Source organism: Pseudothioclava arenosa (genome assembly GCF_002358085.1).
Classification (GTDB): domain Bacteria; phylum Pseudomonadota; class Alphaproteobacteria; order Rhodobacterales; family Rhodobacteraceae; genus Pseudothioclava; species Pseudothioclava arenosa.
Map to the genome: position 1 here is coordinate 1 of NZ_NTJD01000011.1, position 55543 is coordinate 55543.

Here is a 55543-nt window from a genome sequence, read left to right on the forward strand (position 1 = left end):
AATCCACATCCGCGTCGCACTCATCAACCGCTTCAATGCCCTCGGCACCGCCGAGATCGTACGCGTGCCCTGAACATGAAGGGGAAAGGGGAAGTCACGCCTCAAGCCGCCTTTCTGCAACAATGCCGTCTCGATGCTATGAATAAGGCGGTGATGGATGTGGTCGTCCGCATAAAGAGGATGCACCTGCGTCTTGTTCGCCAAGCGCCGCAGGGGCGCCGAAAAAACCAGCCTGTCGTAATCCTGCGCATAATTCGGCCTGTCTTCGGCCTCAGAACGTTTTTCGTCCGACAACAAGCTAGTATTGAGCAGCTTCGACCAATCCATTTCTTCCATAAAATCCCCGCAATTCTCTGAGCAAAACAGCCACAGGAAACAAAAAGCCCCGCCGTGGCGGGGCTTTCCTACATGTCAGCCCCGCTGACATGTAACTTAGTCATCCATCTTGAGCGCCGCAATAAACGCCGATTGCGGAATCTCGACCTTGCCGAACTGGCGCATCTTCTTCTTACCCGCTTTCTGCTTTTCCAGCAGCTTCTTCTTACGGGTCGCGTCGCCGCCGTAGCATTTCGCGGTCACGTCCTTGCGCATCGCCGAGAGCGTCTCGCGGGCGATGACGCGGCCGCCGATCGCCGCCTGAATCGGGATCTTGAACATGTGGCGGGGGATCAGGTCTTTCAGCTTCTCGACCATCGCCCGGCCCCGCGATTCCGCGCGGTCGCGGTGCACCATGATCGAGAGCGCGTCGACCGGCTCGTCATTCACCAGGATCGACATCTTCACGAGGTGATCCTCGCGGTAGCCGGTGATCTGGTAGTCGAAGCTGGCGTAGCCCTTGGTGACCGATTTCAGACGGTCGTAGAAGTCGAACACCACCTCGGCCAGCGGCAGGTCATAGACCACCATCGCGCGCGAACCGGCATAGGTCAGGTCCATCTGGATGCCGCGGCGGTCCTGACAGAGCTTCAGCACATCGCCGAGGTAATCGTCGGGCACCATGATCGTGGCCTTGATGCGCGGCTCTTCGATATGGTCGACATAGGTCAGGTCGGGCATGTCGGCGGGGTTGTGCAGGTCGCGCACCTCGCCGTCTTTCATGTGCAGCTTGAACACGACCGAGGGCGCGGTGGTGATCAGGTCGAGGTCATATTCGCGTTCCAGACGGTCGCGGATCACCTCGAGGTGCAAGAGGCCGAGGAAGCCGCAGCGGAAGCCGAAGCCCAGCGCCGCCGAGGTCTCCATCTCCGAGGAGAACGAGGCGTCGTTGAGTTGCAGCTTTTCGATGGCGTCGCGCAGATCCTCGAAATCGTTCGCATCGACCGGGAACAGGCCGCAGAACACCACCGGCTGGGCGGGTTTGAAGCCCGGCAGGGCCTTGTCGCAAGGTTTCTTTTCATGGGTGATCGTGTCGCCCACGCGGGTGTCGCGCACCTGCTTGATCGAGGCGGTCAGCACGCCGATCTCGCCCGGGCCCAGCTCGGCGATATCGACCATTTGCGGCTTCAGAACCGAGAGCTTGTCGACACCATAAAGCGCGCCGGTCTGGATCATCTTGATCCGGTCGCCCTTTTTGATCACGCCATCCATCACACGGATCATCACGACGACGCCGAGATAGGGGTCGTACCACGAGTCGACCAGCATCGCCTTAAGGGGCGCGTTGCGGTCGCCCTTGGGCGCGGGCAGACGCTTCACGATGGCTTCGAGCACTTCGGGAATGCCAAGTCCGGATTTCGCCGAAATCGGGATCGCGTCCGAGGCGTCGATGCCGATCACATCCTCGATATTCGCCTTCACCGCCTCGGGGTCGGCGGCGGGCAGGTCGATCTTGTTCAGAACCGGCACGATCTCATGGCCCGCGTCGATCGCCTGATAGACGTTGGCGAGCGTCTGCGCCTCGACACCCTGCGAGGCATCGACGACCAGCAGGCTGCCTTCGACCGCCTGCATCGAGCGGCTGACCTCATAGGCAAAGTCGACGTGGCCGGGCGTGTCGATCAGGTTGAGCACATAGGTCTGCCCGTCCTTGGCCGGATATTCGATCCGCACGGTGTTGGCCTTGATCGTGATGCCGCGCTCGCGCTCGATATCCATCGAGTCGAGAAGCTGCGCCTTCATATCGCGCTCGGCCACCGTCCCCGTCAGCTGGATCAGACGGTCGGCAAGGGTGGATTTACCGTGGTCGATATGCGCCACGATCGAGAAATTGCGGATGTGATCAAGCTCGGTCATGGGCGCGCGTATACAGGGGAAAATGGAGGCCGGGAAGGGGGATTGATGGGGCGCCGGATGCTTTGCGCAAAAGGCCCTGAGCGCCCTGTGTCAATGACTCAGCGCGCGGCGGCGATCCGGCGCAGCTCGTGGCGCGCATCGCGCTGAATCACCCAGGCCGATTGCAGGAACAACCCCGCGATCGCGAAGGCCGCGATCAGGTCGGGCCAGCGCGAACCGCTCAGTGCGACGAGGCCCGCCGCAACCACGACCGCAGCATTGCCCAACGCATCATTGCGCGAGAAATGCCAGACCGCCTTGGCATTGGCGTCCCCTTCCCGATGCGGCATGAGCACCCAGGCCGCCCCGAGGTTCACCCCCAGCGCAATGAACGCAAGAAGCCCCATTACACCCGCGTCGATCTCGCGCCCGATGAACAGCCGGTAGCCTGTCGCGGCCATCACGCCCAGCCCCATCACTCCAAGGAACAGCCCCTGCATCAGCGCCGAACGCGCCCGCCAGACCAGGCTCCAGCCAATCGCGACCAGACCCAGCAAGGTGATCAGCCCATCGCCGAAGAAATCCAGCGCATCCGCCTTGAGCGCCTGCGAGCCGGTCAGATAGCCGCCCACCATCTCGATCCCGCCATAGCCCAGGTTGAGCACGATCACGATCCATAGCGCTCGGCGATAGGCCGGGGTCAGATGATGGGGTTGCGCCTCGTCCGTCGCTGCGGACAGCCGGTCAAGCCGATACCCCGCCGCCGTGATCGCGCGCTCGGCCTCGGGCAGGCGCGCATCATCCACAGCGACCGGCAGGCTCAGGATCTGCGTCGTTGTCGAGATCTCGGCCGTTTCGATGCCCGCAGAAACGGCCGCCGCGCGCACCTTGGCCGCGCAAGAGGGGCAATCCATTCCCGTGACCTGATATCGTACCGATGCGCTCATCGCCGCCCCACCCTGCAAACCTCGCTCAGCACTAGGCCAGCCCGGCCAGCGGGGCAAGCCTTCGCCCTTTCCCGCGCCAATCCGGCTTGACCTTTGGCCGCTCGCGCCGCACATCATTTCTCACCAGATCAGGAGAGCGCGATGATCCTTTCGATCCCGAACATGACCTGCGGCCACTGCAAGAAGGCCGTGGAAGCCGCCATCGAGGAAGTCGGCGGCAAGGCCGAGGTTTTCCTCGAAGACCGCGAAGTCGAGGTTGGCGGCCTGCCCGAGGCGACCGTCCTTGCCGCGCTCAAGGCCGCGGGCTACCCGGCTGAAGTCGTCGAGTAAGGCTTTCATTTTGCCAAAAATATCCCCCGCGGAGCGTTCCGCCGCGCGGGAGCGCGCGACCGGTATCGCAGATATTGCGATGGCCGCGCCAGCGACCACCAAGGCTCGCCCACCGCGCGCAAGCGCCTTGCCTGCTTGGCAAAATTCCGCCCGGAGAATTGCCGGGCGTTGCAAAATCTGCTAGAATCCCGGCTAATTGGCAGGCAGGGCACGCACCCTGCCGCAGGTGAGAGGCAGAGCAATGAAAACTTCCCTAATGGCAGCCCTGTGCCTTGGCGCGAGCCTTGCGGGCACCTCCATGGCCTCGGCCGGCGCAATCGAGAGCGCCTGCATGAAAGCCGGGCGCACCGGCGACCGCGCCTTGTGCGGCTGCATCCAGCAAGTTGCAGACATGACGCTTTCGGGTTCCGACCAGCGACGCGCCGCGGCCTTTTTCAAGGAACCGGACGAGGCGCAGAAGGTCCGTCAGTCGGATCGGTCTTCGGACGAAAGCTTCTGGCTGCGCTACAAGGATTTCGCGCAGGCCGCCGAAGCGCTCTGCAACCGCTGAGCTAGCGCGCCGCCAGGAGCGCCCGCGCCCCCGCCTCGATCAGGTCGAGGCAGCCGTCGAAGTCACGCGTATAATAAGGGTCGGGGACATCCTCCGGCCCTTTTGCATCCTGCAGGAACAGCCGCAGCTCGGCCCCGCCCGCAGCAGGGCGGAGCGCCTCGGCATCGCGCAGGTTCTGCCCGTCCATCGCCAAAATCAGATCGAAGCGGGCAAAATCGGCACGCGTGATCTGACGCGCGCGCAGCTCGCTCAGGTCATAGCCTCGCGCGCGGGCGGCGGCCTGCATCGGGCCATAGGGCGGCTCGCCAGCGTGCCAGTTGCCGGTGCCCGCCGAATCGAAGCTCCAGTCGCGCCCCGCCTGTGCGGCCAGCGCGCGGGTCACGCCTTCGGCGGCGGGCGAACGGCAGATATTGCCTAGACAGAGAAACAGGATACGCATGAAGATATGATAATGAAGGGGGCGGCGATGGCCAAGATCGTGATTTTGACGGGCGCGGGAATTTCGGCCGAAAGCGGGATCCGGACGTTCCGCGCCTCGGACGGGCTTTGGGAGGAACACCGGATCGAGGATGTCGCGACGCCCGAGGGCTGGATGCGCGACCCCGCGCTGGTGCAGCGCTTCTATAATATGCGCCGCAAGGCTGCCGCCGAGGCCACGCCCAACGCCGCCCACCGCGCGCTGGCCGAGTTGGAGGCGGACAGGCGCCATAGTGTTCTGGTGGTGACACAGAATGTCGACGACCTGCACGAGCGGGGCGGCTCGCGCAACGTGATCCACATGCACGGCACGCTGACCGGCTCGCTGTGTCACGCCTGTGGCCACCGCTGGCCCGCGCCTCCGGAGATGCGCCCGCAAGACCCCTGCCCCGCCTGCTCCCGCCCCGCGACCCGCCCGGATATCGTCTGGTTCGGCGAAATGCCGTATCGGATGGAGGAAATCTGGACCGCGCTGCGCGACGCGGATCTTTTCGTGTCGATCGGCACCTCGGGCAATGTCTATCCGGCGGCGGGCTTCGTGGCGGACGCGATGCATGCGGGCGTGCCGACGCTGGAGCTGAACCTTGAGCCCTCGGCCGGCACGCGGATGTTCGACGAAGCGCGCCACGGCCCCGCGACCGAGGTGGTGCCGGCTTGGGTGCGCGAGCTTCTGGGCTGAGGGCGGAGGGGCTCTGCCCCGCCGAGGCAAGCCTCGGCCCCCGGAGTATTTTGGGCTCGATGAAAGCGGGGGGCTCGGATAAAAGCCGGGGCGGGGGCGCGAAAAGTGAGATGAATCGCTTGACGCGCGCGGGCTTTCCCCTTATCCCCCGCGAACGGATTTCCGGGCGCTGCCGATCGCGGCGCCCGTGTGTGTTGGAGAGAGGGGCGATTCTAGGCGCCCCGAGGAAACGAGGATTGATGCCATGTCGCGCGTCTGCGAACTGACCGGCAAAGGCCCGACCACGGGCAACAAAGTGAGCCACGCGAACAACAAGACGCGTCGCCGCTTCCTGCCGAACCTGAATGAAGTCACCCTGATGTCGGACGTGCTGGGCCAGTCGTTCAAGCTCCGCATCTCGGCGCACGGTCTGCGTTCGGTCGACCACCGCGGTGGCCTCGATGCCTTCCTGGCGAAAGCCAAGGACGTCGAGCTGTCGGACAAGGCTCTGAAGATCAAGAAAGCGATCGCCAAGGCTCAGGCTGCCGCCTGATCCACAGCGTTTCGCCTGCGTGAGGACCCCGCCCCCGGCGGGGTTTTTGCGTTTGAGCTGACGATTTCGTGAAGACGGCCCGGCGGGGCACTTGATTTTAGTCGTGTCGGAGCGACGAATCGCCCGCTATTCTGCGAGGCATGAACCGGAAGTTTGCACGCGTCTTTCTTGCGGCCGTGATGGCCGTGACGCTCGCGCTGACCAGCCTGACGATGGCGGTCGCGCGGGGCCAGACGCGCATCGCCGGCGAGATTGTGATCTGCACCGGCTACGGGGTGACCACGATCTCGGTCGACGAGAACGGTGACCCGACAGGGCCGGTTCATCTCTGCCCGGACATGGTTCTGGCCATGATGGCGGCGCTCGACACGCCGGTACCGGATTTCACGCGTCCCGAAACCGTTACCCGCGCTGTCGAGGCGCCCGTCGTCGAACTGGCCGGCGCCCTCTGGGCCCCCACACCGCGCGCCCGCGCGCCCCCGACCCTGGCCTGACCCTTCGCAGATACCTTTGTCAGATCAGGACCAATAATGACCCCTCTCAAGATGCTTCTGGGCGCAGCCGCGCTCACCATTGCGCTCCCCGCTTATGCCGAAATCACCATTGAGGCCCCGTTTGCCCGGGTCTCGACGGCGATGTCGAAATCGGGAGCGGCCTTCATGGCGATCCACAATTCGGGCTCCGAGGATGACCAGCTCATCGCGGTGCGCTCCGATGTGGCCGCCCGGGTGGAGCTTCATACCCACCAGCAAGGCAGCAATGGCGCCATGCAGATGGTCGCCGTGCCGGAAGGATTCCCGATTCCGGCCGGTGGCACGCATATGCTGCAACGCGGGGGGGACCATGTGATGTTCATGGGTCTGCACGAACAGGTAAACGAAGGCGACATCATCAATGTCACGCTGACCTTTGCGAAAGCGGGCGATATCCCGGTCGAAATCCCGGTCGACCTGAATCGCGGCAACGCAATGGGCGGCATGCCGATGAATGGCGCGCAGATGCAGGACATGAAGGGGGCTCCGGACGGAATGGAGCCAATGCACCAGCATCAACACTAAACTCCCACAGGCGGAGGGGGCCGGGTTCCCGGCTGGCCCGCTCCGACCCGGATCAGGGATATCCCCGCCGCGCAGGGGCCCTCGTGCCCTCGTGGGGCCGGCGGCGGGGACACCAACAGAAAACCGCCCGGCCGAGCGATCGGCGGGCGGTTCTTGCATTCTGGCGAGGAGTGTCAGGCGCCCAGTCGCGCGAGCATTTCCTGCGCGGCGGCGGCGGGGGCGGCGTTACCCGCGGCGACGGCATCGCCCAGTTCCGTCATCCGCGCGCGGATCGCCGGGTCGGAGCTGAGCCGCGCCAGAAGCCCCTCGCGCACCTCGGTTTCGAACCAGTGGCGGGCCTGCGCGGCGCGGCGCGCCTCAAAATGGCCGTTCTCGCGGCGCCAGGCGGCCAGCGTGGTCATGTCTTCCCAGGCCTTTTGCAGCCCGTTTTCCTCAAGTGCCGAGACCGGCAGCGCCTTGGGGAAACCCTCGGGGTCCTGCGGACGCTTGCGCAACAGCCGCAGCGCCCCGGCATAGTCCGACACCGTGCGCATCGCTGCCGGCTTGAGGTCGCCATCAGCCTTGTTCACAAGGATCATGTCGGCCATTTCCATGATGCCGCGCTTGACGCCCTGCAGTTCGTCGCCGCCCGCGGGCGCCATCAACAGGATGAACAGGTCGGTCATTTCCGCGACCAGCGTCTCGGACTGGCCGACGCCCACGGTCTCGATCAGGATCACGTCGAAGCCCGCCGCCTCGCACAGGCTGACCGCCTCGCGGGTGCGCCGCGCGACGCCGCCCAGATGCGCCTGCGAGGGCGAGGGGCGGATGAAGGCGTTCGGATCGCGCGAGAGGCGCTCCATCCGGGTCTTGTCGCCGAGGATCGAGCCGCCCGAGCGCGCCGAGCTCGGGTCGACCGCCAGCACCGCCACCTTGAGGCCCTGCGCCGTCAGCTGCATGCCGAAGCTCTCGATGAAGGTGGATTTGCCCACACCCGGCGTGCCCGACAGCCCGATCCGCAGCGCCTGCCGCCCCGATCTGGCCAGTTCGTGTAACAGCTCCGCCGCCTGCGCCCGGTGATCCGCCCGCCCCGATTCCACCAGCGTGATCGCCCGCGCCAGCGCACGGCGGTCTCCGGCAAGGATTTTCTGGGCCATGTCGGGAAGAAGATGGGCAGTCATTCGGGCCTCGTGGTCGTTTCGCTGTGCCGCAAGATGACGAAGCTGTCACCAAACGTGAAGTCGTTTCGGTTTCTTGCCCGCTCGGGGCGGTGTATGTCCAGTGCTGACGGGATTTTGTTAAGGAGACCCAGGTGTCGCGTATCCGATTTCGAGTGCCCCGCCCCGTGATGGCCCTCGGGCTGAGCCTTGCGCTCGGCCTTGGCGCGGTGTCGGCGCAGGCCGGCGAAGCCGAGAAAATCGCCTTCGATGTCGAGTTGAAGGGCATCACCGCCGGTCAGCTCAAGATCAATGCGACGCGCGATGGCAAGGCCTATTCCGCCGCCGGGGTTCTGGAAACCACCGGGCTGGTCGGGATGATGCGCAAGATCCGCTACACCGCGACGGTTGTCGGCACCAAGAACACCCGCTTCGTCCCCGCGAAATACACCGAAACCGCCGATACGCCCAAGCGCGAGTCGGTGTTTGAGATGCTCTACGAGGCCGGGCGCCCGGTGAAGGTCAGCCAGACCCCCGAGCGCAAGCCCAAGGAGTTCGACGTGGCGATCGAGGACCAGGCTGGCACGCTTGACCCGCTGAGCGCGCTTTACGCCGTGCTGCGCGAGGTTGACCGCGACGAGGCCTGCAAGTTCTCGGCGCAGATGTTCGATGGCGCGCGCCGCACGCAAGTGAAGCTCTTCGAGCCCAAGGCCGAGGGCAAGCGGGTGATCTGCGCAGGGGAATACCGCCGTCTTGGCGGGTTCCACCCGAAGGACATGGCCGAAAAGACCTCGATGGCCTTTACCCTGACCTACGAGCCCACCGCCGACAACCGGCTGCGCGTGATCGAGATCGCGACCGAGACGATCTATGGAAATGGGCGGCTGAAACGGCGATAAGGGCGGCGTGACTCGAAACGCCCTGCCCATCGACGCGGCCCTGCCCGGCCTGATCTCTGCCCTGCGGGCCGAGGGCGTTGCCGTGCTGATGGCGCCGCCCGGCGCGGGCAAGACGACACGCGTGCCGCTGGCTCTCTTGCCCGAAGTCACGGGCAGGATCGTGATGCTCGAACCGCGCCGTCTGGCCGCGCGCGCCGCCGCCGAACGCATGGCCGAGACGCTGGGCGAGCGCGTTGGCGAAACCGTCGGCTACCGCATCCGCGGCGAGGCCAAAGCCTCAAAAACCACCCGCATCGAGGTCGTGACCGAGGGCATCCTGACCCGCATGCTGCAATCCGACCCCGAGCTGTCGGGCGTCGGCTGCGTGATCTTCGACGAATTCCACGAACGCTCTCTGAACGCCGACCTCGGCCTCGCGCTGACATGGGAGGCACGCGGCGCGCTGCGCGACGACCTGAAAATCGTGGTGATGTCGGCCACGCTCGATGCTGAACCCGTGGCGGCGCTTCTGGGCGGCGCGCCGGTCGTGGTGTCGGAGGGGCGCGCCTTTCCCGTTGAAACCCGCTGGCTAGATCGCCCGGTGGATCGCTCGATGCGCTTCGAGGCGGCCGTGGCCGGGCTGATCACGCAGGCCGTCGCGGAAACGACGGGCGGCGTGCTGGTCTTTTTGCCCGGCGAGGGTGAAATCCGCCGCGTCGAGGGAATGCTGGCCGGTCGCTTCGGCCCCGAGGTTGCCATCCGGCCGCTGTTCGGCACGATGGAGTTCGCCGCCCAGCGCGCCGCGATCGAACCCGCGCCGTCAGGCCGCAAGATCGTGCTGGCGACCGCCATCGCCGAGACCTCGCTGACCATTCAGGACGTGCGCGTGGTGATCGACGCGGGCCGCGCGCGGCGGCTGCGCTTTGATCCGGCCTCGGGGATGGCGCGGCTGGTGACCGAGCGCGTCTCGCGCGCCGAGGCCGAGCAACGTCGGGGCCGCGCCGGGCGCGTCGCTGAGGGCACCTGCTACCGGATGTGGACGCGTGGCGAAGAGGGCGCCCTCCCCGCCTTCGCGCCGCCTGAGATCGAGGTCGCCGACCTGTCGGGGCTGGCGCTGGAGCTGGCGCTCTGGGGCTCGGACGGATCGGATCTGGCCTTCCTCACGCCGCCGCCCGCGCCCGCATTGGCCGAGGCCCGCGCGGTCCTGCGCGGCCTTGGCGCGCTGGACGAGGGCGGGCGAATTACCCCCCACGGGCGGGCGCTGGCCGCGCTGCCACTACACCCGCGCCTTGGCCATATGCTGGTCACCGCCGGCCCCACGTCCGCCCCCCTCGCCGCCCTTCTGGCCGAACGCGACCCGCTGCGCGGCGCACCCGCCGATCTGGCGCTGCGACTGGCGGCGATCGCGAACCCCAAGGCCTACGAGGCCCGCCACCCTTGGCCCGCCCATCGCGGCACGATCGAACGCATCCGTACCGAGGCGAAGCGCCTCGAACGGCTGGTGCGCCCCGTCGCCGACCCGCCCGATCCCGCAGGCATGGCGGCGCTCTCCTATCCCGACCGGATCGGGCTGCGCCGCAAGGGCGACCAGCCGCGCTATATCCTGTCGGGCGGCAAGGGGGCGCTGGTGGCCGAGGGCGATCCGCTCGGCGCCGCGCGGCTCTTGGTGGCAACCGACCTTGATGGCGACACCCGCGAGGCGCGTATCCGGCAAGGCACCCCGATCTCCGAGGCTGAGCTGCGCGTGCTTTTCACCGATCAGATCTGCTGGCACGACATCTGCGAATGGTCCAAACGCGACGGCCGCGTGGTTGCGCGACGGCAGGAAAAACTCGGCGCGCTGGTGCTCGATGACCGGGTCTGGAAAGATGCGCCGCCCGAGGCGCTGGCGCAAGGCGCGCTCGATGGCATCCGCCAGCTCGGCCTGCCCTTCTCCGCCGCCGCGCGCCGCCTGCAAGCCCGCGTCGAGTTGCTGCGCGGGCAAGGCGCCGAGCTGCCCGATTTCACCGATGCCGGGCTTCTGGCGCGCGCCGAAGACTGGCTTTTGCCGCATCTTGCGGGCAAGCGCACCGAGACCGATCTGCGCAACCTCGACCTCTTGTCCCCGCTGCGCAGCGCGCTTGACTGGGAGCAGATGAAACTGGTGGATCGCCTCGCGCCCGCGCATTTCGAAACCCCGCTCGGGCGGCGCGTGCCGATCGACTACGGCGGCGAGGCGCCCGGGATCGAGATCCGCCTGCAGGAAATGTTCGGCGTGACAAGCCACCCAACGGTGGGCCCGAAACGCCTGCCGCTGCGCATCACGCTGCTCAGCCCGGGGCAAAAGCCCATTCAGGTCACGATGGACCTGCCGGGGTTCTGGGATGGCAGCTACGCCGATGTGCGCAAGGACATGCGCGGGCGCTACCCGCGCCACCCCTGGCCCGAAAACCCGCGCGAGGCCGACCCGACGCTGCGCGCGAAACCGAGGGGCACCTAAGGGGCGCTGCCCCTCTTTTGCCTGCGGCAAAATTCACCCCGGAGTATTTACCGCTCAGTGAAAGGGAAAACGCCTGCTTTCATCGAGCCCGAAATACTCCGGGGGGAGCGGCGAAGCAGCGGGGGGCAGAGCCCCCTGCCCTGTCGGTAAGATCAGACGCCGAGGCACCAGCGCATGATCGCCTTTTGCGCGTGCAGGCGGTTTTCTGCCTCGTCGAAGATCACCGAATGCGGGCCGTCCATCACTTCCGAGGTCGCCTCGTCGTTGCGATGCGCGGGCAGGCAATGCATGAACAGTGCGTCGGGGTTCGCATGCGCCATCAGCGCCTCGTTCACCTGATAGGGGCGCAGCTGGTTGTGGCGGCGCTCTTTCGCGGATTCCGGGTCGTGCATCGAGACCCAGGTGTCGGTGACGATCAGATCGGCGCCGGTCACGGCCTTGACCGGATCGCGCTCGATCTCGGCCTTCACGCCTTTCGCGCGGGCGAACTCGATCCAGCCGGGCTCGGGGTCGAGCGTGGGCGGGCCGGTGAAGGTCAGGTCAAAGCCGAACTGCCCCGCCGCATGCAGGAAGGAGGCGCAGACATTGTTGCCGTCGCCCGACCAGACCACCTTCTTGCCGGCGATCGGGCCGCGGTGTTCCTCGTAGGTCAGGATGTCGGCCATGATCTGGCAGGGATGGGTGCGGTTGGTCAGACCGTTGATCACCGGCACGGTGGCGTATTCGGCCATCTCAAGAAGGGTTTCCTCCTCGAAGGTGCGGATCATGATCAGGTCGACGTAGCGCGAGAGCACGCGGGAGGTATCTGCGATGGTCTCGCCGTGGCCAAGTTGCATGTCGGACCCCGAGAGCACCATCGTCTGCCCGCCCATCTGGCGCACGCCGACGTCGAAGCTGACGCGGGTCCGGGTCGAGGGCTTTTCAAAGATCAGCGCGACCATGCGGCCAGCCAGCGGCTGGTCGTCATCGAGCGCGCCGCGCGGGCGGCCGGCGCGGGCCTCTTTCATCGCGCGGGCGGCGTCGATCATGCCCCTCAGGTCTTCGGGCGAGGTTTTGTGGATATCGAGAAAACTGGTCATCGGTCTGGTCTTTCTGTCAGGGCGGGCGGAGCGGCCTCCGGCCTCGGCCCCGTGGTCAAAATGGCAAGCGATCAGGCGGCGGGCGCCTCGAGCGATCGGGCGGTGGCCTCAAGGCGCGAAAGGGCCTCGGCCAGATCCGCCTCGGGGATATTCAGCGCGGGCAGAAGGCGCACGACATTGTCGGCGGCGGGTACGGTGAGGATATGCTGGCCGTAGCCCGCCTTGACGAAATCGGCAGCCTGGCAGGCGGGCTTGCACTTGAGCCCCAGCATCAGCCCGACGCCGCGCACCTCTTCGAAAAGGTCGGGATGGGCGGCGACCAGCGCCTCGAGCCCCTGCCGCAGCCGCGCCGATTTCGCGCTGACCGCATCGAGGAAGGCCGGGTCCGAGGTGATCTCCAGCACCTTCGCCCCGATCGCGCAGCCCAGCGGGTTGCCGCCATAGGTCGAGCCGTGGCTGCCCGCCACCATGCCCGAAGCCGCGTTTTCGGTGGCCAGCACCGCACCCAGCGGGAACCCCCCGCCGATGCCCTTCGCGACCATCATGATGTCGGGGGTCACCCCCGCCCATTCATGCGCGAAGAGCTTGCCCGTGCGCGCGACGCCGCATTGCACCTCGTCGAAGATCAGGAGCGTGCCGGTCTCGTCGCAGATCTCGCGCAGGCCGCGCAGGAATGCGTCCGAAGCCGTGCGAATGCCGCCCTCGCCCTGCACGGGTTCAAGCCAGATCGCGGCGGTTTCGGGCGTGAGCGCGGCGCGCACCGCGTCAAGGTCGCCCCAGGGCAGCTGCCGGAAGCCCGGCATCAGCGGGCCAAAGCCCTTGACCATCTTTTCCGACCCGGCCGCAGCGATCGCGGCGGTCGAACGGCCATGGAAGGCGCCCTCGAAGCAGAGGAATTCGGTGCGCTCAGGCTGGCCTTTCTCGGACCAGTATTTGCGCGCCATCTTCACCGCGAGTTCGGCGCATTCGGTGCCCGAGTTGGTAAAGAACACGGTGTCGGCAAAGGTCTTTTCCACCAGCATGTCGGCGAGCTGCTGCTGCTCGGGGATGTGGTAGAGGTTCGAGACATGCCAGAGCTTCTCGGCCTGACCCGCGAGGGCCGCGACCAGCTCGGGCGCGGCATGGCCCAGCACGTTCACCGCGATACCCGCGCCAAGGTCGAGATATCGCGTGCCATCCGCCGTCTCCAGCCAGGAGCCGGAGCCTTTCACGAAGGCGAGGGGCGCGCGGTTATAGGTCGGCAGAACGGTGGTGATCATGACTTGCTCCGGAAGTGGAAGGCCAAGGGGTGCAACAGGGCAGGCGCTCTGTCAACAATTTGGGCCAAGGGCACAGGAAGTTTGGAAAAAGATGTGGCGAAAGGCCACGGCAGATCGGACGTCAGGCGCGGGTGCGGCGACGTCGGGGACGGGCGATATGGGCGGTCCGTTTGATCATGGCGCGGCGAATACGCCCGATCGGCGTGAAAGTAAAGCCGGATTTGGGCCAAGGCCGGTTTCGGCCCGCCGGAGCGCCTTGAAATCCGGCCTGCCAACTTGTATCTCGTCATGTCCCCGGGGTAGAATGGGGATCACCCGGCAGCCGCCCATCGCGGTCGATGCCCGCCATGCAAGAGGAATCCCATGTCCTGGACCGATGAACGCGTCGAATTGCTCAAGAAGATGTGGTCCGAGGGCCAGTCCGCGAGCCAGATCGCCAAGGAACTGGGCGGCGTGACCCGCAACGCGGTGATCGGCAAGGTGCATCGTCTGGGCCTGTCGAACCGCGCAGGCGGCACGCCCGAACCGGCGGCGAAACCCGCGAAACCGGTGGCCGCCGCGAAGCCCGAAGCGAAGAAACCCGCCAAGGCCGAAGCCAAGAAACCCGAGCCCGCCGCAGAAGCCGAGGCCGCGAAGCCCGCCGCCCAGCCGGTGGCCGCGGCCCCCGCCGCGCCGCAGCCCCTGCGCAAGGCGATCGTGCCCGCAGGCCAGCCGCTGCCGCCGCAGCCCTCGGCCAATGAAATCAGCCCCGAGGCGCTGGCCAAGGTCGGCGAGGTGGAAAAACGCGCCCGCAAGCTCAGCCTGATGGAGCTGACCGAGCGCACCTGTAAATGGCCGATCGGCGACCCGGCGACCGAGGATTTCTGGTTCTGCGGCCTGCCCTCGCAGCCCGGCAAACCCTATTGCGAGGCGCATGTGGGCGTGGCCTTCCAGCCGATGTCCTCGCGCCGCGACCGCAAGCGGTAAGGGCCGGACCACCGGATGGTCGCGCCGCTGATCCTGCTACTGGTATCGTTGGCCGGGGTCGCAGCGGCGCTGACCTTGCCTCAATTTTCTGACCTGATCCTGCTGGCGGGCCCGGCCGCATTCGCAAGCCTGCTTCTGCTGCTGCTCGCGTATCGCGCGCTCCTCGGGCGGAAGACCTGGGTCGTGATCGATGGCTCCAATGTAATGCACTGGAAAGACAGGACCGCCGACATCGGCACCCTGCGCGAGGTGCTGGTCAGCCTTGGCGAGCAGGGGCTTCACCCCAAGGTGATCTTTGACGCGAATGCCGGCTACAAGCTGGCAGGGCGCTATCAACATGATCAGACGTTCAGCCGCCAGCTGGGCCTAACCAGAGGTCAGGTGAAAGTCGTGCCCAAGGGCACGCCTGCCGATCCTCTGATCCTGGCCGCCGCACGCGATCTGGGGGCGCGGGTCGTCACCAATGATCGTTACCGCGACTGGGCCGAAACATACCCCGAGGTGGCCAAGCCTGGCCATCTGATCCGGGGCGGCTATCGGAACGGAGAATTGTGGCTGGACCTGCCCTGAACGGCCCCGCTCGCCGCACCTTCCCCGAACCGCTCTGCCCGTGTATATCCGCGCCATGAGCCAGAATCCGTCCAGCCTGAACCCGCCCAATCTCCGCCCCGATCTTGCGCCGCAAGCGCGGATCGAGGATGTCGCCCGCCCCGGTCAGCCGAAGGTGGGGATGGTGAGCCTTGGCTGCCCGAAGGCGCTGGTCGACAGTGAGCGCATCCTGACCCGGCTGCGCGCCGAAGGCTACGCGATCAGCCCCGATTACAAGGGCGCCGATGCGGTGATCGTGAACACCTGCGGGTTTCTCGACAGCGCCAAGGCGGAAAGCCTTGAGGCGATCGGCGAGGCGCTGCAGGAAAACGGCAAGGTGATCGTGACGGGCTGTCTGGGCGCGGAGCCCGAGTATATCACCGGCGTGCACCCAAAGGTGCTGGCGGTGACCGGGCCGCAGCAATACGAGCAGGTTCTGGACGCGGTGCATCTGGCCGCGCCGCCCGCACCCGATCCGTTCGTCGATCTGCTGCCGGCGACGGGCGTCAAGCTCACGCCCCGGCATTTCAGCTATCTGAAGATTTCCGAGGGCTGCAACCACCACTGCAAGTTCTGCATCATCCCCGACATGCGCGGGAAACTGGTCAGCCGCCCGGCCCATGCCGTCCTGCGCGAGGCCGAGAAGCTGATCGACGCGGGCGTGCGCGAGCTGCTGGTGATCTCGCAGGATACCTCGGCCTACGGCGTCGATCGCAAGCACGCGACGAGCCCGTGGCAAGACGGCGAGGTGCGCGCCCATATCACCGATCTCGCGCGCGAGATGGGCAAGCTGGCGCAGCCTTCGGGGGCCTGGGTGCGGCTGCATTACGTCTATCCCTATCCGCATGTGCGCGACCTGATCCCGCTGATGGCCGAGGGGCTGGTGCTGCCCTATCTGGATATCCCGTTCCAGCATGCGCATCCCGATACGCTCAAGCGCATGGCGCGGCCCGCGGCCTCGGCGAAGACGCTTGATGAAATCGCCGCCTGGCGCCGCGACTGCCCCGAGATCACCCTGCGCTCGACCTTCATCGTCGGCTATCCGGGCGAGACGGAGGAAGAGTTCCAATACCTGCTCGACTGGATGGACGAGGCGCAGCTCGATCGCGTGGGATGCTTCCAGTATGAAAACGTCGCGGGCGCGCGCAGCAATGACCTGCCCGACCATGTGCCCGCCGAGGTGAAACAGGACCGCTGGGAGCGGTTCATGGAGCGTGCGCAGGCGATTTCCGAGGCGAAGCTGGCGGCCAAGGTCGGCTCGATCCAGCAGGTGATCGTGGACGAGATCGACGAGCAAGGCGCCACCTGCCGCACCAAGGCGGATGCGCCCGAGATCGACGGCAACCTGTTCATCGACGAGGGCTTCGAAGAGCTGCAACCCGGTGACATGGTGACGGTCGAGGTCGACGAGGCCTCGGAATACGACCTCTGGGGCAGCCTCGTCAGCGAAGGCTAAGCCGCCTCGGTCAGGCGACCATGTGGCGGGACCGCGCGCCCTCGTCGGCGATCATCTTGACGATCAGCCGGGCTTCGGGCTTGCGCGGGCTCATCCGCGCGGCCGGGCCATAGGCCTCGAAAGAGGTCGCAAGCGCCGGGAACAGCGCGACAATCTCGGTGATGTCGGAGGGCGAGAGGTATTCCTCGCTCATCTGGCCGGGATGGAAGCTTTCGGCGCGCACGCCTTCGGCGTTCAGCACCGCATGACGATCGAGCAGGATGTGGAAATAGTCGACAAAGAGGCGGCGGCGCACGGCAACGCCCGGCAACCCGATCAAATCCTTGGCGGCGACCAGAACTTCATCGGCGCCCGTCACCAGCGAAACCTGCCAGCCCTGCAGCAAGATCCGGTGGCGCGGCGACACCAGAAGCGGGCGCGCATTGCCGAACACCCCCGGCGCGATGCGGATCGGGGCGGCCTCGCCCAATGCCCCGACGCGGGCCGAACCGACCCAGCGGATCGGCTGCGGACCGTCATCGCGGGTGCAGACCAGATCGCCCGGCGCGAGCTCTTCGACCGCGCGCCAGCCGTCGGGCGTTTCCACACGCGTGCCCGCGGCGAAACAGACGTAATCCTCATAGGTGAAAACCGGCGTCCCCGAGCCGTAATCGGGTTGGTTGTGGAAGGCGACGACCTCATAGGTGCGGCCCGCAACCAGTGGATATTCGCTCAGAAGATAGCTGAGGCTCCCGCCTTTGGGCACGTCGACCGATAGCAGAACAACCTCGAAGGTCCGGTCTTCGATCGGATCGTAAAGGGTCCAGGCGGCGTCGGCGCTGATCGGCACATCGGTATATGTGGTCGTGCCGTTATTGAGCGTCGCAACCGCAAGCTCCTGATCATTGGCGACGTTATCGTCGAGCACCGTTCCTTCGCCACCGGCCTCGGTGTCCGTCAGCGTCATCGTGCCTTCGGCGGTGGCCGGGCCGGTATAGACGAAACTTGCGCCAACGGAGGCAACGAAGCCCGCGTTATAGGGGCTCACCAGATAAAAATCGAACTCATACGTCGCCATAAGCGCCAAACCTCCTTGCGCACGGCTGACCCTCACACGGCGAGCCCTGCGTTGGAGCGCGCGCAAGGCGCCATGCCCCTACGTCAAGACTCTAGGAACACTCCTTAACGGATCGCAAGTCGCAGATGCACGAAAATTGGGCCAGTGTGACTCGTAAGTCGCGGATATCACGTCACGAATCCGCGCGAGCACAACCCTGTGCGGGCGAATGACGGGGTTAATACAACCCTTCGGTGTCGATATGCACCGTCGCGCCGCAATGCTTGCAATGGATCGCGTCGGCGTCGTGCAGGCTCAGCCCGCAGGTCTTGCATTCGTAGCGCACCTTGGTAGGGCGAAACAGCACCTGCGCCAGACGCAAAAACAGGGTCACGCCAAAGATCATGATCGCCACGCTCAGCAACCGCCCCGTCGTGCCATGCAAAGTGATGTCGCCAAACCCCGTCGTGGTCAGCGTCGTCACCGTGAAGTAAAGCGCATCGGCGTAATTCTTGATGTCGTCATTGCGGCCGAATTGCGTGGCATAGATCAGCCCGGTCATCACAAAGAGGAAAACCCCGAGGTTGATGCCGGCCAGGATCACATCCTGATGCTTGCTGAAGAACACGAAGTCTTTCCGCAGCCGCGACAGCAACTGATAGGTGTGCAAGAGCCGCAGCGTGCGTAGCACCCGCAGGAAGCCAAAGCTCTCGCCCGCGATCGGCGCGAGGAAGGACACCATCGCCACCAGATCCGCCAGCGTCGCGGGGCGCGTCCAGAACTTCAGCTTGTGGTCCGAGATGGCGAAGCGCGCGGTAAAATCGGCGACGATCACAAGGCCGATCAGCGCGTCGACGATCTCGACGGCCACCGTGTGCGGAAAGAAGGAGGTGACGATGACGAAGGCGATTGTGACCAGATCGAAGGCCAGAATACCGTAGCGAAACGCGTGCGCCCGCCGGGACGAACCTTCGTAAAGGGCGCGGATCTTACCCAGCATTCCCACCTCACATCTTGGTGCCCATGTCTGAATTTCCTTGCCCTTCTGGCCATAAGCTGTCAATGGGGGGGCGCGAACGCTATCTTTCGACGATCTGCTCCTTTTACGGCTTCAGCTCTCGATTTCGAAGTGACTGAGCCGAGCTGCCGCAATCCTGCGGGCAGCATGATAAAAAGGAGACACGGCATGGCTAACGGCACCGTGAAATGGTTCAACACCACCAAAGGCTACGGCTTTATTGCCCCGGAAAGCGGCGGCAAAGACATCTTCGTGCACATCTCGGCGGTTGAGCGCTCGGGTCTGAGCGCGCTGAACGACGGTCAGGCTGTGACCTTCGACCTCGAAAAAGGCCGCGACGGCCGCGAGTCGGCGATCAACCTCGCTCTCGCCTGATCTGCACGGATCATAAGTATAGAAGGCGGCCCTGACGGGCCGCCTTTTGCGTTTCGGGGTGGCAGATCAGTTGGTGTCGAACTGCGCGACCAGAGCAACGAGCTCGGCGGTGCTGTAGTCGGCCGGGTTCACACCGAGCTGAGCGGCCAGTTGCGCGCGCGCCGGCGAAATCGAGGCCGCGCCCTGGCTCGAAACCGAAACCACATTGGTGGCCGCCTTGACCGCCTCGAAGGGCGCCGCTGCATCTGCATCGTGCTTGGCCGACCAAAGCGCGGCCAGCTGGCCCGCGGTGTAGTCTTCAGCATTCACACCGACCTGAGCGGCGAGCTGAGCGGCACCCGACGAGACCGGCGCGGCAAAAGCGGCACCCGCCGCAACGATGGAAACGAGGCTCAGGGACAGAACCGATTTACGCATGATATTCTCCTGTCTTTTCAATCTGTAACGCGGCAAACCATTCGCTGCGTCGCTTGGTGAGACAGAGATATAGCTGTGCGTCAGAACTGAAAACGGCGAGAAATATCGACGTTCTGTGCAAAAATATGGTATTTAAAAATCGGCTGCGCGCCCTGCTCTGACAAGTTCTTGTCCTGCAAGGAATTTTCTGCGCGCGCAAAATCCTTGCCCTCTAAATACGGCCCCGGAGCCCACGCCCGCCGATCAAACCCGCGCGACCGGGCGTGAACAAAGCACCGAAATTCGTGATCCCCCTCGCCGCGAAAGCAGGTATCCTCGGTGCATTCAGCCCCGGAGACGCTTGATGAGACTGACATTACCCGAGCCCGATATCGACATTGGAATCGACACGTTTGAGTCTGACAAAGCGCTGGATTGGCTTGAGCGCACCTCCTTCGGAGAAAGGCTGAGCAAGCTGGTCGAGGCAATCGACGACCCGACCGTGATTGCGCTGGATGGCGCATGGGGCAGCGGCAAGTCGCATTTCCTGAAGCTCTGGGCGGGCGCGCACGAGCACCAGTTCAATCACAAGGCTCGGGTGGTCTATTTCGACGCCTTCAAAGAGGATTTTCTGGATGACCCGCTGATCAGTCTGGTGGCGGCGCTTGCCCCGGCAAAGGAAGACGACAGCAAGATTAGCAAGGCCACAACGAAACTGAAACGCCTGGCAATCCCTCTGGCGAAAGGCGCGGCGCGTGTCGGGCTGGCAGCTGCAAGCTATGGTGCGACCGCGGCGGTGGAAGGTGTCTGGGATGCCCTTGCCGAAGCCACAAGCGACGAGCTTGGCAAAGGCGTCGCGGCGATTGACAAGCTCTGGGCGCGCGAGACCACCAAGCGCGCGGCGATGGACGCCTTCGTCGCGACCCTGCGCGAGGCAACGCAACCCGAGACGGACGGTGGCCCACTGAACAAGCTTGTCATCATCGTGGATGAGCTGGACCGCTGCCGCCCCGATTACGCGCTGTCGCTGCTGGAAACGATCAAGCATTTCTTTGCCGTGGATGGCGTGCATTTCGTGCTGGGGGTGAACCTGGGCGAGTTGGAAAACTCGGTGAAGGCGCGCTACGGGGCGGGGTGCGATGCGCGGAGCTATTTGCAGAAGTTTGTGACGCTGAGGCTCCGCCTGCCTCAAACACCGGGGGAGCCGTTTGTGCGCCCTTCGGACCCGGAAATCTTTGCTGAAACGCTCTGCAAGAAGCTCGAACTTCCCGCCAACCTCACAAGGCATTTCGCATTTCTGGTCAGCGAGCGAAATAAGGCTGCCCCCCTCTCGTTCCGGGAAATCGAGCGTTTCGCGACGCGCGCTGCTCTCATGGCACCCTTTCTCCGACCGGAGAAAGACATGCGCCTGCTCGCAGTGCTAACTATCTGCATGATAGAGGTCACCGCGCCTGACGTATCCGCACAGCTCCGGCGCGGACAGCTTGAAAACAGGCCGCTCTCGGCCTTCTTCGGGCTGGCATCAGATGGCTCCGGATTCGATGGCGGGCAGTTCGCCAGCCTCCTTGCGATGCTGGAAGGCTTGGAGCCCATCGCGCCAGATTTCGATCGAAGATTCATCGGAAGCGATATGATCCCGCATATCTATGAAAACTATATCGACGCGTGGGGGAGCATCTAGGCCTGCCCCCTTCCCCCTTCGCGCCATTTCCCCTATCTAGGCGCCAAACCCCTTGTTTTGCGCGCGAAAGGTGCCCCGATGGCCTCGTATCAATATGTTTATCACATGGATGGCGTCTCCAAGACCTATCCGGGCGGCAAGAAATGCTTTGAGAACATCCGCCTGTCCTTCCTGCCGGGCGTGAAGATCGGCGTCGTCGGCGTGAACGGCGCGGGTAAATCGACGCTCCTGCGCATCATGGCGGGCACCGACAAGGATTTCACCGGCGAGGCCTGGGCCGCGAAGGGCGCCAAGGTCGGCTACCTGCCGCAGGAGCCGGTGCTGGACGAAAGCCTCGATGTGCGCGGCAACGTGATGCTGGGCGTCGCCGAGAAACGCGCCAAGCTCGACCGCTACAACGAGCTGGCGATGAACTACTCGGACGAGACCGCCGACGAGATGGCGAAGCTGCAAGACGAGATCGACGCCGAGAACCTCTGGGATCTCGACAGCCAGATCGACGTCGCGATGGAGGCCCTGCGCTGCCCGCCGGACGATGCCAATGTCGCGACGCTCTCGGGCGGTGAGCGCCGCCGCGTGGCGCTGTGCAAGCTGCTGCTTGAGGCGCCCGACATGCTGCTCCTGGACGAACCGACCAACCACCTTGATGCCGAAACCATCGCCTGGCTGCAAAAGCACCTGATCGAGTACAAGGGCACGATCCTCTGCGTCACGCACGACCGTTATTTCCTCGACGACATCACCGGCTGGATCCTCGAGCTCGACCGCGGCCGCGGCATTCCCTACGAGGGGAATTATTCGAGCTGGCTGGAGCAGAAAGCCAAACGCCTCGAACAGGAAGCCCGCGAGGACAAGGCCAAGCAGAAGGTTCTGGAAAAGGAACTCGAATGGATCCGCGCCGGCGCCAAGGCGCGTCAGGCGAAATCCAAGGCCCGTATTCAGGCCTATGAAAAGATGGCCGACCAGTCCGAGCGCGAGCGCATTGGCCGCGCCCAGATCATCATCCCGAACGGCCCGCGCCTCGGCGGCAAGGTGATCGAGGTCAACGGCCTCTCGAAGCACTACGGCGACAAGCAACTGATCGAGGACCTCTCGCTCTCGATCCCGCCGGGCGCCATTGTCGGCGTGATCGGCCCGAACGGCGCCGGCAAATCGACGCTGTTCCGCATGATCACCGGCAACGAGCAGCCCGACAGCGGCACCGTCGAGCTGGGCGATACGGTGAAGCTGGCCTATGTCGACCAGTCGCGCGACGCGCTCGACGCCAACAAGACCGTGTGGGAGGAAATCTCGGGCGGGGCCGAGCAGATCGTGTTGGGCGACGCGCAGATCAACTCGCGCGCCTATTGCGGCGCCTTCAACTTCAAGGGCGGCGACCAGCAGAAGAAAGTCGGCCTCCTGTCGGGCGGCGAACGCAACCGCGTCCACATGGCGAAACTGCTGAAATCGGGCGGCAACGTGCTGCTGCTCGACGAACCGACCAACGACCTCGACGTGGAAACCCTGCAGGCGCTGGAGGCCGCGATCGAAGACTTCGCCGGCTGCGCGATCATCATCTCGCACGACCGCTTCTTCCTCGACCGCCTCTGCACGCATATCCTCGCCTTCGAAGGCGACGCCCATGTCGAGTTCTTCGAGGGCAACTTCGAGGCCTACGAAGAAGACAAGATCCGCCGCCTCGGCCCGGATTCGGTGGAGCCGAAGCGCGTGAAGTACAAGAAGTTCACGCGCTAACCCGTTTACCGCCGCAACCGAAGATTGTAGCCTCCGCACAGAGATGTGCGGAGGCTACTTCATCCATGACAAAAGAAGCAGACGGCGAAACGAAAATTCAACCGACTTGCGGCATTGTTATGCCTATTTCTGAATGCGATGGACGCCCAGAAACGCACTGGTCAGATGTCCGCGACATCATCACGGAAGCAGCCAAATCTGCAGGATACAATGCGCGTTTGGTGAGCGACACCTTCGAAACAAACTTAATCCACACCGAAATCATTCGAAACATTTACGAAGACGAGATAATTATCTGCGATGTGAGCGGCCGAAACCCGAATGTGTTCTTTGAACTCGGCATTCGCATGGCAACGCAAAAGCCCACAATTATTATCAAAGATGATAAAACCATATATCCGTTTGACACATCAACAAATCGCTACATCCAATACCCCCGAGACCTGCGCCATCCATTGATGGAGAAGTTTAAGACCGAACTGATTGCAATGATCGGAAAGGTAAAGCATCAAACGGAGGATCAAAGCTTTATTGGGCAGATTGGCCCTTTCAAGATACCTAAAATTGAAAGCACGGAAGTGTCTGCGTCGGAGGCCATTCTTCAACGTCTAAACGAAATCGAACGAAAGATGACGCCACCAGAGACGAGGCGGGTGATTAACCCAGCCTATAAATTTAGGTTCCATCCCGGTGCAGAAGTCAAATTCCGAAATATCGACATCGATGAAGTTGATGCCTGCATAAGAAACATTGATGCCGCGGCCATCAACGATGCGATCGAAACAATGTGTCAAACTGATTGGAAAGTATCTTTCAACGTTCCGCACATTTTGGAGAATGATCATACACATGTTGGAATCGCTGGGCCGGACGTCATGACCAAGTCATTTCAAACCGCATTCATGAAAGCACTCGACGACGCAATCCCGTTTTAAATGATCCTCCGCCTCCTCACCTACCTCTCCTCCCCCGAGGCCGCGCGCGCCCTTGCGACGGCGCTCCTTGACGCCCGCCTCATCGCTTGCGCGAATATCGGGCCCGCGGTCGAATCCCATTACACATGGGACGGCGCGCGGCAGGTTGATGCGGAAACCCAGCTCTGGCTGAAAACGCGCACCGATCTGCGCGACCGGGTGATGGCCGAAATCACGCGGCTCCACCCTTACGAGGTGCCGCTGATCGCCGCCGACGAGATCGACGTGAATGCCGATTACGCCGCCTGGGTCTCCGACCAGACCCGCTGATTTCTTCTTGGCCCAAATACGCAAAAAGCCCGCGCCGTGGCGCGGGCCCTTTCGGTTGCAAACCGGTTACTGCGCCCAGTCCCAGGGCACGGTGAACTCGCCCAGCTTCTGCCGCAGCACCTCTTCGTTGACCGCGCCGGTCGTCGCCATATGCGCGACAAGGCCGCGCTTCTTGTCCTCCGAGACCGAGACCACATGCGCCGCGATCTCGGCATCAGCCAGCGCCGCATTCAGCACCCGCATGATCGCGCGCTTGCGCAGGTCCGGCTTGAAGATCTTGCCCACCGCAGTCTTGGGCAGCTCGTCCATCACCTCGAGGTGCTTCGGGATCGCCGCGCGTTCGTGGATGTGCTTTTTCGCGTGCTTGGCCAGTTCTTCCACCGTCACCTCGGCGCCCGCCACCAGCTCGACATAAGCGCAGGGCAGCTCGCCCGCGAAACTGTCAGGCTGGCCGATAGCCCCGGCAAAAGCCACCGCCGGATGCGCCAGCAGCGCCTCTTCGATCTCGGCCGGGTCGATGTTGTGGCCGCCCCGAATGATCAGGTCTTTCGCCCGCCCGGTGATCCAGAGGTACCCATCCGCGTCGATCCGCCCAAGGTCGCCCGTGCGCAGGAACCGATCTTCGGCGAAAAGGTCGTGGTTCTTGTCGGCCTCGGTATAGGTCGAGCCCTCGAACACGCCGGGGTTGGCGACGCAGATCTCGCCGACCTCGTCCACGCCGCATTCGATGAACCCGTCGGGCGAGCCACGCAGGATGCGCACATGGGTGTAGGGCAGCGGAATGCCGACCGAGCCGACCTTCTTGTGCCCATCGACCGGGTTCACCGAGACGAGGCAGGTCGCCTCGGTCAGGCCGTAGCCCTCGGCGATCTCGACGCCAGTCGCCGCCTTGAAGCGGTTATACAGCTCGATCGGCAAGGGCGCCGAGCCCGAGATCGCGGTCTTCAGCGACGAGATATCGGCATCGACCGGGCGCTGCATCAGCGCGGAAATCGCCGTGGGGACCGTGATCAGGAAGGTCACGTGCCAACGCTCGACCAGCTTCCAGAAATTGTCAAAGACGCCGTCGCCGCGATAGCCCGCAGGCGTCGGAAACACGACATGCGCGCCCGAGGCGATGGCCGACATCAGGATCGGATAGGCCGCGAAGACGTGGAACAGCGGCAAGGGGCAGATCATCACGTCGTCCTGATCGAACAACAGCCGCCCGCCGAGCCAGCCGTTGTAGATCATGCCCGAATATTTGTGCTGCGCGACTTTCGGCATGCCGGTGGTGCCGCCGGTATGGAAATAGGCGGCGACGCGATCAACCGCCGGGTCGTCGAATTGCAGGCTGGCCGACGGCATCTTCGCGGCCTCGCGGTTGAAATTCAGCACGTCCGCATGGTGGCGGAACGGAGTTTTCGGCCGCACCAGCGGCACGATCCAGCTTTTCGGCGGCGTCAGGTAGCGGTTGAGGTCGATCTCGAGCACGGTCTGCACATTGGGCGCGTGCTTGACCGCCTCGGCCGCCTTTTGCGCGACATCGGTCTTGGGAAAGCTCTTCAGCGTGACCAGAACCTTGGCTTTGGTTTCGCGCAGGATCGCGGCGATCTGCTCGGCCTCCAGAAGCGGGTTGATCGGGTTCACGATACCCGCCGTCGCCCCCGCCAGAAGCGTCACTGCCGTTTCAAGGCAGTTCGGCAACAGGTAGGCCACCGTGTCATTCGGCCCGATGCCAAGCTTGCGGAACAGGTTCGCCGCCTGGGTCACGCGGCCATGCAGCTCGTTCCAGCTGAGCGTCTCGGCCGGGTCTTTCGGCCCGGACAGGATCTGAAACGTCAGCGCCGGGCGCGCGCCATGGGCGTCGCGGGCGCGCGTCAGAAACTCGTAAATGGTGGCCGCTTTGTCGCGCGCCTCATAGGGCTTTTCGGCCTCGACCGCATCGCGGTCCGCGACGGTGGCAAATCTGTTTTGCATGTCTTCCTCCCGAGCCGCGCCAAGGCCCTCCGCCCCGGGCGCAGTCTTTTGTTCAGGATGGGGCAAAGGAGGCGTTCGGGCAAGATGGCGACTTGCCGCGAACGTCACGTTACAATTCCGTAAGACGCGGCGTCAGCACGCGAAAAGGGCGCCCTGTGCGGACGCCCCGATCAACGGTCAAGCGGGCTCAGGCCTTGCCGCCCGGGATGCGCAGCACCTGGCCCGGATAGATCTTGTCGGGATGGGTCAGCATCGGCTTGTTGGCCTCGAAGATCTCGGGATAGCGGTTGGCATTGCCCAGCGTCTTCTTGGCGATCGCCGAGAGCGTGTCGCCCTTGACGACGGTGTGGAACACGGCATCGGCGGTGTCATCATCCTGTTTGGTTTCGACCGCGGCAACACCATCGACATTGCCCACCGCGAGGATGATCTTCTCCTTGGTCTCGGCGTCGATCGCCTTGCCCGAAACGACGACCTTGTCGCCCTCGACCTTGAGGTCCACGCCCTCGGTGTTCAGGCCCAGATCCTGCAGCTCGGCCTTGAGCGCATCTTCCTTCGGCGCCTCGGCGGCCTCGGCCTTGCCGAACAGCGACTTGCCCGCGTCTTTCACGAAATTCCACAAACCCATGTCATACTCCTTTGTTTTCCGCCGCCGGTCCGGCGATGCGGCTCAGATTACTGTCAGAGTGCAACAGACAGGCGATAGACGGCAGGGGGAAAATCGCGCTGCCTTTCTCGCAGACCGGGTTCCTTTGCGGAAGCCGGGTCTGCGTATTTGGACCAAGAAGAAACAAGGGCCACCCTCAAGGCGGCCCCGTTCCGGTTTCTTCTTGGCGAAAATACGCGAAAGCAACCGCGCCGCGCGGGCGTCCGTCAGGTCGGGGCGCCGTCGGTGAACTGCAGCCGCGCCAGCTCAGCGTAAAGCCCGCCTTCGGCGACCAGTTCGTCATGCGTGCCTTGCGCGACGATCCGACCGTCCTCGAAGACCACGATACGATCAGCCTTTTTCACCGTCGCCAGACGGTGCGCCACGATCAGCGTGGTGCGGGTCAGCGCGAGCTGGTCAACCGCCGCCTGCACTTCGCGTTCCGAGGCCGCATCGAGCGCCGAGGTCGCCTCGTCCAGCAGCAGGATCGGTGCGTCGCGCAGGATCGCGCGGGCAATGGCGATGCGCTGTTTCTGACCGCCGGACAGCATCACGCCGCGCTCGCCGACGTAGGTCTCGTAGCCATCGGGCAGCGCGGAGAGGAAATCATGCGCATGGGCGGCGCGGGCGGCGGCCTCGACATCGGCATCCGAGGCCTCGGGGCGCCCGAAGCGGATATTCTCGCGCGCGGTGGCGGCGAAGATCACCGGGTCTTGCGGCACCAGCGCGATGGCATGGCGGAAGTCATGGCGTGCCAGCGTGCGCAGGTCGTAGCCGTCGATCGAGACGGTGCCGTGCTCGGGGTCCCAGAAGCGCTGGATCAGCTGGATCACGGTGGTCTTGCCTGCGCCCGAGGGGCCGACCAGCGCCACGGTTTCGCCCGGACGGATGTCGAGCGTGACGCCTTCGAGCGCCGAGGTTTCCGGGCGCGAGGGATAGTGGAAGGTCACGTCGTCGAAACGGATCGCGCCCGCAGCCGGCATCGGCAGCGGCACGGGATGCTCGGGGTCCTTCACGTTATCTTCGGAGCCCAGCAGCTCGACCAGACGCTCGGTCGCGCCCGCAGCGCGCTGCAGCTCGCCCCAGATCTCCGACAGCGCGCCCACCGAGCCCGCCACCATCACCGCGTAGATCACGAATTGCACCAGCTCGCCGACCGACATGTCGCCCAGCCGCACATCGCGCGCGCCGACCCAGAGCACGCCCACCACGCCCGCGAAGACAAGGAAGATCACGATCACCGTCATCACCGCGCGGGTGTTGATGCGCCGCTGCGCCGACGTATAGCTTTTCTCGGTCACATCCGAGAATTGCGCGCGCGTGCGCGCCTCGTGGGTGAAGGCCTGCACGGTCTGCGCCGACAGGAGCGCCTCTGAGGCCGAGCCCGAGGAGGAGGCGATCCAGTCCTGGTTCTCGCGCGAGAGGTTGCGCAGGCGCCGCCCCAGCGTGACGATCGGAATCACCACCGCTGGCACGATCAGCAGCACCAGCCCCGTCAGCTTGGCCGAGGTGACCAGGAGCATCACCATGCCGCCCAGCAGAATCAGCACGTTGCGCAGCGCCACAGACACAGACGAGCCGATCACCGACAGGATCAGCGTGGTATCGGTGGTGATCCGGCTGATGATCTCGCCGGTCAGGATGCGCTCGAAGAAGGCGGGCGACATCGAGATCACCCGGTCGAACACCGCCTTGCGGATATCGGCCACGACACGCTCGCCGAACGAGGTCACAAGCCAATAGCGCGCGCCGGTCCCGATCGCGAGCAGCGCGACGATGGTCAGGGCGGCAAAGAAATACTGGTCGAGCAGCTCGGCGCCCTGCTGGAACCCGTCAACGACGCGGCGCACCGCGAGCGGCAGGATCAGCGAGATCGACGCGGTCAGCATCAGCGCCAGCAGCGCCCCGAGCGCACGCCCCTTGTACGGCGTGATGAACGGCCCGAGCCCCCTGAGCGCCCCGATCCGTTTCGACGTCGGACGATCATCGAGCTGCGTTTGCGATCTGCGTGCCATGACACCTCCCTGTTGCGGATGGGTTTAGGGGCTGAAACAGGCCGGGGCAAGCCGCGAATCTCGGGCCAGAAGCCCATCGGCCCCACGTTTTCGGGAGGGGGCTGGTGCGGGCGGCCGGACTCGAACCGGCATGGGTTTGCACCCGAGGGAGTTTAAGTCCCTTGCGTCTACCATTTCGCCACGCCCGCGGCCCCCTTGGATTAGAGGCTCGGGCGGGCGGCGGCAAGCGGGCTCAGCGGCCTTCGTATTGCGCGGGGCGCTTTTCGAGGAAAGCGAGCACGCCTTCGCGGAAATCATGGGTCGCGCCAAGCTGGCCCTGAAGCTGGGCCTCGCGTTCAAGCTGCTGGCCGAGGTCGTTGGAATAGCCCTCGCGCATGGCCTGCTTGATCGCGCGGTAAGCCTGCGTCGGCCCTTTCGCCAGCGCCATGGCCCGCGCCCGCCAGTGGTGGTCGAAATCGACATCGGCCACGGCTTCCCAGATCATGCCCCACTCGGCGGCGCGGCGCGCGTCGATCTTCTCGGCAAAAAGCGCCAGCCCCATCGCACGGGCAAAGCCCACCTGTCGCGGCAGCCAATAGGTGCCGCCCGCATCCGGCATCAACCCGATGCGCGAAAACGCCTGCATGAACACCGCCGACTCGGCCGCGATCACCACATCGGCTGCCAGCGCAAGGTTCGCCCCCGCGCCCGCCGCCGGACCGTTCACCGCCGCGATCACCGGGATCGGCGCGTCATAGATCGCCTCGAGCATCGGTTCGTATTCGTCGCGCAGCACGCGCTCGAGGTCGAGCCCCGCCGCCGCCGCGCCATCGCCAAGGTCCTGCCCCGAGCAGAACGCCCGCCCTGCCCCCGTCAGCACCGCCACGCGGGCCTCGCCCGAGGCCCGGCGCATCGCCTCCAGCAGCTCGGCGCGCATCTGCGTGTTGAGCGCGTTCATCACGTCGGGACGGTCGAGCGTGATCACCGCCATCCCGTCCGACAGTTCGTAGCGGATCGCCTTATAGGGCATCTCGGCCTCCCTTTCCGATTGCGTCACGCCAGATTAGCGCCTTTGCCGCGCGGCAAAAGCGAAACACTGCGTCACATCGCGCAAGCGCACTCAGGCGCCGGGCTTGTCGTCGGCCAGAAGTTCCTTGAGGCGGCGCTCTTCCTCGGCATCGAGCGCCTGCGGTGCGGCCTCGACCGCCGACCCGCGCCGACGCAGATAGATGAAGCCGCCTATCCCCGCGATCAACAGGGCCACCGGCCCGAGATAATAGAGGATCAGGTTGGCGCCGGTCTTTTCCGGCTCGAACAGCACGTATTCGCCGTAGCGGTCGGTGATGTAATCGAGCACCTCGCTGTCGCTATCACCCGCGATCAGGCGCTCGCGCACCAGAAGCCGCAGGTCGCGCGACACTTCCGCGTTCGACTCGTCGATATTCTCGCCCTGACAGACCGGGCAGCGCAGCACCTGGCTGATCGTGCGGGCGCGCGCCTCCATCGCGGGATCGGGCAGCACCTCGTCGGGCTGCACCGCCAGAACCGGCGAGGCCAGCAGGAACGAGGCGAGGACAAGACGTTTCAGCATGGGATCACTCCGCCGGTTGGGTCGCCGCGGGGGCGGTCTTGCGTGCGCCCGCCGCAACACGATAGCGGCGGTCGGTGAGGCTCAGAAGCCCGCCCAGCGCCATCATCAGGCAGCCCGTCCAGATCCAGTTGGCGAAGGGCTTGATATAGGTGCGCACGGCCCAGCCGCCGCCCGCCTGCGGATCTCCGATCACCAGATAGATGTCGCGCCACAGGCCATTGTCGATATCGGCCTCGGTCGTCGGCATCGCCTCGACCGGGTAGGTGCGTTTCTCGGGGTGCAGCACTGTGATCAGCTTGCCGTCGCGACGTACCGACATCGTGCCCGTGGTCGACATGTAGTTCGGCCCCTGCACCCGGTCGACGGAATCGAGCGTGATTTCAAAGCCCGCGACCTCGAAGGGCTCGCCGATGATCGCCACGCGGATGTCTTCACGCTGGCCCGCCATCAGAAGGCCGATGCCGATGAAGGTGATGCCAAGGCCCGCATGCGCCACCGCCTTGCCCCAGTCCGCGCGCGGCAGGCGGGTCAGGCGGGCAGGCGTGCGGCCCGCGCGCACCCACAGCTCGGCCAGCGCGCCAAAGGCGATCCACGAGCCGAGGAAGGCCGAAACCAGCGCCAGCATCGAGCGGCCGGTCTCAAGGCTCCAGGCGAGCCCCGCGACGGCCAGCGCCACGATCAGCGCGGGCGCCATCTGACGCAGGCTGCGGGCGAAATTCGCGCGCTTCCACGGCATGACCGCGCCGATCGGCAAGAGCAGCGCGAGGATCACCATGAAGGGCGTGAAGGCTTTCTCGAAGAAGGGCGCACCCACCGAGAGCTTGCGATCCCAGAACATCTCGGCGACGAGCGGCCAGACGGTGCCGACAAAGACCACCAGCGCCGCAATCGCGAGAAGGATATTGTTGAACACCAGCGCGCTTTCGCGCGAGACCATCGAGAAGATCCCCTTGGCCTGCATCCGGTCGGCCCGCGCGGCATAAAGCGTCAGCGCGCCACCCACGAAAGCGCCGAGGATCGCGAGGATGAAGATCCCGCGCTCGGGGTCGTTGGCGAAGCTGTGCACCGAGGTGATAACCCCCGAACGCACGATGAAGGTGCCAATCAGCGAGAAGCCGAAGGCCATGATCGCCAAAAGGATAGTCCAGCTCTTCAGCGCCTCGCGTTTCTCCACGACGATCGCGGAATGCAGCAGCGCCGCGGCCAGCAGCCAGGGCATGAAGGACGCGTTCTCGACCGGGTCCCAGAACCAGAAACCACCCCAGCCAAGCTCGTAATAGGCCCACCACGAGCCGAGCGCGATGCCGATGGTCAGGAAGATCCAGGCCGCCAGCGTCCAGGGCCGCACCCAGCGCGCCCAGGCGGCGTCGACACGGCCCTCGATCAGCGCGGCGACCGCGAAGGAAAACGCCATCGAAAGGCCCACATAGCCGAGATAGAGGAACGGCGGGTGGAAGGCGAGGCCGGGGTCTTGCAGGAGCGGGTTCAGGCCCGAGCCGTTGAACGGCGGGTCAGCCAGACGGGTGAACGGGTTCGAGGTGAACAGGATGAAGCCCAGGAAGGCCAGCCCGATCAGGCCCTGGATCGACAGCACACGCGCGCGCAGACGCGGCGGCAGGTTGCCTCCGAACCACGCGGCGGCGGCCCCGAACAGCGCCAGGATCAGCACCCACAGGAGCATCGAGCCCTCGTGGTTCCCCCAGACGCCCGAAACCTTGTAAAGCAGCGGCTTGTCGGTATGCGAGTTCGCGTAAACGAGCTGCAGCGAGAAATCCGAGGTGACGAAGGCGTAGGTCAGCGCCCCGAAGGACAGCGCGATCAGCAGGAACTGCGCCGAGGCCGCGGGCTCCCCCACGGCCATCCAGCCGGTCCAGTTCTTCTGCGCCCCGATCAGCGGGACAATGGACTGCACGATGGCAACGCAGAATGCCAGCACCAGCGCGAAATGGCCAAGTTCGACGATCATCGGGTATCCTCCTGTACGCGGCGCGGATCATAGAGACGGATGCGCGCCGAGGAAACCCGGATGCGCGCCGATGTCGCAAGCTTTCACGCTAAGGTGAGCCGCGCGGCTCTGGCGCGCCCGGCCCGGTGGCTCCATCTTGGGGCAAGTATTTGTGTTTTCAGGAGTATCCCGATGCATCCCCTGCCCCTTGCGATCTGTCTTTCACTGGCCACCACGCCCGGCCTTGCGCAAGAGACGGGCCTTGCGGCGCTCGGTCAGGGCATCGAATGGCAGATTCACGAGATCGCCGGGCAGCCCGTGCCCGAGGGCGCCGCTCCGACGCTGATCCAGACCGAGCCGGGGCGGCTTGCCGGAAGGGGTGGCTGCAACCGCTTTTCCGCCCCCGTCTCACGTCAAGGCCCGAGCCTCGCGATCGGCCCCGTCGCCGCCACGCGCATGGCCTGTCCGCCGCCCCGCATGGCGGTCGAAAGCGCCTTTTTCGACGCGCTAGCGCGGCTCACCGGGGTCGCGACAACCGCCGAAGGGCTGGTCTTACTGGACGAGACCGGGGCTGTCCTGCGCGCGCATCGCACCACGCCGGGTTGACGCCCGCAGCACTATCGGCAAACTCGCTCCATGTTCCCGATCCGCGATCATAATCCTGCCGCCGGGCGCCCCTACCTGACCTGGGCTATCATCGCGGCCAATGTCGTGATGTATCTGCTGACCTTGCCGGTCGGGCAGCATTACCCGCAACTCTGGGAAGAGCTTGCGCTTTATCCGGGCGCCGTCACGCAGGGCTACTACCTGCAAGGGCTTGTAACCCATATGTTTCTGCACGCGGGCCTGATGCATCTGGCGGGGAACATGCTGTTTCTCTGGGTCTTCGGCGACAATCTCGAGGACCAGCTCGGGCGGCTCGGCTTTGCGCTGTTCTACCTGCTCGGAGGGCTGGCAGCGGCGGCGGCGCAGATCGCGGCCGATCCGGGCAGCGCAGTGCCGATGGTCGGCGCCTCGGGGGCGATTGCGGGGGTGATGGGGGGCTACCTGCTTCTGTTCCCGCGTGCCCGCGTCGATGTGCTCTTTATCTTCATCATCTTCTTCAAGGTGATCCCGATTCCGGCCTGGGTCGTGCTGGGATTCTGGTTCGGGATTCAGCTGTTGAACGGCGTCGCCACCGATCAGGGCGCAGGCGTGGCCTATTGGGCGCATGCGGGCGGCTTTGCGGCGGGGGTCGGGATGATGCTGCCGCATTGGCTGAAACGCGGCGGGCGGGCATTCTGGAGCCGCACACTCGGCCATCCGCCCCACCCCGAAACCGTCTATCGCCGCAGCACCATCCCGGTGGTGACGCGCCGCAAACGGTTCTAGCCCGCCACCCGCGCGGCACGGATCATCGCGGCGGCGCGTTCGGCGATCATGATCGTCGGCGCATTGGTATTGCCGCCGATCAGGCTGGGCATCACCGAGGCATCGACCACGCGCAGCCCCTCGATCCCGCGCACGCGCAGATCGGGCGTGACCACCGCCATCGGATCATCTGCCGCCCCCATCCGCGCCGTGCCGACGGGATGATAGATCGTGTCGGCCCGCGCCCGGATATCGGCCATCAGCGCCGCCTCCGAGCCGTCATGCGGATAAAGCCGGCGCTTGCGCCAAGGCGCGAGCGCCGGGGCCTCGGTGATGGTCTCGATCAGACGCGCGGCACGCAGCATCGCTTCAGCATCACGCGGGTCCGACAGGAAACCCGGGTCGATCAGCGGCGCTAACGCGGGGTTCGCATCGGCCAGCCGCAGCGTGCCGCGCGAATGGGGCCGCAACTGGCAGACATGCAGCGACCAGCCATCCGCCGCATGCAGCTTGCGCATGTGCTGATCGACGATACCGATCACGAAATGCAGTTGCAGATCGGGGCGCGACTGATCGGGCGAACTGCGCAGAAACGCGCCGCCCTCGGCCATCGGCGAGGCGAACATCCCCTCGCCCGTCCGCCGCCAACGCGCCGCCGCCTTCGCCAGCCGCCAGAACCCGCGTGGATTGAGCGCAACGCCATCGCGGCGTGGCGAGGTCCAGGAGATGATGTAATCCAGATGATCCTGCAGGTTCGCGCCGACGCCCGGCAGGTCGAGGACCGGCACGATCCCGTGGCGGCGCAGTTCGTCCTCCGGACCGATGCCCGAAAGCTGGAGAATCTGCGGTGTGCCGAAGGCCCCCGCCGAGACAATCACCTCGTGGCGCGCCTCAAGCTGGATCTGCCGCCCGAGGCGCCGCACCAGCGCCCCCGTCGCGCGCCGCCCATCGAACAGGATGCGTTCAGCCCGTGCGCGGGTCAGCACCGTCAGGTTCGGCCGCGCCAGAACCGGATGCAGGTAGGCCGCGGCGGCCGAGCACCGCTCGCCTTTCTGCGCACCGTCCCAGAATTGCTTGACCTGATAGAGCCCCGCGCCTTCCTGCCCGGGCCCGTTGAAATCGGGGTTCGGCGCGCAGCCGACCGCGCCGCAGGCCTCAATGAAGGCGCGGGTCATCGCACGCGGGCTGCGCTGATTGCCGACCTGCAACGGGCCCTGATCACCATGCCAGTCATCCGCGCCGCGCTCGTTGCGCTCGGCGCCCAGAAACCACGGCTTGCAGCTCTCCCAATCCCAGCCCTCACAGCCGGCATTGGCCCAATCGTCGTAATCCGAGGGATGCCCGCGCACGTAAAGCATCGCGTTGATCGCCGAGGAGCCGCCCAGCGCCCGCCCGCGCGGCTGGAACCCGCGCCGCCCGCCAAGCCCGGGCTGCGGCACGGTGTGATAGGCCCAGTTGTCGATCGGCGGGCGCCCCGGCACCACTGCCCCCACCATCGCGGGCGCGCGAATCTCGATGCCGCGCCCCGCCCCGCCCGCTTCGACCAGACAGACGGTGACGCGGGCATCCTCGGACAGGCGCGCGGCCAGAACCGCGCCAGCCGAGCCGCCGCCCAGAATGACATAGTCGAAACGCATGAGGCTCCCCCCTCTCGGGAGGAGCCTAGCGGGTTTTTCCGGGCTCAAAAGCGTGACGTGAAGTCAGATCAGCCGCGCAGGCTGCCGCCCGTGGCCTTGGTCACCTTGTCGATGATCTTGGCGGAAACCGCCTCGATCTCGGCATCGGTCAGGGTCTTGTCGCGCGGCTGCAACCGCACCGTCAGCGCGATCGACTTCTTGCCCGCGCCCATCTGCTCTTCGGCCTTGGCGCCGCTGAACTGGTCGAAGACCGAAACGCTGTCGATCAGCGCCTTGTCGGCGCCAAGCGCCGCATTCACCGCCTTCAGCGCCTCGACCTGCGCGTCCATGACAAAGGCGAAATCGCGCTCGACCGCCTGCAGGTCCGAGATCTGCAGCGCCGGTCGCGTCGCGCCCTTCTTCTTCGGGAAGGGCAGGTTTTCGACCCAGATCGTGAAGGCGACAGCGGGGCCTTTCACGCCCATCTCGCGCAGCACTTTCGGGTGAACTTCGCCGAAAACGGCCAGCGCGTTCGGGCCAAGGGCAATCCGCCCCGAACGGCCCGGATGCCACCAGCCAGCCACGTCACGGCCCACCTGCGCACGCGCGGGCGCGCCCAGCGCCGCCAGCACCGCCTCGGCATCGGCCTTGGCATCGTAGACATCGACCGGACGGCGCGACCCCCAAGGATCACGCGGGCCAGCCGAGCCGACCAAAAGCCCCGCCGCCTGGATATGCTGATCGCCGGGCTCGCCGCCCGAGAAGGCCGGGCCCACCTCAAACAGCGCCAGATCGGCGAAACCGCGTGCCTGATTGCGCGCCGCCGCCTGCAACAGCCCCGCCAGCAGATCGGGCCGCAGGTGCGTCATTTCCGAGGAAATCGGGTTGTCCACGCGCGTGGGTTCGGACCCACCACCAAACAGCGCCGCCGATTTCGCGTCGATGAAGCTGTAGGTCACGCATTCGTTGTAGCCGAGCGCGGCGATCGTGCGGCGCGCGGTTTTCTCGCGCACCTGCATCGGCGTCAGCACCGCTTTCGGCACGCCCACGGTTTCGCGCGCCATCGGCTTGCCCTGAAGCTTCGTTAAAGACGCGATGCGGGCCACTTCCTCGACCAGATCGGCCTCGCCCAGCACGTCGGGGCGCCAGCTCGGCGGGGCGGCCATGTCGCCCGTCAGCGTGAAGCCCAGCGCTTCAAGCGTCGCGCGCTGCGTGGCCTCGGGAATGTCCATGCCGACAAGGCTGATGACGCGCGCGGGGTCCAGACGGTAGGCGCGCGCGGTATCGGGCACGGCGCCATCCATCACCACATTGCTCGCCTCACCGCCGCAGAGGTCCAGCACCATCTGCGTCGCCAGCTCCAGCCCGGGCAAGGTGAACTCCGGGTCCACGCCGCGCTCGAACCGGTAGCGCGCGTCCGAGTTGATTTTCAGCGCGCGGCCGGTGGCGGCAATGGTGATCGGGTCCCAATAGGCGCTTTCGAGGAAGACATCGACGGTCTCGTCGGTCGCGCCCGAGATCTCGCCGCCCATAATGCCGGCAAGGCTCTCGACGCCGGTGTCGTCGCAGATCACCATCTGGCCTTCGCGGATCGTGTAGGTCTTGCCGTCGAGCGCGAGGAATTCCTCGCCGCCCTTCGCCGGCTCGATGCGCAGCGCGCCGCCCGCGACCTTGGCCGCATCGAAGACATGCAGCGGGCGGTTCAGGTCGTAGGTGAAATAGTTGGTGATATCGACAAGCGCCGAGATCGGCCGCAGCCCGATCGCCTCAAGGCGCTTTTGCAGCCATTCGGGGCTGGGGCCGTTCTTCACGCCGCGAATGACGCGACCGGCAAAGAGCGGGCAGCCCTTGTCTTTCAGCGCGGGGTCGATAGTGACCGAGATCGGGCTGTCGAACCCGCCCGGCACCGGCTCGACCTCAAGCGGCTTCAGCTTGCCAAGACCGCGCGCGGCCAGATCGCGCGCAACCCCGCGCACGCCCAGCGCATCGGGGCGGTTCGGGGTGATCGCGATGTCGATCACCGGGTCCACCGCCTCGGGGCGGTTCTCGGCCAGCCAGTCGACAAAGCGCTCGCCGACCTCGCCCGAGGGAAGCTCAATAATGCCGTTATGCTCGTCCGACAGCTCCAGCTCGCGCTCGGAGGCCATCATGCCGTGGCTTTCCACGCCGCGGATCTTGCCGACGCCCAGCGTCACGTCGATGCCGGGCACATAATCGCCGGGCTTGCAGAGCACGACGGTGATGCCCGCGCGGGCATTCGGCGCGCCGCAGACGATGGTTTTCTCACCCTCGTCGGTCAGCACATTGCAGACCCGCAGCTTGTCGGCATCGGGGTGCTTTTCGGCATGCAAGACCTTGGCCAGCGTGAAGGGCGCAAGCTTGGCGCCCGGGTCGATCACCTCTTCGACCTCAAGGCCGAGATCGGTCAGCGCATAGAGGAACTCGTCGAGGCTCGCCTCGGTGTCGAGATGGTCTTTCAGCCAGGAGAGGGTGAATTTCATTTCTGACTCCTAGTTGTGCCAGTGTTGAATTATGAGGAACGTTCGCGCAATGAGCATCTGCTTACCGGAGACTATTGATCGGCCAGTTTAAACCCGCAGGAAGCGGCAAGTTTATTCCCGACCACGGTGGAGCGAACGACGTTGAAGTGCTTTTCGTGATAGAGTTGGCCATCCAGTTGAAGCGCCAAAGCAATTCTGCTTTTTGCGGAGATCACCTGTGTCAGAAGCTCTGGGGGGGCGCTCGCTTCTGCGCGGACATAACCATCAACGTCTTGAAGAACCGCACTTAAAGAAAATGGCGCATTCTCATCGACTCTGACCAGCACCTGTGGCCCAAGATCATTAAGAGCATCAAAGTCAAAATCTTCCGTCGACTGCGAAGTTATGTAAAGGGCGACCAAGTCAGCTGGACCGGTGCACCGCAAGGCAAACCCATAATCACCTGATTCAACGCCGGCGACTTGATTCGGCCTTCCGTCAAACGCGCCCCCCCAGGAGTGATTAAACCATTGGGCCTGAGCCAAAGCGGGAAACGAAGCGGCAGCAGTTGCGATTAATACAGAGCGTCTTAGCAGATAAACTAAAGAGCCCAGCGATATTCGGATTCTAGCGTTTCTAAGCTTCACTTACTCAACCCCCCGAACACCGTCGGCAGATCGAGCGGCGCGAAGCCGTAGTGTTTCAGCCAGCGCAGGTCCGACTCGAAGAAGGCGCGCAGGTCGGGGATGCCGTATTTCAGCATCGCCAGACGGTCGATGCCCATGCCGAAGGCAAAGCCCTGCCATTCGTTCGGGTCGATCCCGCCCGCTTCCAGAACCTTCGGATGCATCATCCCCGAGCCAAGGATTTCCATCCAGTCGTTGCCTTCGCCGATCTTCAGCTGGCCGCCTTCCCACGAGCAGCGGATATCGACCTCGGCCGAGGGCTCGGTGAAGGGGAAGTGGCTGGCGCGGAAGCGCAGCTCGACATTGTCGACCTCAAAGAAGGCCTTGCAGAACTCTTCCAGCACCCATTTCAGGTTGGCCATGGAGATGTCGCGGCCAATGGCCATGCCCTCGACCTGATGGAACATCGGCGTGTGGGTCTGGTCCATGTCCATGCGGTAGACGCGGCCCGGCGCGATCACGCGAATGGGCGCGCCCTGCGCCTGCATCGCGCGGATCTGCACCGGCGAGGTGTGGGTGCGCAGCACATGCGGCGGGCGCGGATCGGCGGCGTCGCGGGCCATGAAGAACGTGTCGTGCTCTTGCCGCGCGGGATGTTCGGGCGCGATGTTGAGCGCATCGAAATTATACCAGTCGCTCTCGACCTGCGGGCCCTCGGCCACGGCAAAGCCCATGTCGGCAAAGATCGCGGTGACCTCGTCCATGACCTGCGAAACCGGGTGAATGGTGCCCTGACGGCGCGGGCGGCCCGGCAGCGTCACATCGAGCCATTCCTGCGCGAGGCGCGCATCGAGCGCGGCATCGGCCAGCGCGACTTTCTTGGCGCGCAACGCGGCGTCGATCTCGTCTTTCAGGACATTGAGCGCCTTGCCGACGGTCTGGCGCTCTTCCGGGCTCATCTGGCCCAGCTCGCGCATCTTGAGGCTGATCTCGCCCTTCTTGCCCAGAGCCGCCAGCCGGATCTCTTCCAGCGCGGCCTCGGAGGCGGCCTCGTTGACGGCGGTCAGGTATTTCGCCTTCAGCTCATCGAGCGCATGCATCTGATGTCTCCTGTCTCGGGTCTTGGGGCCCGTGCTAGCCCCCGCCCCGCCCGATTTCAAGCGCGCCAAGGGCCGCGCCAAAGAAAAACCCCGCGCCACGGCGATTGCCGGCGCGGGGTCGATCTGTCGTCCCGGTTACGGGAGATTACGCAGCCGCGGCAGCCTTCGCCTTTTCGACGATGGCGCCAAAGGCTTCCGGCTCGTGGATGGCCAGATCGGCCAGCACTTTGCGGTCGACTTCAATACCGGCCAGCGCGAGGCCGTTGATGAAGCGCGAATAGGTCATGTCGGCGTCGAAGGCGCGCACGGCCGCGTTGATACGCTGGATCCACAGAGCGCGGAAATTGCGCTTGCGGGCCTTGCGGTCGCGGGTGGCGTACTGGTTGGCCTTGTCGACGGCCTGGGTGGCGGTGCGGAAGTTGCGCGAGCGGGCCGAGTAGTAGCCTTTCGCCTTCTTCAGAACCTTCTTGTGCGCGGCGTGGGTAACTTTACCGGATTTAACGCGAGCCATTGGTCAATTCTCCCCGATCAGCGGTTGTAGGGCATGTACTTCTTGACGATTTTGGCGTCGCAATCGGCCAGAACCATCGTGCCCGCGGTGTCGCGGATGAACTTCGGCGTGCGCTTGATCATGCCGTGGCGCTTGCCCGCCGGGCCGACCTTGACCTTGCCGGTCGCAGTGAACTTGAACCGCTTCTTCGCAGCGGATTTCGTTTTCATCTTGGGCATTTTCGTCTCCTTTTCAGAGTGAACGCGCGACTCGGCATGCCTCTTGGGCCGGCCGCACGGGGTAGTCCGAGCGCGCCGAATAGACGCGCGCTGGCCATAATGCAAGGGAAAAACGCCCGAAAAACCGGGCCCGTGGCCAGGAAACCCTGCGTTCAGTAGATGAAGCGCCGGATCACGCCAAAGAACGCCTCGGGGATCTGCGCGGCAGTGTAGCCGCCGGATTTCGTGGAGAGCGCCAGGATGATCAACCCGCCCCCGATCACCACCAGAAAGGCCCCGCCGCGCGGCGAATAACTCTGGGTCAGTGCGGAGAAGATCGCCGGGATGGCGAGCACCACGAGAATCAAGCCAATGAACAGTAGAAGATCGCTGTCGATCGTCCCCATCGCAGCCCCCTTAACCAAGGGGAAACCTTACTCCGGATCCTGGCGGAAAATCAATCTTTCGTCGCAGGGCGCCACGCGCAGGATGTTGGTCGTGCCCGGCACGTTGAAGGGCACGCCAGCGATCACCACGATCTGGTTGGTCTCATCCGCATAGCCGAAATCGCGCGCGGCGCGGGCGGCGTTGACCACCGCCTGTTTGAAACGCTCGACGGCCTCGCATTCGACCGCGTGCACGCCCCAGCTCAGGCAGAGCTTGCGCAGCGTCGTACGCAGGGGCGAGAGCGCGATGATCGGCACCCGCGGGCGCTCGCGCGCGACCAGAGACACCGTCTTGCCCGACTGCGAATAGCAGCACAGCGCCGCGACCTCGGTGGTCTCGGCGATCTCGCGCGCGGCCACGACGATGCCATCGGCCACGGTCTGGCGCTTGGCGGTGCGCGAAGCCTCGATCACGTCGCGATAGGTCGGGTCGCTCTCGACCGATTGCGCGACCGCATCCATCGTCGCCACGGCCTCGACCGGATAACGCCCCGCCGCCGATTCCGCCGAGAGCATCACCGCATCGGCGCCCTCGTAGATCGCGGTGGCCACGTCCGAGACCTCGGCGCGGGTCGGCATCGGGCTCTCGATCATGCTTTCAAGCATCTGCGTCGCCACGATCACCGGCTTGGCGGCGGCGCGGCAGCGGCGCACGAGCCGCTTCTGGATCGGCGGCACGGCCTGCACCGGCAGTTCAACGCCCAGATCGCCGCGGGCGACCATGATCCCGTCCGACACGGCGAGGATTTCGTCGAAAGCATTGACCGCCGCGGGCTTCTCGATTTTCGACAGCACCTGCGCGCGGCCCCGGGCAAGCTCTTTCGCCTCGAGCACATCCTCGGGGCGCTGCACAAAGCTCAGCGCCAGCCAGTCCGCGCCCAGCTCGCAGGCGAAGTCCAGATCGGCGCGGTCCTTTTCCGACAGCGCGGCCAGCGGCAGCACCACGTCGGGCACGTTCACGCCCTTGCGGTTCGAGATCGTGCCGCCGACGATCACCTCGCACTCGGCGAAATCGGCGCCGCAGGACTGCACGCGCAGGCGGATCTTGCCGTCGTTCACCAGAAGCGTCGCGCCCGGTTCGAGCGCCGCGAAAATCTCGGGATGGGGCAGCTGCACGCGGTTGGAATCGCCCGGCGCCGGATCGAGGTCAAAGCGGAACAGGTCGCCCTCTTCCATGTCATGCGCGCCCGAGCCGAACTCGCCCACGCGCAGCTTGGGGCCCTGAAGGTCGGCCAGCACCGCGATCGGGCGGCCGGTTTCCGCCTCGATGCGGCGGATGATGTCATAGCGCGCGCGGTGATCTTCGTGCGTGCCGTGGCTCATGTTCAGGCGAAACACATCGGCGCCCGCCTCGAACAACGCGCGGATGGTTTCATATTCGGAAGAGGCCGGCCCCAGCGTGGCCACGATCTTGACATTGCGCAGGCGTCTCATGCGGGCTCTTTCCTTGTTTTCCATTCGTCTTGCGGGCCTTCTTCAGCTATGGCGGAATTTGTCGGCCAGAGCAACTGGCGCCGGCCTGCTGCCTACCCTAAAACACGGGTGCAACAACAAGATTACGCCGCCATGACAGCCCATCCCGCCTATCAGATTCTTGGTGCCGACCGCCCCTCGCGCTGGCTCGTGAGCGTCGACCACGCCACCAATACCGTGCCCGACTGGGTTGGGGGCGGCAGCCTCGGCATCGCCCCCGAGGACATGGCGCGCCATATCGCCTATGACGTGGGCGCGCTGGGCCTGGCGCGGCGGCTGGCCGAGCGGCTCGACGCGCCGATGATCGCCACCGATTTCTCGCGCCTCGTCATAGACCCGAACCGCGGCGAGGATGACCCGACGCTGGTGATGAAGCTCTATGACGGCACGATCATCCCCACCAACCGCGGCGTCGATGCGGCCGAGGTCGAGCATCGCCTGACCCGGCTCTACCGGCCCTATCACGGCGCGCTCGCGGACCTTGCCGGGCGGCGCAACGACACGGTGCTTTGCGCGGTGCATTCCTTCACGCCCTGCCTGCGCGGGCGCGCGCCCCGGCCCTGGCAGGTCGGCATCCTCTATTCGCATCTCGACGAGCGGCTCGCGAAACCGCTGATCGCACGGCTTCAGGCCGAGGGGCTCTGCGTCGGCGACAACGAGCCCTATTCGGGCCACCTGCCCGGCGACTCGGTCGATCGCCACGCGCTGGTGCCGGGCCGCCCGAACGTGCTGATCGAGCTGCGCAACGACCTGATCGCACAGGAAGACGGGCAGATCGCCTGGGCCGACCGGCTCGCGCCGGTGCTGCAAGAGGTGCTGGCCGCCTCGGGCCTCTGATCTGACGCGGCGACAGCCCGGCGCCCCCTTGGAGCGGGGGCCGAATTGCCCTATATTGGCGCTACATCCCGCGCGGTTATTGCCGCGCCAGACAGGAGTTTGGATGTCAGAGCTTGTGTGAGGAAGGCCCCCGCTTCGGGGCCTGACAGTCCGGAACCGGCAGCGCCCGCGCTGCCAGACCTGTTGTCACATCACGAGACATCCCATGAATATTTCCAAATACGAACAGCGCGTGCTCCACGCGCTCGCGCAGGGTGGCCGGATCGCGCATGAACAGACGCGCGGCAAGGTGACCGAGATCCTGTGCTTCACCCGCGATGGCATGATCCTGTCCGATTGCGACATGATCCTGTTCCAGCGCCTGCGCCGCCGCCGACTGATCGAGTCACGCGGCGGGGCGCCCTACCGCATCTCGCGCCGTGGCCGTGAAGCCGTGCGCGCCCAACCCGACAACCGCTAGGAGGCGACCATGATCATCAGAGCTGAAACCCCGGCCGATTACGCCGAGATTGCCGCGCTGGTTGCGGCGGCCTTCGCCCCCGAACCGCATTCCGACGGCTCGGAACCCGCGATCATCGAGCGCCTGCGCGCGGCGAATGCCCTGCAAGTGGCGCTGGTCGCCGAAGAGGGCGGGCAGGTGCTGGGCCATATCGCGGCCTCGCCCGCGACCGTGGACGGGCAAGGCGGCTGGTCGGGCATCGGCCCGCTCGCCGCCCGCCCCGGCCATCAACGTCAGGGCATCGGCAGCGCGCTGATGCGGGCGGCCCTGACCGAGCTGCGCACGCAAGGCCTGCGCGGCGCGGTGCTGGTCGGCGACCCGGCCTATTACAGCCGCTTCGGCTTTGCCCGGTTCAAGGGGCTGTTCGTGCCTGACATCCCCGACTGGGCGGTGCAGGCCCTGCCCTTCGGCGCCGAGCAACCCAAGGGCCGCATCCGGTTCCACAAGGCCTTCGGCCTGCCGGAATAAGAAAGCCCCCGGCGCGGAGTGACCGTGCCGGGGGCTCTTGCTGTTTTCAGACGGATCAGAGCGCCGACTTGCGGCTTTCGTCCAGATAAATCTCGCGCAGGCGCAGCGCGACCGGGCCCGGCTTGCCCGAACCCACCGCGACGCCATCCACTTCGACCACCGGCATCACGAAAGCCGAAGCCGAGGTATAAAACGCCTCGTCAGCCTGCTGCGCCTCTTCGATCGTGTAGGGGCGCTCTTCGATCTCCATCTGGCTCTCGGCGGCGTATTTCAGCAGCGAGGCGCGGGTGATCCCGTGCAGGATGTCGTGGCTCAGCTGGCGCGTGATGATCTTGCCGCCCTTCACGATATAGGTGTTGTTCGACGAGCCCTCGGTGACAAACCCGTCCTCGACGAACCAGGCGTCATCCTTGCCGGCCTTCTCGGCGGCCATCTTCGCCATCGACGGATACAGGAGCTGCACCGTCTTGATGTCGCGGCGATGCCAGCGCAGGTCCGGCATCGAGACAACCTTGATCCCCTTTTGTGCCTTCGGATCGTCGGCCAGACCGGGCTTGGCCTGCGTGTAAAGGACGATCGTCGGCGGCGTGCCGGCCGGCGGATAGTGGAAGTCGCGGTCGCCCGCATTGCCGCGGCTGACCTGCAGATAGATCAGGCCTTCGTCGATCCCGTTGCGCGCGACCAGCTCACGGTGGATCTCCAGCCATTCGTCACGGCTGAGGTTGCCGGTCATCTCCAGCGCATCCATCGAGCGCTGCAGACGCGCCATGTGGCCTTCGAACTCCAGGATCTGGCCGCCGAGAACCGAGGTCACCTCATAGACGGCATCGCCCATCACGAAGCCCCGGTCGAACACCGAGATCTTGGCCTCTTCCTCGGGCAGATATTCGCCATTCAGGTAAACGGTACGGCTCATTGCTCTCTCCTTGCCTCAACCCCAAAGCGCGGCTTCGGGGGGAAATACCATGCCATCCGCATATTTCAGCGGGCTTGCACGGTCTTCGGCCAGAAGAAGCGGCCCGTCAAGGTCCGTCACCGCTGCGCCCTGCGCAACCAGCACCGCCGGGGCCATCGCCAAAGACGATCCCACCATGCAGCCGACCATCACACCAAAGCCCTCGGCCAGCGCCAGATCACGCAGCGCCAGCGCCTCGGTCAGACCGCCGGTCTTGTCGAGCTTGATGTTCACCACGTCATATTTGCCACGCAGATCCACGAGCCCCGCCCGCGTATGCGCGCTTTCATCGGCACAGATCGGCACCAGCCGCTCCACCCCGATCAGCGCCTCGTCGGCGGCGGCGGGCAAGGGTTGCTCGACCAGCGTCACGCCAAGGCGCTGCAGATGCGACTGGAAATCGAGGAATTGCTCGATCGTCCAGCCCTCGTTCGCATCGACCACGATGCGCGAGCGCGGCGCGCCCGCGCGAACCGCTTCAAGGCGCGGGATATCGTCGGGCGTGCCCAGCTTGATTTTCAAAATCGGCCGATCGGCATGGCGCGCAGCCGAGGCCCGCATCGCCTCGGGCGTATCCAGAGACAGCGTGTAACAGGTCACCTCGGGCCCGGGCGCAGGCAGGCCCGCCATCTCCCAGGCACGGCGCCCGGAGCGTTTCGCCTCCCAATCCCAAAGCGCGCAATCGACGGCATTGCGCGCGGCCCCGCCCTGCAGCGCCTCTTGCAATTCAAGCCGCGTGATATCGCCCGGCAGTGCCTCGATCTGCGCCGTGACCGACTCGAGGCTCTCGCCATAGCGCGCATAGGGCACGCATTCGCCGCGCCCGGTCACCCCCTCGCGCGTCACGCTGACCGTCAGCACCTTGGCCTCGGTCTTGGCGCCGCGCGAAATGGTGAATACCTCGGCCAGCCGGAACCGCTCCGCCGTCACAGAAATCATCGCCACCCTCTTCTTCTTGGCCAAAATACGCCCGCCGGAGGCAAACGCCCCCGGGCGGCACGACCCTCTCAGATCGCGGCCAGCGCGTCCACGAGCTTCTCGGCGCCAAAGCGGAACGGGTCGGTCGCGGGCAGCCCCATCTCGGCCTCAAGCGACGCCAGATAGGCGCGCGCCTCGGCCTCGGGCATGTTCTGCGTATTGACCGAGATCCCCACCACTTCACAGGTCGGGTTCGCCACGCGCGCCAGCGGCAGCGCAGTGTCGCGCAGCGCCTGCAGGCTGGGCAGGTCATAGCCCGGCAGGCCGCGCATATGCGCCCGCGTCGGTTCGTGGCACAGGATCAGCGCGTCGGGCTGACCGCCATGCACCAGCGCCATCGTCACCCCCGAGTAGGACACGTGGAACAGGCTGCCCTGCCCCTCGATCAGGTCCCAGTGATCGGCGTCATTGTCAGGCGTCAGATACTCGATCGAGCCGGCCATGAAATCCGCGATCACCGCATCGAGCGGCACGCCATCGCCGGTGATCAGGATGCCGGTTTGGCCGGTGGCGCGGAAGCTCGCCTTCATCCCGCGCGCCAGCATCTCGCGCTCCATGCAAAGCGCGGTATACATCTTGCCGACCGAGCAATCGGTGCCCACGGCAAGGCAACGCTTGCCCGTCCGCTTCACGCCGTTGGCGATCGGATATTTCACCGACGGGATGCGCACGTCATGCAGCTGGCGCCCGCAGGCCTCGGCCACGGCCACCAGATCGGGCTCGTCGCGCAGCAGGTTGTGCAGCCCCGAGGCGAGGTCGAACCCCTCTTCGAGCGCGGTCACCAGCACCTTCTTCCAGGCTTGCGAAATCACCCCGCCACGGTTCGCTACGCCGATCACCAGCGTCTTGGCGCCCGCGGCCTTGGCCTCGGCCAGATCCATGTCGGTCAGGCCCATACCGGCCTTGCAGCCCTCCATCCGGAACTGGCCCAGCGCGAATTCGGGGCGCCAGTCCTTGATGCCTTGCGCGACTTTCGCGGCCAGTTGGTCGGGGGCATCACCCAGAAACAGGAGATAGGGGGTCTCGATCATTGCGCGCTCCATCGCAGAAGGTTCGAGATCCAATCCTAGAGGAAGGTGCAGAAATTTCTCGTGATTCTGCAGCTGAAAATTGACCCTCCACGCATCTTTCTTCGAGTATATAAAGAAATCGACGAAGATATTTGCGCAATGCCATGATTAGGCCGCAGATCATGCGGCCATTGCCCCGATTCTGCGCCCGCAAACAGATGCTTGAAACGCGCAGCGCAACAATATATCCAATCGGGCGACAACCTTGAAACATCATTGCGAAAGGTCCCGCGCATGAGCTTCCGCGTCCAACCGACCCCCGCCGCCCGCCCCAACCGCTGCCAGCTCTTTGGCCCGGGCTCGAACACCAAGCTGTTTGCGAAAATGGCGGCCTCGGCGGCTGATGTCATCAACCTCGACCTCGAAGATTCGGTCGCCCCCGCCGACAAGCCGCAGGCGCGCCGCAACATCATTCAGGCCTCGCATGAAATCGACTGGGGCAACAAATACCTCTCGGTGCGGATCAACGCGCTCGACACCCCCTATTGGTATCGCGATGTGGTCGAACTGCTGGAAGAAGGCAGCGAGCGCATCGACCAGATCATGATCCCGAAAGTCGGCTGCGCCGAGGACGTCTATGCCGTCGACGCGCTGATCACCGCGATCGAGACCGCCAAGGGCCGCACGAAAAAGGTCTCGCTTGAGGTCATCATCGAATCCGCCGCCGGCATCGCGCATGTCGAGGAAATCGCGGCTTCGTCCCCGCGCCTGCAAGCCATGAGCCTCGGCGCCGCCGACTTCGCCGCCTCGATGGGCATGGCGACCACCGGCATCGGCGGCACGCAGGAAAACTACTACATGCTGCGCGAAGGCCAGCAGTACTGGTCGGACCCGTGGCACTGGGCGCAGGCCGCCATCGTCGCCGCCTGCCGCACCCACGGCATCCTGCCGGTCGACGGCCCGTTCGGCGATTTCTCGGATGACGAAGGCTTCATCGCGCAGGCGAAACGCTCGGCCACGCTGGGCATGGTCGGCAAATGGGCGATCCACCCGAAACAGATCGCACTGGCGAACCAGGTCTTCACCCCCTCCGAAGAGGCGGTGAACGAGGCCCGCGAAATCCTCGCCGCGATGGAAGAAGCCAAGGCCTCGGGCGCCGGCGCCACCGTCTACAAGGGCCGTCTTGTTGACATCGCGTCGATTCGTCAGGCAGAAGTGATTGTCCGCCAGGCCGAGATGATCGCCGGCTGACACGGCATTCGGTAACGAGTGACCCGGTGACGAGTATTGGAAATCCCGGAGCAGCGGGGAGGGGAGGCCCGGCTGCATGAGGGAACCGGAACGCCCCGATCCTGTATCGGGGCGTTTCTTTATGCCCGCCTCCTGCCGCCGCCGCCCGTTGCATTTCGCCTTCCGCACCGTCATATAGATCGCGTCACAAACGGAGAGGCCCCGATGACGACCTATCTCGAATTCGAAAAGCCGCTGGCCGAGATCGAAGGCAAAGCCGAAGAGCTTCGCGTGCTGGCGCGGCAGAACTCCGAGATGGATGTGGAAAAGGAAGCAGCCGCGCTGGACAAGAAGGCCGCGCAGCTTCTGAACGACCTCTACAAAGACCTGACGCCCTGGCGCAAATGCCAGGTCGCGCGGCATCCGAACCGGCCGCATTGCAAAGATTACATCGACGCGCTGTTCACCGAATTCACGCCGCTGGCGGGCGACCGCAACTTCGCGGACGACCACGCGGTGATGGGGGGGCTTGCGCGCTTCAACGATCAGCCCGTGGTGGTGATCGGCCATGAGAAGGGCCATGACACCGCCAGCCGGATCGAGCGCAACTTCGGCATGGCCCGCCCCGAGGGCTACCGCAAGGCGGTACGCCTGATGGATATGGCCGACCGCTTCGGCCTGCCCGTCGTGAGCCTGATCGACACGCCCGGCGCCTATCCCGGCAAGGGCGCGGAAGAGCGCGGCCAGTCCGAGGCGATTGCACGCTCGACCCAGAAGTGCCTGCAGATCGGCGTGCCGCTGGTCTCGATCATCATCGGCGAAGGCGGCTCGGGCGGGGCGGTGGCCTTCGCCACGGGCGACCGCGTCGCGATGCTCGAACATTCGGTCTATTCGGTGATCTCGCCCGAGGGCTGCGCCTCGATCCTGTGGAAAGACGCGGAAAAGATGCGCGAGGCCGCCGAAGCCCTGCGCCTGACCGCGCAGGACCTGAAGAAACTCGAAGTGATCGACCGGATCATCAAGGAGCCCGTTGGCGGCGCCCAGCGTGACCGCAAAGGCACCGTCGCCGCCGTGGGCGAGGCGATTGCCACGATGCTCAAGGAGCTGAACGGCAAATCCCGCAAGGATCTGGTCGCCGCGCGGCGCAAGAAATTCCTCGCGATGGGCTCGAAGGGGCTTGGCGCCTGATCAGGCCTCCCGCCCCTCGGGCGGCACGATGAACCCCGCCTCGGCCATCAGCGCGTCCGAGGCGGTCTCGATCTCATCCGCGATCCGCTCCATGAAATCGCCGGTCTTCAGGCCGGGCTCGATCGGCGGCAGGAACTCCACTACCGCCAGCCCCGGCTTGCGCAGCATCGAACGGCGCGGCCAGAACACGCCGACATTGGTCGCGGCGGGCACGCAGACCTGCCCCAGTTCCTTGTAAAGCATCCCCGCGCCGATCTTATAGGGCACCTTGGCCCCTGCCGCGACGCGCGTACCCTGCGCGAAGATGATCAGCTGGCCGCCCTGCATCCGGCCGTTCTTGGCCGCATCCAGCATCCCCCTGATCGCCTTGCCGCGCTTGGCACGGTCGACCGGGATGCAGCCGATGAGATAGGCATACCAGCCGACGAAGGGCGTCCAGACCAGTTCCTTTTTCATGATGAACTTGCCGCGCGGCACCGCCGAGAAGATCAGGATGATATCAAAAAAGCTCTGATGTTTGGAGGCGATCAGCACGTCACCCGAGGGCACCTCGCCGCGGATCTCCGAGCGCAGCCCGACCAGCCAGCGCGCCGAAAGCCGCACCCAATGGCAATAGCCGCGCGCAACCAGCACAGCACCGCTGCGCCCGCCCAGCACCCCGATCGGCAGGCCGACCACAGCGAAGACCGCAAGCATCAGATACATCTGACCGACGAAGATAACCGAACGCAGATATTGAAACGCCATCAGGCAATCCTCCGAAGCATACGCAGCGCGGCAAAGCGCGTCGCAACATAGGCGACCAAAGCGGCCAGCGGCGGCACGATCAGCGGCCAGAGCCATCCCGCGCCCGCGAACCCGAGCCCGGTCAGGAACCCGCCCGCGTCATCGGCCTCGGGCAGCGCCAGCACCGCGAAAATGCCCAGAAGCGTGCCCAGCATCGCCCCCCAGAACCCGCGCGCGGTAAAGCGGCGCACGAAGGCGCGCGCGATGAAGCGGTCTTGCGCACCGACCAGCCGCAGCACCCGGATCACCTGCCCATTCGCGGCCAGTGCGGCCTGCGCGGCCAGCGTGATCATCCCCGCCGTCGCGCCCCCGATCAACAAGAGCGACAACAGCCCAAGGCTGCGCAACCGCTCGGCCGCCTCGACCAGCGGACGCCGCCAGCGCGTGTGATCGTCGAATACCGCGCCCGGCGCCTCGGTCGAAAGCCGCAGCCGCAGCCCCTCGGCATCGACGCCGTCATCGGTCTCGACCACCTCGACCAGCCGCGGCAAGGGCAGCGCATCGACCGGCAGGTCGGGGCCGAACCAGGGGCCCAAAAGCGCCTCCATCTCGGAGAGTTCCAGCGCGCGATAGCTGGCGATGCCGGGCGTCGTCGAGAGCACGTTCAGCACGGCGGCCAGCTGCGTCTCCATCTGCTCGGCCGGGGCCGAGATGCGGATCGTGGCGGACCGCGCCAGCGCCTCGGACCAGCGATCGGCCAGCCGCCCCGTCGCCATCGACAGCGCCAGCGCGAACACCGCCAGAAACGCCATCGCCGCGGCAGTGAACAGCGTCAGCCGCGCGGTAAAGCCGGTCGGCGGCACCACCCGGCCCGCGCCGGTCTTTTCAAAGCTCAGAAACTCGATCAGGCGGATCATAGGTCGGCCCCCGCCAGATGCAGCCGCTGGTTGGCGATGCGCAGCACCCGCGCCGAGACCTGCGCCTTGGCGGCGCGGATCAGGTTCAGGTCATGGGTCGCGATCACCACCGACTTTCCCATCCGGTTGAGTTCAATCAGCAGCGCCAAGAGCCGCTGCGACATTTCCCAATCGACATTGCCCGTGGGCTCGTCGGCCAGGATCACCTCGGGCGACATGATGACGGCACGCGCCAGCGCGGCACGCTGCCGTTCGCCCCCCGACAGCTGCGGCGGCAGGGCATCGGCATGACGCTTGAGCCCGACCCAACCCAACAGCTCCATCAGCTCCGCCGAATTCACCGGCTTGCCCGCAACCGTCAGCGGCAACGCCACGTTTTCCGCCAGCGACAGGTGATCGAGGAACTGGCAATCCTGATGCACGACGCCGATGCGCTGACGGGTGCGCGCGATCTCGTCGCGGTCCATGCGAAACACATCGCGCCCGAACAGCGACACATGCCCGCCCGAAGGCAGCAGCTCGCCGTAGCACAGCTTGAGAAAGGTCGTCTTGCCCGCGCCCGAGGGCCCTGTCAGGAAGTGGAACGAGCCCGGTTGCAGGCGCAGCGACATCTGCGACAGCAGCTCGCCCCCCCCATAGCTCATCGCGGCATTTTGCAGCTCGATCACGGCGCGCCTTTTTTCTTTGCGCGTTGTCCGCGGCGCGGGGGCCGGGGCAACTCTAACCCTTGGATAATCCAACTTCGCTTGCTACAACATATGCAGATGGAATGCCAGAATGGCGATAGCGCCGAGGCACGGGATCTGGGGACACGATGCGGCTGATCTGCCCGAACTGCGGCGCGCAATACGAGGTCGATGACTCGGTCATTCCCGAGGACGGACGCGATGTCCAATGCTCGGGCTGCGGGCATGGCTGGTTCCAGCCCGGCAAATCCGCGCTGGCCGAGGCCGAAGCCCCCGAAACGACGGCTGCCGAACCCGACGGATGGGACGCAGGCGCCTGGGAGGCGGAGCCCGAAGCCACACCCGAGGCGCAGCCTCCTGAGCCCGAGCCTATGCCCGAGCCGGCCGCCGCACCGGAGCCCACACCCGAACCCGCCGCGCCTGTTGCGGATGACATCGAAGATGCCATCGCCGCGATGCTCCAGGACGAAGGCAGCGTCGAGAACCCGCCCGGCACCGCCGCGCTCAGCGACTATTTCGAGGACAGCGATTACGACGAGTCGCTCTCGGCGGCACCCGCGCCCGGCACCACGCCGCGCCGCCCGCTCGATGACGACCTGCTCTCGATCCTGCGCGAAGAGGCCGAGCGCGAAAGCGCGCACCGCCGCGCCGAGGGGACGACGCTGGAGACCCAGGAAGACCTTGGGCTTGGCGAGCCCGTGCCGCCCGTGCGCCCGGTCGAACCCGCAGAGCCCGCACCGCGCGAGGATGACGCGCCCAGCTATGACCCCGAGCTTTTCGCCGACCTCGACGCCGAAGAGCCCGAGCCGGTTCCGCGCGGCCGCGAACGCCTGCCCGACATCGAAGAAATCAACTCGACCCTGACCGCCGCCTCAGACCGCGTGCCGCGCCGCCCGATGGCTGCGGATGACGACGCGGATCAGGCCTCGGGCGGGTTCCGCACCGGCTTCTCGCTGGTGATGCTGATCGCGCTGGCCGGGCTGATCCTGTATTTCTTCGCGGCCCAGATCATCGCACTCGTGCCGCAGCTCGAAGGCGCGCTGACCGCCTATGTCACCACGGTCGACACACTGCGCCTGTCGCTGGACCAGATGGTGCAGGGCCTGATCGAACGGTTCTCGGAAAAAGGCTGACGCGGCTCAGAACTGGCGCAGCAGGCGACGCAGGTAATCCAGCTCATCCTCGGGGCGCAGCCGCTCGCCGGAGCGGCGCCGGATCTCATCCAGAAGGTCGCGCGCCCGGCGATAGATGTCTTCGCCCTGCAGCATCTCGCGTTCCGAGGCGATGCGGTCGCCCTGCCCCTGCGCGCGGCCCAGCGGATCGCGCGGCACCTCGCGGCCAGCCTGCCCCTGCATGCCCTCACCGCCAAGCTGGGCCTGATCCGAAGTCTGCCCTTGTTCGCGGTTGCGCTCCTCGGCCAGCGCCTGACTGAAAGCGCGCATACCCTCGCGCAAGGCCTCGATCGCATCGGCCTGATGGTCGATCGCGGCGGAATTATCGCCTTCACGCAGCGCTTCTTCGGCCCCTTGCATCGCGCGCCCCGCGTCTTCGAGCCGCTGCCGCGCGGCCTCGCCTGCCTCGCCACCCATCCGGGGCAAAAGCCCCTGCTGGCGGCCCAGTTCCTCGCGCAACGCACGCTGGCGACCCGCCAGGTCTTCGGTTCCGCCCTGCCCCGCACCGGGGCGATCCTGCCCCTGTTGCTGGCCGCCCTGCTGGCCCTCGCCCTCTTCGCCTTGCGGAGATTGGCCGGGCTGCTCGCCTTGTTGGAACTCGCGCTGCATCTCGCGGAAGGCCTCGTCCGACAGCTCTTGCTGACGGCGCAGGGTCTCGCCGAGATCGCGCATCGCCTGGCCGCCCGGCGTATCGCCCTCACCGCCCTGGCCCTGAGTGACCTGCAGGCTCTCCATCATCCGCGCCAGCTGATCGAGCAACTCCTGCGCCTCGGCCATCCGGCCCTCTTCCATCAGGCGCTGGATTTCATCCATCATCTGCTGGATCTGGTCGCCGGTAATCTGCTGGCTTTCCTGCTGGCGACCGAATTGCGGCCCCTCCTCGGGCTGCGCGCGCTCGGCCAGCATTTTCACGTAATTGTCCGTCGCCTCTTTAAGCTCTTGCATGAGCTTGGCGATCTCGTCGGGCGAGGCGCCGTTGCGGATCGCCTCCGACAGCCGCTCCTGCGCCTTTTTCATCGCCTCGAGCGCATCCGCGAGCCCGCCATCCTCAAGCAACTCGGCCAGCGTCCAGAGCGTCTCGGTCAGGTCCGCGACGGCCTCGTCGCTCAGGTCCCCGGCCTCCAGCCGCAGCACCACCATGCGCAGCATCCGCGTGACCTCTTCGCGGCGGATGAACCCTTCGGGCAGATAGGTGATCGCGCGCAGCCATTGCGCGACACGCGGCGCATTCTCGCGGTTCCACAACAGGTCACGCCGTGCCTCGATCAGCGCCGAGGCCAGCGGATCAAAGAACCGCCGCCCCGGCAACGTCAGCTGATAAGGCTCGGAGCGGCCCAGTTGCCCGCGCCCGTCCTCAACCTCAAGCTCCAGCTTCACCGGCAGGTTCGCCCAAGCATGGCGCGCGGCATCCTCGACCAGCGTCTCGGAGAAATCCGCGCGCGAGCCCGAGAAGGGCATCGGCAGTTCGAACACCAAATCGGGCCGCTCTTCGGGCGCCAGCGCCAGCCCGTAAATCCGCGAAATCCCCGCCAGATCCAGCGTGATCCGTGCCTGACCGCGCAGCACCGCATAATCGTCCGTGGCCACGAAAGGCTGCGCGAATTTGCCATCCGCGCGGCGCTCGGCCACCCCCATCAGCGCGACCGAGGGCGCGTCATCGGGCAGAATTTCCACCTCGAAGTCGCGCGCGGCCGGGCCGCCAAGACTGATCCGCCCGCTTTGCACCGCGTCGAAATCGCGGCGCAGAAGACCGGCCGGGTCATCGCTGGCAACCGGCAGAGCGGCGGGGCTGGACACGCTTTCCTCAAACGCGATCGCACCCGGTTCGCCGTAGAACCGGAAGGCAAACCGCGTGCCCTCGGGCAGTTCGAGCCGCGCGCCGTCAAAGCGGTTCAGATAGATCGCGGGCTTGCCAGTGTAGCGCGGCGGCTCGGCCCAGCCTTCCCAGCTTGGGCCCATCGCGGCCTCGGCGGCGCCGGGCGCGGCGCCGGTCTGCGCGGGGTCGAACAGATGCTCGGGCGCGCCGAACAAAAGCGCGATCACCACCGCCGCAAGCCCCGTCATCCGCAGCGCGAACGGGTCGCGCGGCGCCAGATCGGGCGCAGGCGGCTGGGCGCGGGCGGCCTGTGCGGCCTGCATCATGCGCCTTTGGTGCGCGGCCCAGAACGCCCGTGCCGCCGGATCGTCCGAGCCCAGCGCGATCTGATCGGACAGCGCCGAAAGCGGACGCGCGGGCAGCCGCGCATCCACCCGCGCCAGCGCCTCGTCCATACCGGGCAGGCGCAACCCGCGCAGCCCCAGCGCCAGCAGGAACACACCCGCCAGCACCACGGCCAGCATCGCCCCCAACATCAGCCGGGGCGGCAGCACATCCTGCACACGAAAGGCAAGCGCGGCGAAAGACAGCGCGGCCAGCGTCAGCACCGGCCAGAAGGCCCGCAGCGCGCGCTCCAGCACCATCGCCCACAAAGTCAGCCGGATCGGCCGGGCAAAACCCTCCACCGCCTCCGCCAACCTGTCAGAGCTATGCCGCATCAGTCCCTTTCCAGGCTCCTCGGGCAGAATCCCCGATCAGAGCCATTCAGGAATGCTATCGCGGGCCAGCATTTCCTCAAAGCTCGGTCTCGCGCGAATGACCGCAAAGTGATCCCCGCTGACAAGAACCTCGGGGATCAGCGGGCGCGAGTTGTATTCCGAGGACATCACCGCGCCATAGGCCCCCGCCGAGCGGAAGGCCACCAGATCACCCGGGCCCAGCGGCGTCAGGTCGCGCGCCTTGGCGAATGTATCGCCGGTCTCGCAGACCGGGCCCACGATGTCGAAGGGCTCGGGCT

55 protein-coding genes, 1 tRNA gene and 1 pseudogene (1 of these 57 cut by a window edge) are annotated in these 55543 nt (G+C 65.6%); 24 read left to right on the forward strand and 33 right to left on the reverse strand.

Features of this window, described 5'->3' with window-relative positions; translation table 11 throughout:
- The 3 genes and pseudogenes from CLN94_RS14165 to CLN94_RS12800 all read right to left on the reverse strand — a co-directional run.
- Window positions 1-336 (reverse strand): annotated as a pseudogene (locus CLN94_RS14165) (hypothetical protein); the annotation flags it as partial.
- Window positions 337-432: 96 nt separating this feature from the next.
- A complete protein-coding gene (gene lepA / locus CLN94_RS12795) occupies window positions 433-2232 on the reverse strand; it encodes a translation elongation factor 4 (protein ID WP_096434343.1) in 1800 nt (599 codons plus the stop codon).
- Window positions 2233-2330: 98 nt separating this feature from the next.
- On the reverse strand, window positions 2331-3158 hold the full coding sequence (locus CLN94_RS12800; RefSeq protein ID WP_245845242.1) for a cation efflux transmembrane domain-containing protein: 828 nt from the start codon (window positions 3156-3158) through the stop codon (window positions 2331-2333).
- A 141-nt stretch (window positions 3159-3299) separates the two neighbouring features.
- Between CLN94_RS12800 and CLN94_RS12805 the strand changes: the two genes are divergently transcribed.
- On the forward strand, window positions 3300-3488 hold the full coding sequence (locus CLN94_RS12805) for a heavy-metal-associated domain-containing protein (protein ID WP_096434345.1): 189 nt from the start codon (window positions 3300-3302) through the stop codon (window positions 3486-3488).
- A gap of 241 nt (window positions 3489-3729) precedes the next feature.
- Window positions 3730-4038, forward strand: a complete 309-nt coding sequence (locus CLN94_RS12810; protein ID WP_096434346.1) for a hypothetical protein — start codon at window positions 3730-3732, stop codon at window positions 4036-4038.
- 1 nt (window position 4039) lies between these two features.
- On the opposite strand, the gene CLN94_RS12815 is transcribed toward CLN94_RS12810, so the two are convergent.
- Complete coding sequence (locus CLN94_RS12815) at window positions 4040-4483, reverse strand: low molecular weight protein-tyrosine-phosphatase (protein ID WP_096434405.1); 444 nt, start codon at window positions 4481-4483, stop codon at window positions 4040-4042.
- Window positions 4484-4504: 21 nt separating this feature from the next.
- Here CLN94_RS12815 and CLN94_RS12820 point away from each other — a divergent pair, with 21 nt between their 5' ends.
- From CLN94_RS12820 to CLN94_RS12835, 4 genes are all read left to right on the forward strand, one after another.
- A complete protein-coding gene (locus tag CLN94_RS12820; RefSeq protein ID WP_096434347.1) occupies window positions 4505-5194 on the forward strand; it encodes an NAD-dependent deacylase in 690 nt (229 codons plus the stop codon).
- Window positions 5195-5438: 244 nt separating this feature from the next.
- Window positions 5439-5726 carry a 50S ribosomal protein L28 gene (rpmB, locus tag CLN94_RS12825; RefSeq protein ID WP_096434348.1) on the forward strand — a complete coding sequence of 96 codons (288 nt, stop codon included), beginning with the start codon at window positions 5439-5441 and terminating at the stop codon, window positions 5724-5726.
- A gap of 140 nt (window positions 5727-5866) precedes the next feature.
- Window positions 5867-6220 carry a hypothetical protein gene (locus CLN94_RS12830; protein WP_096434349.1) on the forward strand — a complete coding sequence of 118 codons (354 nt, stop codon included), beginning with the start codon at window positions 5867-5869 and terminating at the stop codon, window positions 6218-6220.
- 36 nt (window positions 6221-6256) lie between these two features.
- Window positions 6257-6784 (forward strand): copper chaperone PCu(A)C, encoded by a 528-nt coding sequence (locus tag CLN94_RS12835; protein ID WP_096434350.1) that lies wholly within the window; start codon window positions 6257-6259, stop codon window positions 6782-6784.
- 173 nt (window positions 6785-6957) lie between these two features.
- Here the strand turns inward: CLN94_RS12835 and meaB are convergent, their stop codons facing one another.
- Window positions 6958-7944, reverse strand: a complete 987-nt coding sequence (gene meaB, locus CLN94_RS12840) for a methylmalonyl Co-A mutase-associated GTPase MeaB (RefSeq protein ID WP_096434351.1) — start codon at window positions 7942-7944, stop codon at window positions 6958-6960.
- A 131-nt stretch (window positions 7945-8075) separates the two neighbouring features.
- On the opposite strand from meaB, the gene CLN94_RS12845 reads away from it, so the two are divergent.
- Both CLN94_RS12845 and hrpB read left to right on the forward strand, forming a co-directional pair.
- Window positions 8076-8819, forward strand: a complete 744-nt coding sequence (locus CLN94_RS12845; protein WP_245845243.1) for a DUF3108 domain-containing protein — start codon at window positions 8076-8078, stop codon at window positions 8817-8819.
- Between the two features lie 7 nt (window positions 8820-8826).
- Window positions 8827-11277 (forward strand): ATP-dependent helicase HrpB, encoded by a 2451-nt coding sequence (hrpB, locus tag CLN94_RS12850; RefSeq protein ID WP_096434353.1) that lies wholly within the window; start codon window positions 8827-8829, stop codon window positions 11275-11277.
- 152 nt (window positions 11278-11429) lie between these two features.
- Here hrpB and argF read toward each other — a convergent pair whose 3' ends face one another.
- Both argF and CLN94_RS12860 read right to left on the reverse strand, forming a co-directional pair.
- Entirely contained in the window at window positions 11430-12356 is a 927-nt protein-coding gene (gene argF, locus CLN94_RS12855; protein ID WP_096434354.1) for an ornithine carbamoyltransferase, read from the reverse strand.
- A gap of 71 nt (window positions 12357-12427) precedes the next feature.
- Entirely contained in the window at window positions 12428-13615 is a 1188-nt protein-coding gene (locus CLN94_RS12860) for an aspartate aminotransferase family protein (RefSeq protein WP_096434355.1), read from the reverse strand.
- A 363-nt stretch (window positions 13616-13978) separates the two neighbouring features.
- Here CLN94_RS12860 and CLN94_RS12865 point away from each other — a divergent pair, with 363 nt between their 5' ends.
- Genes CLN94_RS12865 through rimO form a run of 3 tightly spaced genes read left to right on the forward strand, consistent with a single transcriptional unit; the run spans window position 13979 to window position 16625 of the window.
- Entirely contained in the window at window positions 13979-14581 is a 603-nt protein-coding gene (locus CLN94_RS12865; RefSeq protein WP_096434356.1) for a GcrA family cell cycle regulator, read from the forward strand.
- A 15-nt stretch (window positions 14582-14596) separates the two neighbouring features.
- On the forward strand, window positions 14597-15151 hold the full coding sequence (locus tag CLN94_RS12870; protein WP_096434357.1) for an NYN domain-containing protein: 555 nt from the start codon (window positions 14597-14599) through the stop codon (window positions 15149-15151).
- 55 nt (window positions 15152-15206) lie between these two features.
- Window positions 15207-16625, forward strand: coding sequence for a 30S ribosomal protein S12 methylthiotransferase RimO (rimO, locus tag CLN94_RS12875; RefSeq protein ID WP_096434358.1), 1419 nt, complete (start codon window positions 15207-15209; stop codon window positions 16623-16625).
- Window positions 16626-16635: 10 nt separating this feature from the next.
- Here the strand turns inward: rimO and CLN94_RS12880 are convergent, their stop codons facing one another.
- Entirely contained in the window at window positions 16636-17682 is a 1047-nt protein-coding gene (locus tag CLN94_RS12880; protein WP_096434359.1) for a Hint domain-containing protein, read from the reverse strand.
- Between the two features lie 217 nt (window positions 17683-17899).
- The gene (locus tag CLN94_RS12885) at window positions 17900-18661 is read right to left on the reverse strand and encodes a potassium channel family protein (protein ID WP_096434360.1); all 762 of its coding nucleotides are present in this window, start codon (window positions 18659-18661) and stop codon (window positions 17900-17902) included.
- A gap of 186 nt (window positions 18662-18847) precedes the next feature.
- On the opposite strand from CLN94_RS12885, the gene CLN94_RS12890 reads away from it, so the two are divergent.
- Window positions 18848-19054 carry a cold-shock protein gene (locus CLN94_RS12890; protein ID WP_096434361.1) on the forward strand — a complete coding sequence of 69 codons (207 nt, stop codon included), beginning with the start codon at window positions 18848-18850 and terminating at the stop codon, window positions 19052-19054.
- Window positions 19055-19120: 66 nt separating this feature from the next.
- Here the strand turns inward: CLN94_RS12890 and CLN94_RS12895 are convergent, their stop codons facing one another.
- A complete protein-coding gene (locus CLN94_RS12895; RefSeq protein WP_096434362.1) occupies window positions 19121-19471 on the reverse strand; it encodes a hypothetical protein in 351 nt (116 codons plus the stop codon).
- Window positions 19472-19814: 343 nt separating this feature from the next.
- On the opposite strand from CLN94_RS12895, the gene CLN94_RS12900 reads away from it, so the two are divergent.
- The 4 genes from CLN94_RS12900 to cutA all read left to right on the forward strand — a co-directional run bounded on the left by CLN94_RS12900 (window position 19815) and on the right by cutA (window position 24109).
- Complete coding sequence (locus tag CLN94_RS12900; protein WP_096434363.1) at window positions 19815-21131, forward strand: KAP family P-loop NTPase fold protein; 1317 nt, start codon at window positions 19815-19817, stop codon at window positions 21129-21131.
- Between the two features lie 78 nt (window positions 21132-21209).
- A complete protein-coding gene (gene ettA, locus CLN94_RS12905; RefSeq protein ID WP_096434364.1) occupies window positions 21210-22865 on the forward strand; it encodes an energy-dependent translational throttle protein EttA in 1656 nt (551 codons plus the stop codon).
- Window positions 22866-22930: 65 nt separating this feature from the next.
- Window positions 22931-23800: a hypothetical protein gene (locus tag CLN94_RS12910; protein ID WP_143598927.1), complete on the forward strand. Its 870-nt coding sequence runs from the start codon at window positions 22931-22933 to the stop codon at window positions 23798-23800.
- On the forward strand, window positions 23801-24109 hold the full coding sequence (gene cutA / locus CLN94_RS12915; protein ID WP_096434366.1) for a divalent-cation tolerance protein CutA: 309 nt from the start codon (window positions 23801-23803) through the stop codon (window positions 24107-24109).
- A gap of 66 nt (window positions 24110-24175) precedes the next feature.
- Here the strand turns inward: cutA and CLN94_RS12920 are convergent, their stop codons facing one another.
- The 7 genes from CLN94_RS12920 to CLN94_RS12950 all read right to left on the reverse strand — a co-directional run bounded on the left by CLN94_RS12920 (window position 24176) and on the right by CLN94_RS12950 (window position 32265).
- A complete protein-coding gene (locus CLN94_RS12920; RefSeq protein ID WP_096434367.1) occupies window positions 24176-26068 on the reverse strand; it encodes an acyl-CoA synthetase in 1893 nt (630 codons plus the stop codon).
- A gap of 187 nt (window positions 26069-26255) precedes the next feature.
- The gene (gene lysM / locus CLN94_RS12925; protein ID WP_096434368.1) at window positions 26256-26696 is read right to left on the reverse strand and encodes a peptidoglycan-binding protein LysM; all 441 of its coding nucleotides are present in this window, start codon (window positions 26694-26696) and stop codon (window positions 26256-26258) included.
- A gap of 245 nt (window positions 26697-26941) precedes the next feature.
- Window positions 26942-28729, reverse strand: a complete 1788-nt coding sequence (locus tag CLN94_RS12930) for an ABC transporter transmembrane domain-containing protein (RefSeq protein WP_096434369.1) — start codon at window positions 28727-28729, stop codon at window positions 26942-26944.
- Between the two features lie 102 nt (window positions 28730-28831).
- Window positions 28832-28917: transfer RNA gene (locus CLN94_RS12935), tRNA-Leu, on the reverse strand.
- Between the two features lie 44 nt (window positions 28918-28961).
- Complete coding sequence (locus tag CLN94_RS12940) at window positions 28962-29738, reverse strand: enoyl-CoA hydratase-related protein (RefSeq protein ID WP_096434370.1); 777 nt, start codon at window positions 29736-29738, stop codon at window positions 28962-28964.
- 90 nt (window positions 29739-29828) lie between these two features.
- On the reverse strand, window positions 29829-30299 hold the full coding sequence (locus tag CLN94_RS12945; protein ID WP_096434371.1) for a cytochrome c-type biogenesis protein: 471 nt from the start codon (window positions 30297-30299) through the stop codon (window positions 29829-29831).
- A gap of 4 nt (window positions 30300-30303) precedes the next feature.
- Window positions 30304-32265 (reverse strand): heme lyase CcmF/NrfE family subunit, encoded by a 1962-nt coding sequence (locus tag CLN94_RS12950; RefSeq protein WP_096434372.1) that lies wholly within the window; start codon window positions 32263-32265, stop codon window positions 30304-30306.
- A 171-nt stretch (window positions 32266-32436) separates the two neighbouring features.
- On the opposite strand from CLN94_RS12950, the gene CLN94_RS12955 reads away from it, so the two are divergent.
- Window positions 32437-32850, forward strand: a complete 414-nt coding sequence (locus CLN94_RS12955; RefSeq protein WP_179300313.1) for an META domain-containing protein — start codon at window positions 32437-32439, stop codon at window positions 32848-32850.
- Window positions 32851-32880: 30 nt separating this feature from the next.
- Entirely contained in the window at window positions 32881-33615 is a 735-nt protein-coding gene (locus CLN94_RS12960) for a rhomboid family intramembrane serine protease (protein WP_096434374.1), read from the forward strand.
- On the opposite strand, the gene CLN94_RS12965 is transcribed toward CLN94_RS12960, so the two are convergent.
- The 8 genes from CLN94_RS12965 to pyk all read right to left on the reverse strand — a co-directional run bounded on the left by CLN94_RS12965 (window position 33612) and on the right by pyk (window position 42004).
- Window positions 33612-35231, reverse strand: a complete 1620-nt coding sequence (locus CLN94_RS12965; protein WP_096434375.1) for a GMC family oxidoreductase — start codon at window positions 35229-35231, stop codon at window positions 33612-33614. The genes CLN94_RS12960 and CLN94_RS12965 overlap by 4 nt on opposite strands.
- A 68-nt stretch (window positions 35232-35299) precedes the next feature.
- Window positions 35300-37711 carry a phenylalanine--tRNA ligase subunit beta gene (gene pheT, locus CLN94_RS12970; RefSeq protein WP_096434376.1) on the reverse strand — a complete coding sequence of 804 codons (2412 nt, stop codon included), beginning with the start codon at window positions 37709-37711 and terminating at the stop codon, window positions 35300-35302.
- Window positions 37712-37782: 71 nt separating this feature from the next.
- Window positions 37783-38337: a hypothetical protein gene (locus CLN94_RS13855; RefSeq protein WP_143598928.1), complete on the reverse strand. Its 555-nt coding sequence runs from the start codon at window positions 38335-38337 to the stop codon at window positions 37783-37785.
- The gene (gene pheS, locus CLN94_RS12980) at window positions 38334-39416 is read right to left on the reverse strand and encodes a phenylalanine--tRNA ligase subunit alpha (RefSeq protein ID WP_096434378.1); all 1083 of its coding nucleotides are present in this window, start codon (window positions 39414-39416) and stop codon (window positions 38334-38336) included. The genes CLN94_RS13855 and pheS overlap by 4 nt, the downstream gene beginning before the upstream one ends.
- 145 nt (window positions 39417-39561) lie before the next feature.
- Window positions 39562-39927 (reverse strand): 50S ribosomal protein L20, encoded by a 366-nt coding sequence (gene rplT / locus CLN94_RS12985; protein WP_096434379.1) that lies wholly within the window; start codon window positions 39925-39927, stop codon window positions 39562-39564.
- Window positions 39928-39944: 17 nt separating this feature from the next.
- Window positions 39945-40145 (reverse strand): 50S ribosomal protein L35, encoded by a 201-nt coding sequence (rpmI, locus tag CLN94_RS12990; protein ID WP_096434380.1) that lies wholly within the window; start codon window positions 40143-40145, stop codon window positions 39945-39947.
- Between the two features lie 152 nt (window positions 40146-40297).
- Window positions 40298-40531: a hypothetical protein gene (locus CLN94_RS12995; RefSeq protein WP_245845244.1), complete on the reverse strand. Its 234-nt coding sequence runs from the start codon at window positions 40529-40531 to the stop codon at window positions 40298-40300.
- A gap of 27 nt (window positions 40532-40558) precedes the next feature.
- Entirely contained in the window at window positions 40559-42004 is a 1446-nt protein-coding gene (gene pyk / locus CLN94_RS13000; protein WP_096434407.1) for a pyruvate kinase, read from the reverse strand.
- Window positions 42005-42136: 132 nt separating this feature from the next.
- Here pyk and CLN94_RS13005 point away from each other — a divergent pair, with 132 nt between their 5' ends.
- The 3 genes from CLN94_RS13005 to CLN94_RS13015 all read left to right on the forward strand — a co-directional run bounded on the left by CLN94_RS13005 (window position 42137) and on the right by CLN94_RS13015 (window position 43847).
- Window positions 42137-42880, forward strand: a complete 744-nt coding sequence (locus tag CLN94_RS13005; RefSeq protein WP_096434408.1) for an N-formylglutamate amidohydrolase — start codon at window positions 42137-42139, stop codon at window positions 42878-42880.
- A 205-nt stretch (window positions 42881-43085) separates the two neighbouring features.
- Window positions 43086-43340 (forward strand): YjhX family toxin, encoded by a 255-nt coding sequence (locus CLN94_RS13010; RefSeq protein WP_096434381.1) that lies wholly within the window; start codon window positions 43086-43088, stop codon window positions 43338-43340.
- 9 nt (window positions 43341-43349) lie between these two features.
- The gene (locus CLN94_RS13015) at window positions 43350-43847 is read left to right on the forward strand and encodes a GNAT family N-acetyltransferase (RefSeq protein ID WP_096434382.1); all 498 of its coding nucleotides are present in this window, start codon (window positions 43350-43352) and stop codon (window positions 43845-43847) included.
- A gap of 55 nt (window positions 43848-43902) precedes the next feature.
- Here CLN94_RS13015 and CLN94_RS13020 read toward each other — a convergent pair whose 3' ends face one another.
- The 3 genes from CLN94_RS13020 to dgcN all read right to left on the reverse strand — a co-directional run bounded on the left by CLN94_RS13020 (window position 43903) and on the right by dgcN (window position 46811).
- The gene (locus CLN94_RS13020) at window positions 43903-44763 is read right to left on the reverse strand and encodes a D-amino-acid transaminase (protein WP_096434383.1); all 861 of its coding nucleotides are present in this window, start codon (window positions 44761-44763) and stop codon (window positions 43903-43905) included.
- A gap of 15 nt (window positions 44764-44778) precedes the next feature.
- On the reverse strand, window positions 44779-45741 hold the full coding sequence (gene dgcA / locus CLN94_RS13025; protein WP_096434384.1) for an N-acetyl-D-Glu racemase DgcA: 963 nt from the start codon (window positions 45739-45741) through the stop codon (window positions 44779-44781).
- 68 nt (window positions 45742-45809) lie between these two features.
- Window positions 45810-46811, reverse strand: coding sequence for an N-acetyltransferase DgcN (gene dgcN, locus CLN94_RS13030; RefSeq protein WP_096434409.1), 1002 nt, complete (start codon window positions 46809-46811; stop codon window positions 45810-45812).
- A 273-nt stretch (window positions 46812-47084) separates the two neighbouring features.
- Here dgcN and CLN94_RS13035 point away from each other — a divergent pair, with 273 nt between their 5' ends.
- Window positions 47085-48041: an L-malyl-CoA/beta-methylmalyl-CoA lyase gene (locus CLN94_RS13035; protein WP_096434385.1), complete on the forward strand. Its 957-nt coding sequence runs from the start codon at window positions 47085-47087 to the stop codon at window positions 48039-48041.
- Window positions 48042-48245: 204 nt separating this feature from the next.
- Window positions 48246-49208 carry an acetyl-CoA carboxylase carboxyltransferase subunit alpha gene (locus tag CLN94_RS13040; protein WP_096434386.1) on the forward strand — a complete coding sequence of 321 codons (963 nt, stop codon included), beginning with the start codon at window positions 48246-48248 and terminating at the stop codon, window positions 49206-49208.
- On the opposite strand, the gene CLN94_RS13045 is transcribed toward CLN94_RS13040, so the two are convergent.
- The 3 genes from CLN94_RS13045 to CLN94_RS13055 are packed head-to-tail and all read right to left on the reverse strand — an operon-like array spanning window position 49209 to window position 51519.
- Window positions 49209-49955 carry a lysophospholipid acyltransferase family protein gene (locus tag CLN94_RS13045; protein WP_096434387.1) on the reverse strand — a complete coding sequence of 249 codons (747 nt, stop codon included), beginning with the start codon at window positions 49953-49955 and terminating at the stop codon, window positions 49209-49211.
- The gene (locus CLN94_RS13050) at window positions 49955-50851 is read right to left on the reverse strand and encodes a cell division protein FtsX (RefSeq protein WP_096434388.1); all 897 of its coding nucleotides are present in this window, start codon (window positions 50849-50851) and stop codon (window positions 49955-49957) included. Before CLN94_RS13050 ends, CLN94_RS13045 begins: the two co-directional genes overlap by 1 nt.
- Complete coding sequence (locus tag CLN94_RS13055; protein ID WP_096434389.1) at window positions 50848-51519, reverse strand: cell division ATP-binding protein FtsE; 672 nt, start codon at window positions 51517-51519, stop codon at window positions 50848-50850. The genes CLN94_RS13050 and CLN94_RS13055 overlap by 4 nt, the downstream gene beginning before the upstream one ends.
- Window positions 51520-51665: 146 nt before the next feature.
- Between CLN94_RS13055 and CLN94_RS13060 the strand changes: the two genes are divergently transcribed.
- On the forward strand, window positions 51666-52670 hold the full coding sequence (locus tag CLN94_RS13060; protein WP_096434390.1) for a zinc-ribbon domain-containing protein: 1005 nt from the start codon (window positions 51666-51668) through the stop codon (window positions 52668-52670).
- A gap of 6 nt (window positions 52671-52676) precedes the next feature.
- On the opposite strand, the gene CLN94_RS13065 is transcribed toward CLN94_RS13060, so the two are convergent.
- Both CLN94_RS13065 and lysA read right to left on the reverse strand, forming a co-directional pair.
- Complete coding sequence (locus tag CLN94_RS13065) at window positions 52677-55244, reverse strand: DUF4175 domain-containing protein (protein ID WP_096434391.1); 2568 nt, start codon at window positions 55242-55244, stop codon at window positions 52677-52679.
- A gap of 36 nt (window positions 55245-55280) precedes the next feature.
- A protein-coding gene (gene lysA, locus CLN94_RS13070; protein WP_096434392.1) for a diaminopimelate decarboxylase crosses the window boundary here: on the reverse strand, window positions 55281-55543 show its final stretch. It continues 1003 nt past the right edge of the window; 263 of the gene's 1266 nt are visible here — the last part of the coding sequence; the start codon falls outside the window, past its right edge; it ends in the stop codon at window positions 55281-55283.

Bases quoted from the DNA above. Each gene is read 5' to 3' on its own strand.
- rimO (WP_096434358.1), top strand. From the start codon at position 15,207: ATGAGCCAGAATCCGTCCAGCCTGAACCCGCCCAATCTCCGCCCCGAT.
- CLN94_RS12955 (WP_179300313.1), top strand. From the start codon at position 32,437: ATGCATCCCCTGCCCCTTGCGATCTGTCTTTCACTGGCCACCACGCCC.
- dgcN (WP_096434409.1), bottom strand. From the start codon at position 46,811: ATGATCGAGACCCCCTATCTCCTGTTTCTGGGTGATGCCCCCGACCAA.
- CLN94_RS12930 (WP_096434369.1), bottom strand. From the start codon at position 28,729: ATGGCACGCAGATCGCAAACGCAGCTCGATGATCGTCCGACGTCGAAA.
- CLN94_RS13005 (WP_096434408.1), top strand. From the start codon at position 42,137: ATGACAGCCCATCCCGCCTATCAGATTCTTGGTGCCGACCGCCCCTCG.
- pheT (WP_096434376.1), bottom strand. From the start codon at position 37,711: ATGAAATTCACCCTCTCCTGGCTGAAAGACCATCTCGACACCGAGGCG.
- CLN94_RS13010 (WP_096434381.1), top strand. From the start codon at position 43,086: ATGAATATTTCCAAATACGAACAGCGCGTGCTCCACGCGCTCGCGCAG.
- CLN94_RS12860 (WP_096434355.1), bottom strand. From the start codon at position 13,615: ATGATCACCACCGTTCTGCCGACCTATAACCGCGCGCCCCTCGCCTTC.
- ettA (WP_096434364.1), top strand. From the start codon at position 21,210: ATGGCCTCGTATCAATATGTTTATCACATGGATGGCGTCTCCAAGACC.
- CLN94_RS13020 (WP_096434383.1), bottom strand. From the start codon at position 44,763: ATGAGCCGTACCGTTTACCTGAATGGCGAATATCTGCCCGAGGAAGAG.
- CLN94_RS12945 (WP_096434371.1), bottom strand. From the start codon at position 30,299: ATGCTGAAACGTCTTGTCCTCGCCTCGTTCCTGCTGGCCTCGCCGGTT.
- CLN94_RS12940 (WP_096434370.1), bottom strand. From the start codon at position 29,738: ATGCCCTATAAGGCGATCCGCTACGAACTGTCGGACGGGATGGCGGTG.
- CLN94_RS13065 (WP_096434391.1), bottom strand. From the start codon at position 55,244: ATGCGGCATAGCTCTGACAGGTTGGCGGAGGCGGTGGAGGGTTTTGCC.
- cutA (WP_096434366.1), top strand. From the start codon at position 23,801: ATGATCCTCCGCCTCCTCACCTACCTCTCCTCCCCCGAGGCCGCGCGC.
- pyk (WP_096434407.1), bottom strand. From the start codon at position 42,004: ATGAGACGCCTGCGCAATGTCAAGATCGTGGCCACGCTGGGGCCGGCC.
- rplT (WP_096434379.1), bottom strand. From the start codon at position 39,927: ATGGCTCGCGTTAAATCCGGTAAAGTTACCCACGCCGCGCACAAGAAG.
- CLN94_RS13035 (WP_096434385.1), top strand. From the start codon at position 47,085: ATGAGCTTCCGCGTCCAACCGACCCCCGCCGCCCGCCCCAACCGCTGC.
- rpmI (WP_096434380.1), bottom strand. From the start codon at position 40,145: ATGCCCAAGATGAAAACGAAATCCGCTGCGAAGAAGCGGTTCAAGTTC.
- CLN94_RS12965 (WP_096434375.1), bottom strand. From the start codon at position 35,231: ATGCGTTTCGACTATGTCATTCTGGGCGGCGGCTCGGCTGGCGCGGTT.
- CLN94_RS13040 (WP_096434386.1), top strand. From the start codon at position 48,246: ATGACGACCTATCTCGAATTCGAAAAGCCGCTGGCCGAGATCGAAGGC.
- CLN94_RS12885 (WP_096434360.1), bottom strand. From the start codon at position 18,661: ATGCTGGGTAAGATCCGCGCCCTTTACGAAGGTTCGTCCCGGCGGGCG.
- rpmB (WP_096434348.1), top strand. From the start codon at position 5,439: ATGTCGCGCGTCTGCGAACTGACCGGCAAAGGCCCGACCACGGGCAAC.
- pheS (WP_096434378.1), bottom strand. From the start codon at position 39,416: ATGCATGCGCTCGATGAGCTGAAGGCGAAATACCTGACCGCCGTCAAC.
- CLN94_RS12820 (WP_096434347.1), top strand. From the start codon at position 4,505: ATGGCCAAGATCGTGATTTTGACGGGCGCGGGAATTTCGGCCGAAAGC.
- lepA (WP_096434343.1), bottom strand. From the start codon at position 2,232: ATGACCGAGCTTGATCACATCCGCAATTTCTCGATCGTGGCGCATATC.
- CLN94_RS12960 (WP_096434374.1), top strand. From the start codon at position 32,881: ATGTTCCCGATCCGCGATCATAATCCTGCCGCCGGGCGCCCCTACCTG.
- CLN94_RS12890 (WP_096434361.1), top strand. From the start codon at position 18,848: ATGGCTAACGGCACCGTGAAATGGTTCAACACCACCAAAGGCTACGGC.
- CLN94_RS12995 (WP_245845244.1), bottom strand. From the start codon at position 40,531: ATGGGGACGATCGACAGCGATCTTCTACTGTTCATTGGCTTGATTCTC.
- argF (WP_096434354.1), bottom strand. From the start codon at position 12,356: ATGACCAGTTTTCTCGATATCCACAAAACCTCGCCCGAAGACCTGAGG.
- CLN94_RS12835 (WP_096434350.1), top strand. From the start codon at position 6,257: ATGACCCCTCTCAAGATGCTTCTGGGCGCAGCCGCGCTCACCATTGCG.
- CLN94_RS12805 (WP_096434345.1), top strand. From the start codon at position 3,300: ATGATCCTTTCGATCCCGAACATGACCTGCGGCCACTGCAAGAAGGCC.
- CLN94_RS12920 (WP_096434367.1), bottom strand. From the start codon at position 26,068: ATGCAAAACAGATTTGCCACCGTCGCGGACCGCGATGCGGTCGAGGCC.
- CLN94_RS13045 (WP_096434387.1), bottom strand. From the start codon at position 49,955: ATGGCGTTTCAATATCTGCGTTCGGTTATCTTCGTCGGTCAGATGTAT.
- dgcA (WP_096434384.1), bottom strand. From the start codon at position 45,741: ATGATTTCTGTGACGGCGGAGCGGTTCCGGCTGGCCGAGGTATTCACC.
- CLN94_RS12880 (WP_096434359.1), bottom strand. From the start codon at position 17,682: ATGGCGACGTATGAGTTCGATTTTTATCTGGTGAGCCCCTATAACGCG.
- CLN94_RS12830 (WP_096434349.1), top strand. From the start codon at position 5,867: ATGAACCGGAAGTTTGCACGCGTCTTTCTTGCGGCCGTGATGGCCGTG.
- CLN94_RS13060 (WP_096434390.1), top strand. From the start codon at position 51,666: ATGCGGCTGATCTGCCCGAACTGCGGCGCGCAATACGAGGTCGATGAC.
- CLN94_RS12865 (WP_096434356.1), top strand. From the start codon at position 13,979: ATGTCCTGGACCGATGAACGCGTCGAATTGCTCAAGAAGATGTGGTCC.
- CLN94_RS13015 (WP_096434382.1), top strand. From the start codon at position 43,350: ATGATCATCAGAGCTGAAACCCCGGCCGATTACGCCGAGATTGCCGCG.
- CLN94_RS12895 (WP_096434362.1), bottom strand. From the start codon at position 19,471: ATGCGTAAATCGGTTCTGTCCCTGAGCCTCGTTTCCATCGTTGCGGCG.
- lysM (WP_096434368.1), bottom strand. From the start codon at position 26,696: ATGGGTTTGTGGAATTTCGTGAAAGACGCGGGCAAGTCGCTGTTCGGC.
- CLN94_RS13050 (WP_096434388.1), bottom strand. From the start codon at position 50,851: ATGATCCGCCTGATCGAGTTTCTGAGCTTTGAAAAGACCGGCGCGGGC.
- CLN94_RS12800 (WP_245845242.1), bottom strand. From the start codon at position 3,158: ATGAGCGCATCGGTACGATATCAGGTCACGGGAATGGATTGCCCCTCT.
- CLN94_RS12950 (WP_096434372.1), bottom strand. From the start codon at position 32,265: ATGATCGTCGAACTTGGCCATTTCGCGCTGGTGCTGGCATTCTGCGTT.
- CLN94_RS12870 (WP_096434357.1), top strand. From the start codon at position 14,597: ATGGTCGCGCCGCTGATCCTGCTACTGGTATCGTTGGCCGGGGTCGCA.
- meaB (WP_096434351.1), bottom strand. From the start codon at position 7,944: ATGACTGCCCATCTTCTTCCCGACATGGCCCAGAAAATCCTTGCCGGA.
- CLN94_RS12810 (WP_096434346.1), top strand. From the start codon at position 3,730: ATGAAAACTTCCCTAATGGCAGCCCTGTGCCTTGGCGCGAGCCTTGCG.
- CLN94_RS12910 (WP_143598927.1), top strand. From the start codon at position 22,931: ATGACAAAAGAAGCAGACGGCGAAACGAAAATTCAACCGACTTGCGGC.
- CLN94_RS12900 (WP_096434363.1), top strand. From the start codon at position 19,815: ATGAGACTGACATTACCCGAGCCCGATATCGACATTGGAATCGACACG.